We start from the raw sequence: 42211 nt of genomic DNA on the forward strand, positions 1-42211 counted from the left end.
ATTCAATTGCTCTACTTTAAAATAAGGAAAATTACCTTTAGATTTAATTAAATTTTTCGGACTTTTACCACTATTAATTTGAACTAAATCACCTAAATTATTTTCAATCCATTCATCATTAAATCCGTGAAATCGTAATTTCGGTACTGATTTTGTTTCATCCATATAGAAACCTCCCTAAAATATAGGTGCCTCAATTCCTAATTCATCACAATATTTTTTAATTTCAGCATCAATTTCTTTCATATCCTCATTGATTTGTTTTAACTCTTTTATTACATCTTCTAAGATTACTGGCTCTTCTTCTTCAAAAGTATCAACATATCTTGGAATGTTTAAGTTGAAATCATTTTCTTTAATCTCATCTAGAGTAGCTCTATGTGAATATTTCTCAATTTCTTCACGATTAGCATAGGTATTAACAATCTTTTCAATATCTTCTTCACGAAGTTTATTTTGATTTTTAACTTTTTCAAATTCTTTAGAAGCATCTATAAAGAGAATATCTTGATCTTCTGAACGACATTTTTTAAAGATTAAAATTACAGTAGGTATGCTTGTTCCATAGAAAATATTTGCAGGTAGACCAATTACTGCATCAAGATAATTTTTCTCATCAACTAAATATTTACGAATAATTCCTTCAGCCGCTCCTCTAAATAAAACACCATGAGGTAATACTATGCCCATTGTTCCATTTTCATCTAAATGATAAATCATATGTTGAACAAATGCATAATCTGCTTTAGATTTAGGAGCTAACTTACCATAAGCACCAAATCTTTCATCATCTAAAAAAGATTTATCTGAGGACCATTTTGCTGAGAAAGGAGGATTTGCAACTATTGCATTGAATCTCATTCCAGTGTCATGTTGTGGTTCTTCTAATGTGTCTCCTTGGCGTATATCAAATGCTTTATAATCAATATCATGCAAAATCATGTTCATTCTAGCTAAGTTGTAAGTTGTTTGATTTAATTCTTGACCATAGAAATTACCTACTTTTACTTCTTTACCTACTCTTAAAAGTAATGAACCTGAACCACATGTTGGATCATAAACACTAGATAATTCTGACTTATTTAATGAAACAATTTTTGCTAAAATCTTAGATACTTCTTGAGGAGTATAGAACTCACCTGCTTTTTTACCAGCATCTGATGCAAATTTACTGATTAAATATTCATAAGCATCACCAAGAATGTCAACTTCATCATTTTCTAATTCAAAATCAATGTCATTAAGATGTAAAATAATTTTAGTTACTAATTCATTTCTTTTTTCAGGATTTTTTCCTAATTTTGATGAAGTTAAATCAACATCTTCAAATAAATTACTAAAATCATCTTGACTTTCATGTCCTAATGAAGAATTACTTATAGTATTTAATGCTTCCGCTAAATCATCTAAAATAAATTCTCTTTTAGTACATTTAGTTACAATAGTTGAGTATAAATGACTTGGTTCAACAAAATAACCTAATGATTCTGTAGCTTCTTCTTCAAGATCTTCCTTATAATCTTCTTTTTCATATGCTTGTGCAAATGTAATTCCATCATTTTCTAATTCTTTATTTAAGTGAGATTCAATCCTTTCTGATAAGTATCTGTAAAAAATTAATCCTAACATGTAATTTTTAAATTCACTTGCATCCATATTTCCTCTTAATTCATCTGCTACTGCCCATAATTTTGCTTCTAAATTGTTATTCATATTAATCATCCTCTTTCATGTAATTATTTAATATTGCTTTTATCATTTTTTCATCAATTTCACTTAATTTTTCATGTAAATCTTTTTTTATATTAATTAAATCTAATAATTCCCCTAATTTTATTTGTTTTTCTTGATCTATTACTGGGATTTTAAGTTCTTTTAAATAAATTGTTTTGATTGTTTGTAACGCACTTCCTTCATTCAATATATTTTGATATTTTGGAAGTATTTCATTTTTAAGAACATGATAAATATAATTTGAATCATATCCTTGTTTTGCACGTATTACACAATAAAACATTGAAACAATTAATCCTTCTTGATCTATTTTTACAATTGTGTTTTCCCCTGCAAGTTGAATTAATATATCTCCTTGACGAGTATAGAACTTATTATCCAATTCAATAGATATTTCCTTAGTTTCATATTCAATATTATTATTTGAATAAATTTTTTTTATCACTGTTTGTTCTTGGAGCGCATTAGAAGTTTTTTTACTAAATCTACCTAATCGTGCTCCTGTAAAAACATCTGCGATTTCTTTTAATTTTTTGTGTTGCATTTTATTTGCACCTCCTTTTTTGCCATAGGATTAAACAACATGAACCTCGTGTTTCTGCGAAAACTTTTTAAAAGGTGAAATAAAATATATGAAATGAACTACATGATTGTCCTATTGGACAATCTTTTTACCCAATTAAAAATATAATTAAAATTAATTGGAAAGTTCTGTCATTTTTTCCTAATGACAATTAATCCTCTGTAACATATAGTATATAAATGTTGTCATTTTTTTATAATGACAAATGATTATCACTAATAATCAAAAGTTTCAAATAACTCTAAAATTTTAGTTTTGATATTTTCAACTTTTTGTTTTTTCTCTCTGAACTTCAATGAATCCAAGAATGCTTTTTTGATAATATTATTATCTAATCTACCTGTAAATTCAAAATTATAAAATATTTCTCTTGCTTTGTCCTCATCAAGATTCTCATCATCTATAATTTTACAAATAGCTTTACGTCTTTCAGTTTTCATGAACCACTCAAATTCTTCTTCAACTGTGACATCTCTATGTTGAGCATTTCCTAACCTTTCATCAATGAATTTTTCAATTAATGCAATTTTACTACGTAACTGCTCAGTTTCTCTCATTATATTAATAATACGCTGTTTATCATGTTCAAAACTAGGACTATCCATATCTAAGTCTCCTAATAATTTGATAATATAATCAACATTAATATTATCATTTCTAAGTAACTCTAATTCAAAATCAATATCCTCGAGTATTGATACACTTTCTTCTCCAGATTGAGATCTTTCATCATAAATATCTAAATAAATTGATTTATAATCATTATAATCTTGTTCTGTGATATCTAAATCATCAAAAGTAAATTCAGTAAAAATATCTAATTTATTCATTATTCTAGATAAATTTCTAAAATTCATTACAAAAGTTGCTTTATTTTTTTCTCCAGATAAATTAGCTGCCTCTTCAACTGATTTAATCAATTTATAGAACTCCACTAAGCTTTCATTAAATGCATCACGATAATATTCATAAGGAGCCATTAAAACATCTTCGATAGGTTCATCATTAGAGAATAAAGCTACTGAACGGTCAACATCCTCTTTAATATTTCTAAAACAAACAATATTTCCCTGAGATTTACGTCTATTATAAATACGATTAGTCCTTGAAAATGCCTGTAATAATGTATGATATTTTGCATCTTTATCAAAGTATAATGTATTTAATAATTTACTGTCAAATCCTGTTAAAAACATGTTAACGACTAATAATAAATCAATATCCCTATTTTTCATTCTTTTAGATACATCCGCATGATACTCTTTAAATGTATCTGTACTGAAATTTGTACCGAACATTTCATTATAATCTTTTATATAAGTTTCCAAAGTGTCCCTTGAATGTTCGTCTTTTTCATCCATGTCTTCATTAGCTTGATATGTGAAAATAGCTGCAACTTTAAGGTCATGTTCTTTTTCTTTAAATAACCTATAATAATCATGAATAAATCCCGTTGGATTATTTTTAGACTTTTGTGCGACTGCAAACATCGCATTAAATTCACGATTTTTAGTTTTTCTATCATAACTTTCTATAATATAATCAACTATCTGGCTTAATCTTCTTTCACTAGCATAAAATTCATCTTTTTTAATACCAATTACTTCTTCATCTTCAAAATTTTTTAATTTTGCTCCACCCATATAATCTACAGAAAAACCCAATACATTCTTATCATCCATCGCATCTTTAATTACATATGAATGTAAAAGTTTTCCAAATATGCTTTTAGTTGTTTTTGAATCCATTGCATTTTCTTTAAATATAGGTGTTCCTGTAAATCCAAAGCACAAACTGTTTGTAAAAAAGTTAGTAATTACTTGATGCATTTCACCAAACTGACTCCTATGACACTCATCAAAAATAAATATAATATTTTTATCTTTTATTTCCTCTAATTTTTTACTAACATGTCCTCTTTTATTAACTGCAATAGATAATTTTTGTATAGTTGTAGTGACTAGTTTATTTTTTTCACTTAAGAGATTTTTAACTAATGCTCCAGTATGTTCTGTGAAATCCACACATCCTGGACAAAAACTATTAAATTCTTTATTTGTTTGTATATCTAAATCTCTTCTATCTACAACAAATATAACTTTATATATTGATTCTTCCTCTGCTAAAAGCTGACTTACCTTAAATGAAGTAAGTGTTTTACCAGAACCTGTAGTATGCCAAACATAACCGTTTTGTTTAACTTCTAAAGCTTGTTCCATGACTGCTTCAACAGCATATTTTTGATAATAACGTAATATCATTAATGATTTTGATGATTCGTTAAGAACCATATATTTAGAAATCATTTTACTTACATTACATTTATCTAAAAATTCAGCTGCAAATTCATTTAATTGGTGAATATTTTTATTATTTTTATCTTTACAGAAAAATGTGAATTCAAACTTAATATCTGAATAATTTCCATTAGCAAAATATTTAGTCCTAACACCATTACTTATTACAAAAATTTGAATATAATTAAACAATCCTTTATAAGAATGTTTCATGTATCTTTTAATCTGGTTAAATCCTTCTTTTAATGGTTGGCCTCTTCTTTTAAGTTCAATTTGAACTAATGGTAACCCATTAATTAATAATGTTACATCATATCTATTTTGATACTTCCCAATCATTGAAATTTGATTAGACACTTGAAAAATATTTTTACACCAATCTTTTTGATTTAAAAACATTATATGAAATGGCCTTTCTCCTTCGCGAACAATAGGATACCTATCTCTTAATTTTTTAGCTTTATCAAAAATAGTTCCTTGATTTAAATGAATAAGTATTTCCCTGAATTCTTGATCAGTTAATTTAACTTTATTAAGCTTTTCTAACTGTTTTTTAAAATTTGCATTTAATTCATTTTCATCCTTGATTTTAATACGTTCATAACCATTATCAACTAATTGAGCTATTAGTTTTTCTTCTAAAATTGCTTCACTCTCTGCAACCATTAATAACACCAATAATATAAATTGTACATATTTTTATTAATAATATTATTAATGCATTATTATATTCAACTAAAAAAATTGAGTGTACTAATACCACCAATTTTATTAAAAAACAACAGTATTATTAAATTTAATAAAAAAAATACATGAAAAATAGTAAAATAATTATAGCTAAAGTATAGCTATAATTTCCTTGCAAATACCAAATAACCACTATGGCCAACCATACGTGTTTTTGGTCTGACACCTTGAGGCCTGACTTCAAGACCACGCTCTAGAATTTCAAAAATCTTAATATCATAAAATCCTAACTTTTTAGCGATACGATAAGAGATTTCTGCTTGATCAATATAAGGTGCATAAACTGTTAACCATCCTCCAACATTTAAAGATTCCATTACATCCTCAAATATTTCAAATGGCTTTGGTAAATCCAAAAAGACCAAATCAATTTTATCTTCATCAATTCCATCTTTAATATTTTTATTTTTGACATGAATATTGGTAATTCCAAACTTTTCAATATTTTTACGAGCAACTTCAGCAAAGTCTTCCCTAATCTCGTAGGTAAATACATCACCTTCCGGACCAACGACATTTCCAAAGTTCAATGCAATAGCTCCAGCACCAGTTCCAGCATCAACTACACGTGAACCTGAACCTAAACCAGTATGTGCTAATACCAATCCGATATCTTTTTTAAGAAGAATAGAACATCTTCTATCCATAATATCAATAAAATCATTAATATTAGGTTTAATAATTTTAAATGTGTGGTCTAAGTGGCTTTTAACCTCATCGCCAACATCTGCATTATCCAATACCTCAGCAGATACTATCCCTAAATCGCTTTGAAAATCTTCATTAGGCTTTAAAACATACTTTTTACCACGCTCATCTAAAATCATTTTCATTATTCTAACTCCGCTAATCTTTTAACTCTTTTTAAGGAATCAGGGTGAGTAGATAATAACTCCATAATTCCATTTTTCTTTGAAATTGTAACTTCAGAATTTGCAAGTCTTCTTAACTCTTCATCAGATATTTTTCCATCTCCATCAAAGTCAATTTGCTGGAAATCAGAAATATCATTTTTTGCATTGTTTACATCATTTACAAAGAAAGCTCTGTTTGTATTTACTTCTGAAATTGTTTTTTCATCACATCTAGCCGCACCATAAGACAATTTATAAAGTGCAGACACTAAAGCTGCAGGTCGATTTCCAAATTCAACACTTGCCTCATCAGCATAGTATTCACGAGTTCTTGAAATAAATAGTACTAACAATTGTCCAATCAAATAAAAAACATATCCAAGAATTCCAATTATGATTGTTCCTTCATTGTCACGATCTCCTGAAAACATGAATGATAATGCAATATAATAACAAATCATTGGAATAACACTAACTGCAGCAGTGACAATCATATCATTATGCTTAATATGGCCCATCTCATGACCAATAACTGCTTTTAATTCATCATAGTCTAAAAATCCTAAAATTGGACGGGTAATTGCAATGTGTCCACTTCTGCTTGATCTACCATATGCAAATGCATTTGGAATATTAATTTCAGATAAACCTATTTCAGGTTTTGGAATTCCAGCTGCATCAGCTAATTCTTGAACCATTTGATGAATATGGGGTGCTTCAGATTCTGATAATGGTCTTACATTCATTGAACGTTTTACTATACTTGGTCCAAACCAATATTGTAAGAACACAATCACTATACTTATACCGAAATATAATTTCCAGCTGCTAATACCTAAGAAATATCCTACAAGCATTATAAGGAAATATACGATTGAAAACATTATAACAGATGTAAGAATCATTCTTAACTTAAGTTTCCATGTATTTCTCATATTAATTAACACCTTAAAATTTATTATAAACATTAGTTTTTAAATGCTTACTTTAAATATATATCTATTATATTCCATATACTTAAAAAGTTAAGCAAAAAATAATTTAATTACAAAACACATAATATTACTATATAAAAAATGGTGATTGAATGAGCGGACCATGGGTAGAAAAGTATAGACCACAAAAATTAGAAGACATTGTAGGACAAAAACAGATTATTGCAAGATTACAAAAATATGTAGGCGAAGAAAGCATGCCTAACTTAATGTTTACAGGTCCTGCAGGTGTTGGTAAAACAACAACAGCATTAGCATTAGTAAAATCCATTTTAGGAGAATACTGGAGACAAAACTTTTTAGAATTAAATGCATCAGATGCAAGGGGAATCGAAACCGTAAGAAACAACATTAAAAATTTCTGCAGATTAAAACCTGTTGGTGCTCCATTTAGGATAATCTTTTTAGATGAAGTAGATAATATGACAAAAGATGCACAGCATGCTCTTCGTCGTGAAATGGAAATGTATACAAAAACCGCTTCATTTATACTTTCATGTAATTACTCATCAAAAATTATCGACCCAATTCAATCTAGATGTGCAATATTTAGATTTACTCCAGTTAAAGGAGAAGAGATTAAAGAACGTTTACAATATATTTGTGAACAAGAAGGCGCTAAAGCAGATGACCAAGGCCTTGAATCAATTGTTTACTTCGCCGAAGGGGATATGAGAAAGGCAGTAAATGTCCTTCAAGCTGCAACCTCCGAAGGAGAAACCATTACTGAAGATTCAGTTTATGAAGTTGTTTCAAAAGCTAAACCACAAGATATTGGAAATATGATAAATAAAGCACTGATGGGTGACTTTATGGGTGCTCGTACACTCCTTAGGGAAACCATGGTACTTCAAGGAACCAGTGGAGAGGACATGGTTACTCAGATTTATCAAGATATTTCTAAAAGAGTCATTGAAGGAAAAATGGATGCGTCAATCTACATGGATTTAATTGAAGCTATTGCTGAATGTGACTTCAGAATAAGGGAAGGAGCAAATCCAAGAATACAGCTTGAAGCTTTATTAACCCAATTCTTATAAGGTATAGAAATGTTATGGACTGATAAATACCGACCACAAGAGTTAAGTGAAGTGGTAGGTAACAAAAAAGAGATTGAAATAATCAGAAATTGGGTTAATGCTTGGAAATCCAATGACCCTCAAATACCCCTACTTTTAGTTGGTCCACCAGGTATCGGGAAGACAACACTAGCTCAGATTATATCAAAAGAGTTTTCTGAATCTATTGAGCTTAATGCTAGTGATAAGCGTTCACACGACATCATCAGAAATACAATTGGAGAGTCTTCCTCTTCTAGGTCTCTTTTTGGTGATGAATATAAATTAATTATTCTTGATGAAGTAGATGGTATTCATGGAAGTAATGATCGTGGAGGAGTTAAAGCAATTGGAGAGATAATTAAAAGCTCAAAACATCCAATGATTTTAATAGCTAATGATTTTTACTCTAAAAAAATACAATCCATAAAAACAAAATGCCAAGTAATTAAAATGAAAAAGTCAAGATGGAATTCCATCTCAAAGCTTTTAAGAGAAATTGCCATAAAAGAAGGAGTAGATACAAACCCACAAGCATTAAAAGAAATTGCTGTAAAATCACAGGGAGATGTCAGATCAGCTATCAATACATTACAAGCACTTTCAAGTAAAAATTCAAAGCTTGAAGTAGATGATATAGAAAACATGAAAACCAAAGACACTCGTTCTGATATTTTCAATGCTATTAGTGGTGTATTAAAAAGTAAAACCCCCGCTCATGTTAAAGAGGCAATGTGGATTGAAGAAGATCCCACACTTGTTATGGAATATATTGCTGAGAACATTCCAAGAGAATATAAGAAAAAAGAGGAAATTAAAAAAGCATATGATTATATTTCAAAAGCAGATATTTTCTTTGGAAGAACATTAAGTAGCAGAAATTATGGTTATTGGAAGTATGCAAGTGACTTTATGGGAATTGGAGTAAGTAACTCCAAACATGAAACATATAAAAAGTTCACAAAAATTCAAACACCTACAATATTTTCATTAATGAGTCGTAACAGAGGTAAAAGAAACCTAAGAGATGGAATTGCTGAAAAAATGTCCGTAAAATTGCATATTTCACATGCAATTGCTATTTCAATGTTCCCTTACCTTGAAATTATGTTTAAAAACGATGAACTTGCTTGGGAGATTTCTGATTATTTGGAACTTGAAGATACTGAAATCAAAAGATTCAGATCTAAAAAGATTCCTAAAAAAGTCATTACAAAAATGGAAAAACAAAAAGCTCAAATGAGAGTTGAAGAACGTGATAAGCGTGCCAAAGAGATTAAAAATCAAATAACTGATGTTATTGATGAAGTTAAAAAACCTAATGACAATGAACTTCCATTTGAGATTTCAGGCCCGGATTCCACTAATGTTAAAGAAAAACCTCTCATAGAATCAGAAGAAAAAGAACCTGAAAAAACAGAAGAAAAGCCTAAAAAAATAGAAGAGAAACCTAAAAATAAAAAGAAAACAGATAAACAAGTTTCATTATTCAGCTTCTAAATATTTTGTTTCGCCAGCAGATTGATTGAATAATTATTGAATTTCTAATTTCTTTTCAATGAATTCTGCTGCTTTAACAACATTTTCCTTATATTGGGGAGCTACATCTTCTAAAAATTTACTAAAGGAGATAGCTAACTCATTTTTATTTTTATTTTCAATTAATTTTTGACCATCCATCTCTAAAAATGAATTAATCCAATCTAATGGCACATTAATTAATGGATAAATTTCACCAGGATTCATTTTAAAATTTAATCCTACACCATTAAAAATTCCCTCAAAAATATCATTTACCTGATCATCTAAAATCAAAGGATTTACAATTAAATCAGTTTCCCCTTCATAAACCAGTTTAACACCATATTTACGAGTATAAGGCTCCATAAGTAATTCAACTATAAAATTATCTTTAGGCATTAAAATAGATGAATTAGGTTTTATTTCTAATGCCAAATGTTTTGATGATTTTGAACAGATTTTTTGGAATAATGAACTTCTTACAACTTCAATTTCAGGATATTGCTTATTAAAGGTAGCTTGTCTTTTTCTTGAAAATTTTGAAAATCTTAAATTATTGATATAGATTTTATTAGGAGTATATGAAATAAATCGACTATCTACACCAATTATTTTTAAAAATTTTAATACATCCTTTTTAGATGTTGAAAATTCCTCTGTTTCATCTGAGAATCCTGAAACATCAAACATTAAATCCACATTATCCCTCTAAATTGAGTGTTTGCCTTAAGGCCTTTTCCATTTCATCGACAGGAGCATCCCTACCTGTCCAAATTTTGAAACTTTCTGTTCCCTGATAAAGCAACATCTTAATACCATAAACTGGCTTTGCACCTGCTTTAATAGCTTCTTTTAGTAGAACTGTATCATTAGGATTGTAAACCGCATCAAATACAACTAAATCCTCATGCATATTTTCTGCCCGTGCAATAGGCTCATCATCATAATTAGGATGCATTCCAATTGGTGTTGTATCTATTAAAATATCAGCATTGGCCAAATAGTCATTAATTTTTGAAATGGAATCTGCAGTAACATCATTGATTAAACCTGAATCAGAAATATCGCTAGCTAAACTTTTAGCCCTATCTATATTTCTATTTAAAATTGTAATGGATTCTGCACCATATTTTGCAATATAAAATGAAATAGCTCTTGATGCACCACCTGCACCTGCAACTACAACATTTTTATCTTTAATGCTAGTAACTTCCTCAATTGCTTTTACAGCTCCAATTCCATCAGTATTGTACCCTTTTAAGTTTTTAAAATCAATAGTATTAACAGCTCCAATTAATCTAGCAACTTCATCAATTTCATCTAAGAATTGTATTACATTAATCTTGTGAGGGATAGTCACATTAAATCCTTTAATATTTAATGATTCACCTGCATTAATTGCTGATTTTAAATTATTAGGATTAACATCAAAAGCAACATATGCATAATCCATCCCTAATTTATCAAATGCTGCATTATGCATTGGCGGTGAAAAGCTATGCTCCACAGGATGACCAATTAGTCCTACAATATTTGTACTACCTTTAATTTTCATATAATATTTAATTGATTAACAAAGATTATATAAATTTGTATACACATATTTAAATTATAATATATCATTTATAAGGAGAACAAAAATGGATTTTACAAGACCAAGAGGTACAAGAGATTTTTTATTTGAAGAAATGAGAGAAAGAAAACAAGCGGAAAGTACCTTAAGAAGAGTATTTGAAAGTTATGGTTATCAAGAGATTCAAACCCCATTATTTGAAGAATTAAAATTATTTACAACTAAATCTGGAGACGAAATTGTAAACCAGTTATACAATTTCAAAGACAAATCCAACAGGGAATTAACATTAAGACCTGAAATAACTGCACCTGTTGCCAGATTATATTTAAATGAACTTGAAAAAACAGCAACAAAACCAATAAAGCTCTATTATTATGGAAGCTGTTTTAGATACGAAAGACCCCAAAAAGGAAGATTCAGACAGTTTTGGCAATTTGGTTGTGAATTGATCGGTGCTAAAACACCTCAAGGTGAAGCAGAAGTTATTGCACTTTGTACTGATGCAATTAAGTCTCTTGGAATTACCACTGCAGATGTTAATTTAAACCACTTAGGAATAATCAGGGGATTATTCAAACATTTTGATATTTCAGTTGAAACTCAAAGAAAAATTATGGTTGTTATCGATAAAGGAGATAAAGACTTACTCATTGAATCTTTAAGTGGAGATGAACCTGTTATTGATAATGATGAATTAAATCAAATTTTACTAAAATTAATCGACCTTGTTGGAGATAAATCAATTATTTCAGAAGTTGAAGATTTAATAGAACCTTATGAGGAACCAAAAGCAGCATTAAACGAACTTAAAGAATTACTTTCATATTTAGATGCATTCCAAGTTGAAAATTATACCTTAAATTTAGGTGTTGCAAGAGGACTTGACTATTATACTGGGGTCGTATTTGAGATTTATGTTCCAGAACTCGGTGCTCAAAAGCAAATCTGTGGTGGAGGATCATACAACCTCGTTAAACTTTTCGGAGGTCAGGAAGTAGAGTCCACTGGTTTTGCACTAGGATTTGACAGGTTAATGAATGCAATCGAAGAACTTACAGACAAAGAAGAATTGCCTTCACATTTAGATGTTTTTGTAGCTCCTATTTCTAAAGATGTTAGATTAAAAGCATTTGAAATAACCCAAATTCTAAGGAAAAATGGTTTTAAAGCTGATGTCGATTTAAACGGTAAAAAATTCAAAAAATTAATGAATTATGCTGATAAAATTAAAGTTGAAAAAATCATTATTATCGGTACCAATGACCTCGAAGAAGGCAAAGTTACTGTTAAAAATATGATTAGTGGTCAGCAAGGACTGGTTGATATTGATAATGTTGTAGATTATCTTAAAGAGGAATAAAAATGAAAATCAACTTCAGACATGAAATTAATGGAGTTAATGTAATCACTGCTATTGCACAAGATACTAAAACAAATCAGATATTGATGCTTGCAAATATGAACAAGGATGCATTAATCAAAACCATTAAAACAGGTAAAGCTCACTACTGGAGCACTTCAAGAAATCAATTATGGCTCAAAGGCGAAAGCTCAGGCCATTACCAGGAAGTTGAAGAGATTCTTGTTGATTGCGATATGGATGCAATTATTCTAAAAATCAATCAAACAGGTGCTGCTTGTCATGAAGGATACCTCTCATGTTTCTATCGAAAAATAAACACAGAAAATGAAGTTGATATTGAAAATTTAAAAGAAGAAGATTTAGAAGTCGTTTTAAAAAGACTTGTAAACCCAGAAGACGTGTATTAAAATGAAATGCATAATACCAGATACAAGTGCGGTTATTATAGGTGCAATAACCGAATTAATTGAAACAGAAGATATGGATTACCCTGAAATTATTGTACCTGAAGCAGTTGTTTGTGAACTTGAACATCAAGCTAATGCTAACAGACCAGAAGGTAAACTAGGACTAAAAGAATTACAGAAATTACAGGCTCTACAATATGATGGGGAATTATCCATTAGCTTTAAGGGAAAAAGACCAACAAATTATGATATTAAATATGCTAAAAGTGGTGAAATTGACAGCATAATAAGAGATTTAGCAAGAAGCGAAATGGGAACTCTTCTTACAAATGATAAAGTCCAGGCTGAAACTGCTAAAGCTCAAGGCATCCCAGTTTATTATTTCAAACAAGAATACAAAGAAACACCACTTTCAATTGAAAAATTCTTTGATGATGAAACAATGTCCATTCATTTAAAAGAAAATGTTGTTCCAATGGCTAAAAAAGGGACTCCTGGACATATTAATTTTGAAATACTAAACGAAAAACGATACACATATAAAGAACTCAAGGAAATCGTTACGGAAATTCTTGATAAAGCAAAAAATGATCCTAAAACTTATCTTGAAAGTGAAAAAGAAGGATCTTATGTTGTTCAATCAAGAGAATATAGAATTTCAATAGCTTATCCTCCATTTTCAGAGGCCTTGGAAATAACAGTTGTAAGACCTGTTGTCGATAAAAGTTTAGATGAATACAACCTATCCGAAAAGCTATTAAATAGGATTAGAACTAGTGCTGAAGGAATATTAATCTCTGGTTCACCAGGAGCAGGTAAATCTACATTTGTACAGGCAATGGCAAAATATTATTCATCAAAATTAAATAAAATTGTAAAAACTATGGAATCTCCAAGAGATTTACAGGTTCCAGATGAAATTACACAATATGCTCCATTAGAAGGAAGTATGGAAAATACAGCTGATGTTTTATTGCTTGTAAGACCCGATTATACCATTTATGACGAACTTAGAAAAAATACTGACTTTAATATCTTTGCAGATATGAGGCTAGCAGGTGTCGGAATGATTGGAGTAGTTCATGCAACTCGTCCAATAGATGCAATCCAAAGGATAGCTTCAAGAGTAGAACTTGGTGTAATTCCTTCAATTGTTGATACAAGTATTTATATTGAAGATGGAAAGGTCACTAATGTCTATGAAACAAAAATGACTGTTAAAGTTCCAACAGGAATGAAAGAAGCTGATCTTGCAAGACCAGTAATTGAAGTAAGAGACTTTGAAACTGGTGAACTTAAAAATGAAATTTACACTTATGGTGAACAGACTATTGTCATGGATATAGATTTAGTCAACAACCCTCAAAATGATGAAAAACAAAAAACTGCTGTTGAAAGAACTGCTGAGAAGGAAATTTTAAGAAAAGTTAAAAAACTTCTTCCAAAGAAAGCTAAAGTTGACGTGGAAGTTACCTCACAAGAAAGAGCAAACATATACATTCCAGAAGAGTTTATTCCAAAAATCATTGGAAAAAATGGTAAAAGGATTGCTGAAATTGAAGATAATATTGGAATAAGTCTAGGAGTTGAAATAATTGAATCCAAACCAATAAGCAAGACTCCGATTGAAGTGGATATTATTCACACAAATAAACAATTGATTTTAGATTTAGGTCGTGACAAAGGAAGAAAAAATTTTGATGTATACATCAGTGGAGAGTACTTACTTACCGCCACAACTTCCAAAAAAGGAGAGATAAAAATTAAAAGAGGAATAGAATTATCTGATTACATTATCGAAGCTATCGAAATGGGATTGGAAATTACAGCTATTCAAAAAATGTGATATTATGAAAATCGGAGCATCAACACTTGCAGGAATCGAATATACATTAGACCATACTTTAGAATTTATCGAAAGTTTAGGTCTAAATTATGCAGAATTAGTACATCAATTTCCTTGTGAAACTATCGATGATGATTTATTAGAAAGTTATAAACTAAAATACTCAATACACGCTCCTTTTATGGATATCAACATTGCTAGTTTACAAAATCAAAGCAGATTAAATTCAATCAAACAAATCAAGTCATCAATTGATTTTGCAAATAAGATTGATGCTGATGCTGTTGTTATTCATCCAGGAACAACCTCATTTTTGCCAAATAAATATTTTAGAAATGAAGTAAATAATTTTGCAAAAGAATCAATGATAGAACTTGGAAGATATGGAGAAGATTTAGGCATATTAACTACCTTCGAGAATATGCCCTCTTTTAACAGCATGATCTATTCAGATATGACCGAATTAGATGAATTTTTAAAAGAAAACGAATTATACATGACTTTGGATATTGGTCATGCAAACCATTCAGGAGAATCCGCAGAAGCAATGTATTTTGATTCTATTAAACACGTACATATCCATGATAATTTTGGTGATGATGATGCACACCTTACATTAGGTGAAGGCTCAATTGATTTAAATCATATAGTTAATACTCTAGAGAAAAATAATTATGATGGCATCTACATCATTGAAGTAAATAACTATGATTCTATAAAAAAAAGTTATGAGTATATGAAAAAGAACTTCTAGAGAAGTCTCTTTTCTTTAACTTCTTTTTCAAAATAAAGATATTTAGAATCAATCACTTTTCTAATATTTTCCGCTGTTTTTTTACCAATACCTTCAACCTCTTGGAGTTCACTTTCACTTGCATTTATTATTCTTCCAACACTACCGAAATGAGCAAGTAAATTCTTAGCATTGACAGGACCAATATTAGGTAAGGATTCAACAATAAACAACTGTTGCTCCAGTAGACTTACTGGTTTTTTATCTGTTCTAATTTGGATAGGTGTTCTTTCCCCAGACTGTTCACGAATAGCAATTCTTTTAATCATCGCTGCAGTATCCTGAGCATTCCTTGTTGGAATAATACTAATACCAAAATCAATTGCAATAGAAGCAAGTGATCCACGAATTGCATTCGGATTAACCATACCTCCATACAATCCATCACCTTCAAGTATTAATAATGGGCGTTTGAATTCCTCAGACAACTCCCGAGCTTGTTTAAATAACCTTTTATCGATGATTGAATCTATGAAATCTTTAGTAGTTTTTCTCTCGATTGCCACTTCATCACTTACCTGATAATCAGCAACAGCCATTGAACTAACTTTAACATCCATTTCCATTTCAGTCAAGTGCCTAATAACTTTTGAATTACCCTCACGAGAATCAGCATAGACAATTGGGAAATCATTCTCTTTTTTAGGCTTGTCAATAACCTTAACATTTTTTTGATTTTCCATACGCTCAATAGCAGATGCATTTAATTCTTCTAAGACTTTAGGATCAATTAATTGATTTTTCATACGATCTTCTTTATTAATACTAGTCCAATAATAAGCCTCATCTCGTGTTCCATTTGTCATTAATACTTTTACACGACCAGTTCTTTTACGACCAGTTCTCCCCCTTCTTTGAATCATACGTACTTCAGATGGAACCGGTTCATACAATATAACTAAATCAACAGCCGGAATATCAATACCCTCTTCAGCTACACTAGTAGATATTAAAACATCATATTCTCCCATTTTAAATGATTTAATAATCGCTTTTTGTTGTTTTTGAGTTAAACCTTTTTCACCATCTTTTGACGCCTGACCAAAGAATTTAACTGATTTAATCCCTTCTTTTTCAAGTTTTTTATGAATCATTTCAAGAGTATCACGATATTGTGTGAATACCATGATTTTAGATGCATTTTCATCATTTTTATCTTCAAAACGGTTTGTAGTAAGTTTAACCTGACCATCAGTTTCACCTAATTCCCGTTTGATGATTTTTGTAATTTCCCTTAATTTTGGATGTTCCCATCCATGATTTTCAGCATCTCTTGCTAATTTGATGGCACGACTAAAATTATCATCCCACATTAAGGATTTAGCTGCTTTAGTTTTCTTTTTACGTAATCTTCCAACATATTTATTAAATGTCTGGATTCCTTGAGTCTCAATTAGCTCTTGAGCATGTTGAACATTAATAACAGCACTTAATATTGAAATAGCTTGGAATAATTCTTTATCTGGGTTGGATGATTTTGCAATTTCACCTTGGACTCTTCCCCTTGCTTTTAAGATATCTACTTTTCCTACAGAAACAGTCTTAATAATTCCCATATTTTTCAGAGCTTTGAGTCTTACTTTTAAAGATTTATCAACGAAACCTTTAATTTTTTCAAGCTCCTTGCTCATTTTTACCCTAACCCAATCGATTTCTACCGGATTAAAATAAGGTTTTACATCAGCATCATCTTCTGTTTTAACAACAATATTTTGAATGTATAAATTCTCACAAACTTCTTTAATCTTAAATTTATCAGAACCTGGAGAAGCAGTAAGAGCTAAAATAAGATTGAATTTAGATTCCTGCACATAACGAGCAGCTAAATAGACATAAGAATAAGACCCAACACCATGATGACATTCGTCAAATACAATTAATGAAACACTACTCAAATCATAGCGTCCATTTAATAAATCTGATTCAATAGTTTGGGGAGTTGCAGAAATTATTCTTGATTCCTCCCACCTTTTAGTCCTCTCTTCTGGCTTAATAGCACCTGTTATTGAAGTACATGGGAGATTAATGAATTCTTTGAAACTAGCTTCATGCTGTATTGCTAACGGTTTTGAAGGAGCTAATACTAATATCTTAGAATTTTTAACCTTCTGTAACCTATCTGCAGCAACTAAAACAGCCACAATTGTTTTACCTAATGCAGTAGGTGCAACAACCATAGTATTTCCTTTTTTTAAAACATCCCCTGCAAGAACCTGTTGATACAATCTTGATTCGATTGCATTCTCTTTTAATAGAGGATGAGAAATATAACTAGTCATAATAAAACCCATATCTAATAATTATAAAAGAATCTATACCTACCTCTTAATTATTATCATATTACTTTTTGGTATTTATAAAATGTTTAGTGAGAGCATTTGAAAAGTAATATTACTTAGAAAAAAAGTAAATTTGAAAAACAGACTTATAATTCAAAAACAACATTCTTGAATTTGGTAGCTGCTTCACCAATAGCTATTACCATTTCACAATCCAAGTTTAAAGCTTTTTTTAAACCATCTTTAACTTCATCTTCAGAAGCCCCAAGAGTTCCATCCTTTTTAAAGTCATTAACATGATTTAAAAATATTCTATCGTTTAATTCCGGATTTGATTTGAGTTTTTCAAATGCTATTTTTTGTGATGCTGCTGATGCTGGAACAATGAACTTTGAAAATTTTAAAACACTGTCAAATATATCATTATCTCCAACATATCCTGATTCAGATGAAACTGTAATTACAGTTGTAAAGTCTCCAAACAGCTTTTTAAATTCTTTTAAAACAGTTTCTACACCTGCAGGATTATGAGCATAATCAACAAAAATATCTTTACCTTTAATTTTTGCAACTTCTTCCATTCTTCCACTTACGCCGGAAAAACTAGCAATTGTAGGTAAAATTTTATCATAAGGTAAATCTAAAAATTCATGAGCCGCAATAATGACTCCACTTAAATTGTAAACATTATGAAGTCCATCAACACCCATTTTTACAGTTAATTTTTCAGTTGGTGTGTGCAAATCAAAAGTTCTGTTCTTCAAGTCAACATTTGTTGCAATGTAATCAAGTTGAGGAGTTGTAAGTCCACATTTACAGAAATAGTATCCGCAACCGGAAATTATTTCCTTAACAGCAATTTCATTACCACATACACATTCTTTCATTCCAACTGATTCTGGAAGTTCATCAACACCAAAAGTAATTACTTCTCCTTTAAAGTCAAGTTCTCTTAAAAGACCCATGATTGTTGGATCTTGCCCATTTACAATTAATTGGCCAAGACCTATTTCTGAAATAAATTCTCCCTTAACATTCGCATAATCCATGAAACTTCCAAGATCATTTAAATGGTCAGGAGTGATGTTTGTAATTAATCCGCCAGACATTCCAGTGTTCTTAACAATTCTTCCTATGGTGCCTGGAACACCAAAGGTTCCAACTTCAAGAATCCCAACATCACCATTTAATCTAGATTGTAGAATTGGAATAAACTCTGCATTACCTTGCATACCCTCTAACATGTGTTCGCATGGTTTGATTCCATTATCATAAGCAACTTTCTTAAGTAATGTAGTAGTGGTTGTCTTACCATTGGTACCAGTTATCCCAAAGACTGGTTTTTCAGATTGAATCATTTCAATCACATCATATAATTCAACAATAGGTTTATCTCCAATTTGATTAAATAAATCAGAATCTTTTGATAAACTTGCAGGAGGAATTATATAATCAGCTTTTTTAAAGAACTCTTTTGGAGTTTTTCCATAGAATACTTCAATGTCATAACCTTCTAATGATTTGGCAAACCGACAATCTTTTTTGGAAGATAAATCAGTTCCAATAACATCATATCCTCTTTGTTTGAGAATTCTTGCTATTAAATTTCCGTTTGCTCCACAAACACCAATAACTCCGAAGGTTTTATTTTTATTCATATTTTTTACTTCCTATTTCAAGCCCTTTACTAATCTTATCAACAGTAGTCAACCTATCATATGCTATAAGCGGCCCCATGTGCAAAATAATATCTCCGGGTTGAGAATATTTAAAAGTTAATTCAGCAGCCTTTTCAATTGTTTCAACAGCTATTTTCTCAATTTCAGGATTTGTTATTGCATCTAAAATTTCATGCGCAGCTTCCATTTCAACACATTGTGTGACTTCATTAAATCCACTAGCTATAACAACCTTAAGATCGTATTCACTTATTAACTCACCGACTTCAGCCTTATCTCTTACTGACAAGGTATCAAAATGATCTAAGAACAATACAACACTTTCATCTTTAAAGTAATCAAGAGTAATTTTCATTCCGTCATATAAAAATGCAGAATCCAAAATTACTTTTCTACCGTTATAATCACCAACATCTTCCATGTGTGCAGGCAATCCTTTAAATACAGTTAAAGCATCAATAATATCATTTTCACTAACACCATAAGTTAATGCAGCAGCAGATGCTGCAACAGAGTTTTCAAAGAAGTAACTCATCATATTAAATGGTGTTGTGAATTCATTATCCCCATATGTGATAGTTAATGATTTATCCCCCACAGTGCCTTTAAAATCAACATCCTCGTCCAATGCATAAAATATTGCATCATTACGAACATTTTCGATTATGTCACGACATGAATTATTTGATATAAATATCTCACTCATAGCCTGCAATATTAGTTTACGTTGTTGATATTTTTCAAGAGAACCCCCAAATTCAGATAAATGATCCTCAGCAATATTAGTTAAAAGGCCAATTTTGATATCCAATTTATTTAAAAGGCCAATAGTACCATGAGGAAGTTCAAAAATAGCTATATCACAATCATTTGATTTACCTTTAACAATACCATCAATAATAGCTTCTGAAACTAAATTATTCACAAGAGAAGAACATGACCACACTTTATAACCTGCCTGTTTAAATAAACTAGTTGTAATAAAAGTAGTAGTGGTTTTTCCCATAGTTCCAGTAATTCCAATAATATCCACAGGAATTAAATCATTTACAATTTTAGAAAATTCTTCATTAGTTAATATTTTTAAGTTAGACTCTGAAATTTTTTGAGCTATTGGAGCAGATTCAGGCAAAGTGGGAGGCAAGTACACCGCATCAAAGCCTTCAACTGAAGGATCTTTATTAGGAATATCCAAAATGACCCCTTCTTTTTCCATTTCAATTAAACTTCTTTGAAATTCTATTTTAAATTCGGAAATATCCTTTAAATCTGTTACAGTAACATTATGCCCTAAATGATTCAATAATCTTGCAACAGGCCTGCTTGCATTTCCAGCACCAACAACTAAGTAATTCATAAAAAGTCTTCTCCTAATTCTAATTAAATTAATATTTGCATTTTATTATTTAATAAGATTTTTAAAAAAAAATTAGAAAATTTATTCAAATTGAATTAAATTTTCCACATCATTATAGACAACATCAAGTCCACACATAGATGGAACATAATTTGCAGCTTTTGCTGAGTTTACACCAATTACCTCAAAGCTCATATCCTCAATAGGAGCTACAACCATACAGGTATCACAAACAACATTTCCACCTGCTTGTTCAATAATTTGAGTATAACCCATTCTATCAGCTGTTGCCTTTACACTTACGGATGTACAAATCCATAATTTATTTTTAATAGTTTTACCTTGGACAATGTTAGCTACTTGCTTAATTTCATCAAGAGATGCATGAGGACATCCTAAACAAATTAAATCAGGAGTTTTATCAGTAGTAGACAATTTTTGACGAGTTTCATTAATTTGATTTCTTGAAACAAACATCACATCTTCAACATCATTTTTTCCAGCATTTTGATATTCAGGAGTTATATTTTCTATATGATAAAGTGCAACTGAACCTGAAGATGCAAGTGCTGCTCCTAATGTTTTTAAATCATTATTGTCAGGAGAATTTTTTAAATTAAAGTAAGGAACTCCCCCACCAACAAATTTACCAATAATATAACCTAATGCACCAAAATCTGCACCATTGATTTCACAATCCACATTAACAATTAAATTAGCTTTCCTATTTTGTTCTAAGTGAAATCCATATAATGGAGTTTTACCAACAATAGCTGCTGCTAATGCTGCTGGTCCACCTTCACGATTAGTTCTAGCACCAATAACAGAATTAACAAATGCTACAGCAGATGATTCTGACCAAGATACATGATCCGCGAATCTTGGAACATTACCAACCAAATACGGTGTACAAGTACATGTTTTATAAATTCCAAGATTTGCATAAGCATCTACAATTTGATTTTGCTTAATTGCAAATTCCTCTGGAAAACCTAACTCTTTCCAATTATCTAAATCAGTTCCTGGCGGGTTTAAAGAAGCATTAATAGTAGCTTTACCTGACCCATCACGAGCTAAATCTTCAAGATATTCTAATCCAGCATCCCCAATAGTTTTATATGAAACACCAGATACTTGTGCAGAAGTAATATCAACCAATTTAGAAGCTCCATAGATATCACCTAAAGCAACCAAAATATCCATACTTTTCCTAATGGTTTCTCCGAACTCCCCATCACACATTTGTTCTTCTTTTTTTGTTAAAAACATATTAATCATTAGTTAATTGATATTCAACCATTTCATCAACTAAGTGCAGGAAATTATCTTTAAATTCATAAGGAATCATAGCACCTGCAGCGATGTCATGACCTCCCCCAGTACCACCAAAGTTGTTTGAAGAGTCTTTCAATGCTTTACCTAAATTAACTCCTTTTTCAACCATATCTCGAGTAGTCCTACCAGATATTTTAACATCCTTATAAAGTCTTGAAAGACCAATTACTGGTTTTGAATCATCCAACAATTCAACTGATAAACCAATACTTGCAATAGTACCCATTACAGATTTTAGTACTTTATCTTCAGAATATAAATATTGGATACTATTAAGTTGTTCAGCACCTTGTTTTTTAATCCATTCAAGTCCTTTAACAATTTGATCACGATATTGACGTTGTAGTTTTAAAGCAGCATCAAGTGCTTTATCACGTTCTCCAAGTGCAATACTTAAACCTAAACCTTGTTTTTTGTTTTTACCACATGCATCAAGAATATAAGAATATTCTTCTAAATCACGTAATAATGGTGCCTCTTTTGGGACAGTATAACAATCTCCAAAGATTTCTGGATTAATAGAAATAAGAGCATCTTTTAACAAATCTTTTTCTTCATCCTCTAAATCATTGAATTTAATTCCATAAGATAAATTCATACGTTCCAAAAATTCACGTGCACCTTCAAAATCCCCACTGATTTTAGGTAGAGGTGGTGAAAAAGTATAAGCTAAAGATTTAAAAATTGGTTCAGATGCTTTAGAAACTATTTTTAATCCTTCATGAATCTCTAAAGTTCCACTTTCAATAGCATCATCAACAATTAATTTATTTACACCAGTAAATCCATTTTGTCCTTGCATATCCCCAAATGCGCCAACTAAAGCAAAATATGCTAAATGTTTTTTATTAAGCTCACGAACAGTAAGATAACTTGAACCTGCTCCACATAAATCCTTACTACCATCTATTCCAAATAAATGAGGATTTAAATGAACAACATTAGATTCTGCTTCAGCATCATCTACTTGGTGGTGATCTGCAACAATAACATCATGTTTATATGTATTGAATTCTTTAATAAATGGACTTCCCATGTCTGAAAATATGAATAAATCATAATTTTCATGCCTTAACTGATTTACAATATCCTCTTTAAGACGAGGGATAATTGTAGTGTGGAATTGAACATTCTCTTCAGCAAGAGCATTAGCTAATACTGCTGCTGAAGAGATTCCATCAGCATCGTTATGAGAAATTATTCTTATAACATTATCCTTTTCAATATGCTCTTTGAGCATATCAGTTGCTTCACTAGCCCTATTTAACAAGGAGTGCTGCTTCTTTTGGATTATATCTCCATCCTTCTGGTAATGCACCTTCACTTACATAATAAGATGCTAATCTTCTGATTCTGGATTCAATGATAGTTAAACCTCTTTTAGAGTGTAAATCTTTAGGATTTTCAGCTAAGTGATCTCTGATGTTAACAGCTCTTTTAATTAAATTTAATAAATCTTCTGGGTATTGTCCAGCTTGATCATTTCTTTTTAAAATTTGAGTGATTCTTTCACCAGTAACATCTTTTACAGATGGAATTCCATATTGGTCTCTTAATACAATACCAATTTCAGAAGTACTTTTACCTTCTTTGTTATATTTTAAAATCATTTCTTCAATTTCTTCATCACTATAAGTTACCCATTCTGGTCTTGCCATAATATAACCTCTTTAATATTTTTAAATAAGCCCAATAAGTATAAATTTAAAATTTTTAGAAATACAAAGCTATTCCTGACTAGAATACCATTTAATAAATTTTTCTAAAGAATTTTTTCTATGTGAAAATTGGTTTTTTTCATCAGTTGTAAGTTCCCCAAATGTCTTATCCAGACTTGGAACATAAAAAAGTGGATCAAAAGCAAATCCTAAATCTCCTCTTTCTTCAACTGCAATTTCTCCTGACACCTTGCCTAAAAAGATCTTGGGCTCAGAATTGGGGGCACAGTACCCAATAACTGACCTGAATTCGGCATAACGGTCATCAGTATCTGCTAATAACTTCAAAATTCCTTGATTTCCTAAAGTATCTTGAACATAATGTGAATATGTTCCAGGAAATCCTTTTAAAGCTTTAATGAATAAACCAGCATCTTCAACAATCACAGGTTTATCAAGTTTATGACAAGCATATTTTGCGCCTGATATAGCTACTTCCTCAAGAGTTCCTTGAGGTTCTTCATAGCCTAAATCAATATGCTCTAATGTAATGTCATAATCTTTGAAAATATTCTCTGCTTCTTTAACTTTATGTTCGTTACCAGTTATAAATGTTATCATATATTTAAATATGATTTCATTTTTTTATATAGTTAATCAATAATTAATGAGTATATCTTCCACGGGATTCAATGTCAGATATTTTATTAACAATACCCTCATCACCATACCCTTTCAATACACAATCAAAATATTTTAATGCTAAATTATAGTCAATACTTTGAAAAGATTTCTTTAATACAAGTAAATCAACTGCTTTATCTTCATCTAAATTGGAATATCTTCCAAGACCAAAATCAATGAAAACTAGTTTGTCATCCTGAATCATGACATTTGATGATGTGATATCTCCATGAATAATATCTGCAGAATGGAGCTTTGCAATCTCTTCACCAATTCTAAATGCTAAATCCTCATCAATAACATCTTTGACCATTTTACCTTCAATTTCTTCCATCAATATTGATTTCTCTTTTAAATTAATATCATATAAAATAGGTGTCCTAACACCAGCACGTTTTGCATCGGATAAAAGTTTAGCCTCTTCTTTTGTTCTTAATTTTCTAATTTTATCATCTATTTCAGCTATTCTATACCCTTTAGGAATTCTATCTTTCAGAATAGCATTTTCACCTAAATAGCTACTTTTAACAATGTTAGATTCAGCTCCTTTAGCTATTAAATCATCATTCAATTTTAAATATGATTTAGTATTATCAATCCATGGAATATCAACTTCATCAGTTCTAAACTTTTGAATAATTCCTGTTTGGGATAAATCCATTGGTCCAAACTCTTTACACATTAAAAGGCCTAACCATGCAATCATTACTCCATTATCACCACAAAGTTCCATTTTAGGCATGTAAAATTTAGCACCATGCTCTTCAGCCATTATTTTAAGCATTTCCCTTAATCTTGAATTAGCTGAAACTCCACCACATAACATGACTTCATCTTTTTGAGTATGTGACAGTGCACGTTCGGTTACTTCAACAAGCATGGAAAAAGCAGTTTCCTGAAGAGAATAACAAATGTCTTCAATAGGAATTCCTTTTTCAGCTTCCCTTAATGCAGCTGACAATAATCCTGAAAATGAAAAATCCATTCCTTTTACAACATATGGTAAATCAATATAGGAACCTTGCTTAGCTAATTTTTCGATGACTGGACCTCCAGGATGTCCCAATCCTGTTTCACGACCAAAATGATCAAGACAATTACCAATAGCAATATCTAAAGTTTCACCAAATACTCTATATCGCCCACTTTCATAAGCAATTACCTGACTATTTCCACCACTTACATAAAGAGAAACAGGATTTATTGCACCAGTGTCCAATTTTCCAACTTCAACATGACCAATACAATGATTTACACCAATTATTGGTTTTTTAAGAGATAACGCAAGACTACGAGCAGAAGTTGCAACGATTCTTAAACCTGGACCCAAACCTGGGCCCTGAGAGAATGATATTAAATCAATGTCATCATAAGAAAGTCCAGATTCTTCAATAGCCTGTGGAATTAATTTTGGAATCCATTCTGCATGATGCTCAGCAGCCATTCTTGGATGAATACCGCCCTCTTCTGGAAATAATTGGTTTCCAGCCATGGCCAATATATTACCATCACTATCAACAATACCTACACCTGTTTTTTCTGCAGTTCCTTCAATTCCTAAACATATCAAAATAATCAACTAAAAAATTCAATTAATTATATTATTACTTTTAAAAATATAAAAATATTTTTTAAATTTAAAAAACATAATAAAAAAGTATGGGATTTTATAGCGCTAATACTCCAGAACAAAAAAGAGTTAAAAAATTAACCGGAGATATTAACATCAGCGATATGTTTAAAAATGAATGTGAAGCTCGTGGAATTCCAATTTATAATGCTTATAATATTCAAAAAAGATTATTGCACGAGGTAGAACAAGAACAACTTCATGGTGTTAAAGAAGTAGATGACAGACTAATGGAATTACTTGATGAGAAAGGAAAAAATAAGGTAACACATAGATATGTTGACTTTATTACAAACGAAGATAGTGCATCAAGAGGAGTCATACCCCCAAAAGCAAGTGAAAAAAAATCACTTCCTCCAAAAGATCAAATTAGAATTCCACCAAGAGCAAGAGATGGAAAACAATTCTTAAATGATGAAGAATTACCCGAAATAGAAATGCTAAAGAAAATCATGTTACAAAATAAAAAAATTATTAATCAAAATAAACTAATTTTAGAACAATTGAAAAAACTAGGTGAAAATAATGATTGATGGAATAAAAACATATGGTTCAACTGAACTTATTGAAAAATTACAGGAATGCGAGGAACCAGTATTCCTACTTACAATAGGAACAACTGATACATCAACAATTCCCAATATTTCAGGAGCAGGAGCAACACCCGAATTAACATTATTTACACCTGCAGCAGATGCAGAGTTTTTAGTTCTAGGAGAGGTTCATTGTACACAAACTGCTGCCGAGACCGTTGTTGACGGTGCAGCTGCACCGACACCTGCAAGACTTACAAAAGCAGCACTTCAACTTTCAAATATTCCATTTGTTATTATTGATGCAGGATCAAAAGTAAAAGCTGACGTGTCATACTACAGCTTTGGAAAAGAATCCGGGAACGATATAAGAACTGGAAAAGGTGTTGTAAATCCATTAGAAATTATTGAAAATGGAAAAGATTTAGGTGCTGAGTTATCTAGAAGACACGAATTCCTAATTATTGGTGAAAGCATAGCTGCTGGAACAACAACAGCACTTGGAGTCCTAAAAGCATTAGGTTACAAAGCTAATGAAAAAGTTAGTGGAAGTATGCCCCATAACCCTCATGACTTAAAATCAAAAGTTGTTGATGAAGGTTTAAAAAATGCAGGAATAATACCTGGTGAGTCAGATGCTATACAAGCTATTGCAGCAGTAGGAGATCCAACAATAGCCGCAATTGCAGGCCTTGTGCTAGGTTCAGATGTTCCAATTATCTTAGCTGGTGGAACACAAATGGCTGCAACTTGTGCTGTAATAAAATCAATTCAACCAAACTTTGATTTTTCAAGAATTAATTTAGCTACTACCGTATTCGTTGCAGATGATGAAACTGCAGATTTATTTGGTATTTTAAACCAAATTGACGACAATATTACAGTGAATATAGTAGACCCTAAATTTGGAGATTCTAAACATGAAGGATTAAGAAATTACTTAACAGGATTTGTTAAAGAAGGAGCAGGAGCTGGAGGAATGATGTTTACAGCACTTGTTTTAGGAAGTTCTGTTGAAGAATTAAGAGAAAAAATAGAAAAAGTATGTGAATAGAGAATATTAATCTCTATTTTTTTAATTTTAGAATATATGGGTAATTGAGCCCATAAACACTATAATACCCATCAACCAACAATAATATGCAAAAATATCCAAACTTTTATTTTTAATTAAATCTAACATCCATTTAATAGCTAAATATCCTGCAATTATTGATGCAATAAAACCAATGAATATTGGTAAGAAGTTAACATCTATTGCAGAACCAATGTCTCCTAATTTAAAAACAAATGCTCCAAATATTGCTGGGATAGATAAAATAAAACTGAATCTAGCAGCAAATTCTTTGTCAAGACCCATTACTAAACCAGCAGCAATAGTAGTTCCGGAACGTGAAAGACCCGGCAATATCGCACATGCTTGTCCCAATCCCATTACCAAAGCTTCAGATTTAGAAAAATTCTCCTTGTTAATTTTACCACTATTCATTCTTTGAGATAAATAGAGAATAGTACCAGTTACAAACAAGAAAAATGCTGGAACATAAAGTGCGCCTGCAAAAAATGATTCAACTGCATCATCAAACAATACTCCCACAATTCCAACTGGAATAGTTGCTAAAATAACATACCAAGCAAGCCTTTTATAAGAATCCGCATAAAAACCTTCCTTAAATCTTCCTTGCAATATGTCCCCAATACTTAACCACCAGGATTTAATCATTTTAATTATATCCCAACGGAAGAACCACAATACTGCAATTAATGTTCCCAAATGAAGTAAAATATCAAAAGCTAAAGAGCTTTCAACATTTAATAAATTATGGGCAAAAACTAAATGTGCTGAGCTACTAACTGGTAAAAATTCAGTTAATCCCTGAACAATACCAATTATTATAGCTTGTAATATATCCATAAGTTACACCACTTAGATATAAGATAACCAACCATATTTATCTTCTACTTTAGCTTCAACTATATCGAAGAAAGCAGTTTGTAATTTTTCAGAAATTGGTCCTCTTTTACCAATACCAATAGTTCTGTGGTCAATAGAACGGATTGGAGTTACTTCAGCTGCAGTTCCTGTGAAGAATACTTCATCAGCAGAATATAATCTTTCTCTTGAAATGACTTCTTCAATAACTTCATAACCTAAATCACGTGCAACAGTCATTATAGAGTCCCTTGTAATACCTTTGAGGTTAGATGATGACATAGCGGGAGTGAATAATTTTTCACCTTCAACTAGGAAAATATTTTCCCCACTACCTTCAGAAACATGACCTTCATAATCAAGCATGATTGCTTCATCATATCCATTATCAATAGCTTCCATTTTTGCTAATTGAGAGTTCATATAATTAGCACCACATTTTGCGAGTGCTGGGAAAGTATCAGGAGCAGGTTTTCTCCATGAAGATACACCAATATCTACACCATTTGCCATTCCTTCTTCACCTAAATAAGATCCCCATTCCCAAGCAGCAATTACTACATTAACAGGACATCCACTAGGATCTACACCTAATTGCCCATACCCTTTAAATGCAATAGGACGGATGTAACATCCATTTAAATCATTTACACGAACAGTTTCTAAAATTGCTTCTTCAATTTCCTCTGGTGTGAATGGAATTTCCATTTTATAGATTTTTGCAGAATCAAATAAACGTTGTACATGTTCTTTTAAACGAAATACTGCAACACCATTTTCATTTTTATATGCACGAATTCCTTCGAAAACACTTGTACCATAATGGACTACGTGGGAAAGTACATGAATTTTTGCATCTTTCCAGTCAACCATTTCACCATCTACCCAAATTTTACTAGCTGTGTCATCCCATGCCATTTTATCACTTCAAATATTATTTATACATTAGTTATGTTTTTATCATATATTAAAATTTACTTTGTTAAAAATTCAAAAAAAGGAAAAGTATATATATGATTAACTTCATAATACTATTTGTTGATTATGTAGACAACCTACAATATTCAATACTATTTATTGGTTCCGTGGTCTAGTGGTATGATACCTCCCTTACAAGGAGGGGATCACGAGTTCGAATCTCGTCGGAACCACTATTCTAATTTTTAAAAATTTTATTAATATTTAATTTAATATTCTATTCTTGCTCTTCTTAAAAGTAAACTTTAACTAAAAAAATAATATTTATAAAATTCTTTTTCTTGAAAAAAAATTAAAATAATGAATTTTGTTTATTTTTTCATTAAATAAAATGAAGTAATGGGCAATTTTTTGAAAAATAAGTGTTATAATGATTAAAAATAACAAATAATAAAATTTAAATACTTTTCTAGCTAAAAATAGTATTATCGAAAAAGGAGACATGAATTATGGTAGTTAAAATTGCTATTATTAAAAGTGGTAATATTGGTACTTCACCAGTAATTGACCTATTGTTAGATGAAAGAGCAGACAGACCAAACATCGATGTAAGAACTTTTGGATCTGGAGCAAAAATGAACCCTGAACAAGTAGAAGACATCGTACCTAAAATAGATGCATTCGAACCAGATTTTGCAATTTTCATTAGCCCAAACCCAGGAGCACCTGGACCTGCTAAAGCAAGAGAATTATTATCTGAAAAAGATATTCCTGCTATTATCGTAGGTGACGCACCTGGTAAAGGTAAAAAAGATGAAATGGATGAACAAGGATTAGGTTACATCATCGTTATGTCTGACCCAATGATTGGTGCAAAAAGAGAATGGTTAGACCCAACTGAAATGGCTATCTTCAACTCCGACATATTAAAAGTATTAGCTGAAACTGGAGCATTAAGATTAGTTCAACAAACCATTGATACTGTAATTGAACAAGCTGAAGCTGGAGAAATCGAATTACCTAAACTTATTGTTACCGCTGAAAAAGCTGCTGAAGCAGGTGGATTCGCAAACCCATACGCAAAAGCAAAAGCAATTGCTGCATACGAAATGGCTGGATCTGTTGCAAACTTAGATATGAAAGGTTGTTTCATGACCAAAGGTTTCGAAAACTTCATTCCATTAGTAGCTGCTGCTCACGAAATTGCTGCATGTGCTGCTAAATTAGCTCAAGAAGCAAGAGAAATCGAAAAAGCAAATGATACTGTTTTAAGAACCCCTCACATGAAAGAAGGAAACTTAGGTTCTAAAACTGACTTGATTTCAAAACCAGAATAAGTAGTTTTTACTACTTTTCTTTTTTTATTTTTTTAATAAACCACTTTCAACCAGTTACTGTAACTAATTTTTATAAAATAAGAAAAAAAGATAGCTAATTTAATAGCTACAATACTCCTTTTGTAGAAGGAATTTGATCATGCTCTATCTTTATTGCTTCTTTGATAGATTTAGCAAATGCTTTAAAAATAGCTTCAGCTTTATGATGGTCATTAGCACCTTCAACAGTCCCGTAGATATTCAATTTGGCAGAACCTGCAAAAGATTCAAAGAAATGAATTACAATATCAGAAGTCATGTCTCCAATTTTTTCATTTTTAAATTTTAAATCCATATTGCAATAACTACGTCCACTAATGTCTATTGCTACTGTTGCTACTGATTCATCCATCGGAACAATGGCATGTGCCATTCTTTTAATTCCTTTTTTATCACCAATAGCCTTAGCAAATGCTTCACCAAGCAATATTCCAACATCCTCAATCGTATGATGATCATCGATTTCAATATCCCCACTAGCTTGAATATCCAAATCTATCATACTATGCTTTGAAAATGATTCTAACATATGGTTAAAGAAATTCACACCAGTTGAAATATTATACTTACCTGTACCATCAAGATTCATCTTGATATTAATATCAGTTTCAGATGTCTTTCTTGAAACATTTGTATTCCTAGTCATAATCTAACCCATGAAATAATTAAATTTAGTTTAATAATTTAAATAGTTTAACCATTACGTTCAATTTTAATGCATTGAGTAGGGCATTCCATTGCACATAGTGTACAAACATGACAATATCTTAAATCTAATATATGTGCAACATCCGTAATTTTCCAAATTTTAGCAGATTTTGGACAAATCTCAGCACAATTTCCACAACCAATACATTTTTCTTCATCAACCAAAATTTGTAACATTTAATCTCCTCATAATAATCATAATTTTAATGTCGCAACAGACATTGCCTTGAAACCAACATAAACTTCAGTACCAATTTTAAGACTTAATTCTTTCTCAGCGGAAACTGTAATATCAGAACATAAAACAACTCCACCAACATCAACTTTAACACGAATTATCTCATTTTGAAGTTTCATTTCAATAATTTGACCTTTTAAAACATTACGAATACTTGAAGATTGAGGTTCCAACATTAAAAATATGTTGTCATAACTTATCAAAGCTAAAATTTTATCTCCAATAGCATAATTCCTATTTAATGGTGCGCTTATTTCAAATTGATTCATTTTAATAGTCATTACACCTTTTTCAGTATTAATATCGACAATATCTGCCTCAATTTCATTAACTTCCTTGTGAAGTTCCATAATTGCATTAATTTTTTTACATTCTTTTAATATGGAGTACCCATCATCTGTAAGAGAGGTTCCTCCACCACCACCTTTACCACCTTTAGTAGTATTAACAATTTTTACATTGAGTGCAGATTCCATTTTTTCAATGTAATTTAAAGCAGTTCTATAAGAAACTTTAATCTTTTTAGAAGCTGTTGTTAATGAGCCAGTATCTAAAATAGCCTGCAATAACTGGTATTTTTTATTATCTAATAAAAATAAATTACCATCTACATTAATTTTATATTCTACACCTGCATTTACATCAGCCATGATATCCCCCAAAATTATAATATTATATTTATATTTATTATAATTAAATATCTTTTGATTATTTTTTATTAAAATTAAAGTTATCCAACTTAAATATAAAATAAATTTAATAATTCATTAAATAACACTCATTTTTTCAAAATAATTAATAATTATTGGAAATAAACACGATCTAAATAAAAATCGACTCAAATCCAAAAGTATTCCCTTCATCTAAATTCAATTCTTTCAACAAAATTTAACAATTTATTAATAATTTTAGAAAGAGGACCAAACTTAGATGAGAGTCCTCTTAAACTTTCTATATCATCTTTTTGGAAGAATTTAACTAAAACCAAAGCAAAGAAATATACGATTATACATAAAAATATTCCTGGGAATAAAAATAAAGTATTTTTTGGAATAAAATATGCAACTACAGCCATAATTCCTGATGCAACTAATATCTTGACTATTTGCATAACAGGAGCCTTGGTTTTTGTTAATCTAAATACAAAATACACACATGGAACCATCATTAAAAAACAGGCACCACTAGTAGCAAGTGCACCACCGGCAATTCCAAGAGTTGGAACCATCATCCAATTCAAAACACCAGTCACAATAGCTCCACCAACTAAAATATACATTGGAATCCTAGGATTTCCAATTCCTTGAATAATACTAGTTGAGATAGCAAATATTGAATAAAATGTCATACCAATAGATAAAATTGCTAATGCCATAGCTCCCGCTACATAAGCCGGATTTTTAAAGTAAAGAACCCTTAAAGTAGGTTCTGCAAATAATGTAAGGCCAACACACATCGGAACAACGAACAACAATGAAAACTTATAAGCTTCTGAAACATACTTCTGAAGCATACTTGTATCCTTTAATTTAAATGCCTCTGAAGAAGCAGGCAAAATTGTAGTCGCAATAGAAACTGAGATAATCAAAGGAAGCCTTGAAATAGGATCTGCCGCTGCAAAAAATCCAATATCCTCAAATGTTAAAAACTTACCCATCACGATAGTACAGATATTATAAATAAGCATTTCAGCAATAGCAGTAATAATCACTGGAATAGAAAATTTAACCAATGTAGTTGCAAGTTTCAATTCATCGCGTCTAGTGAAAACAAAATCATCACTAGGTTTAGGTATTAGATTACCCATACGATATTTAAAAATATAAACTGCCGCTACAACAGAAAGAGAATATCCTAAAACAGTACCCCATAAAGCACCAGTTGTAGATAAACCTATTAAAACAAAAGCTGTTGCAAATAAAATCATACCAAGTTGCTCTACAGCACGAGTATATACAATATACTCCATTTTATATACTCCTTGAAATGCTCCTCTAAAAGCACCAACAATAACACTAAATGGAGTAATAAGTCCCACAATTTGCAAAGGAATTAATGCTTCTGGTTTTCCCAAGTAATTATAAGCTAAATATGGAGCAACAACAAAAATCATTATTACTCCAAAAAACAAACCTAAAAAAACCATAATCTTTAAAGCCGTGTAAATTGTCTGACGAGCCATGTCCTTTTCATCCACGGCTTCATATTCAGCAACATATTTAGCAATGGCAGGAGGAAGTCCACCAGCAGATAAAGTCTGAAAAATTCCTTGAAATGGCAAAGTAATCCCTAAAATACCGTATGCAGTAGGTCCAAGTAGAATTGCCATTAAAAAACGATAGATATAACCTCCAATACGGAAAATTACATTACCTATAAGAATTATTAAACTACCTCTCACTAACTTATTCGCCATAATATTACCTTAAAAATTAGTTACTATTAATTTAACTTGATTTTAGTATTTAAATATACTTATTTAAAAAATTTTCAAATTCAACTAAAGTCCTATTTAATGACTCCATTCCATAATCATCTTTTTTAACATCATCTAATGAATCATTGGACCAAAAGATGCTCCCAGATTGGAACCAAATGGACCACCACTAACAGGAATAATTCCATGTATCATAAAATAAGTAATATTAGCTAAATGAGCAAAATCCTGACCACCAGTGCGATCACCACCAACAGCAATACTCATCCCCACTTTTCCTCTTAAAATATTATAGTCAATCGCTTCCAATGCTCTGGTTCTATCCATAATGATTGACAAATTTGCTGAAATGGAACCTGATTGAACTGGAGTTGCTAGAATAATTCCATCAGCATCTAAAAGGGATTCATAAACCTCTTTCATATCATCATCAATAATACACTTTTTATGTTCAAGACAATAATCACAATGCATACAAGGCTTTAAATCCTTAGCATTGCAATCGAACAATACAGTATCAAATCCATGCTCATTTAAACAATTCAAAGCATTATTTAAAACATAATGGGTTGTATTTAACCTAGGACTTGCACAAATTCCAAAAACTTTCATGAAACTAGTTTATATAAATTAATTAAAATAATTTTTTAAAAAATATTAAAGAAATCCGAACCTCCACATTAAATTAGCTACAAAATATTTATTTAATTAAAAAATCAAAATTATGTTTATATCATAAGGAGATAATTTATGAAATTTGGGAAAGGTAAAGTAAAAAAATATTCAAGAGAATATAACAGAACACTGAAAAATGGTGAAAAGAAAAAATACACCACAGAACAAATTCAAATTACCATTCCTAAAAACGAAGACATCTATAATAATGGTGAGGAAGTTCTAATTATCCCAAATAGCGAAATTGAGAATCTCAATGACCGAGAAGAAGAAAACGAATTTTTAAAAGTCGCTAATTATTTTTATGTTAAGGAAGTGAAACAATTGAATGAAAAAATAGATGAAAATTTAAACTCCTCTTCAAAATATGAAGAAGAAATTGAAAAATTAAAAACAGAACTTTCCTCTTTAAAAGATGTTGAAAACAAATATAAATCCTTACAAAAGAATAATATCAACCATCTCAAACAAGAAAACGAAAAAATGAAAGATAAGTATTCTAAATTGATTATTGAAAACGAAAATTTAAAAACAAAATTTACCAATATCAAAACTGAGAATGAAAACTTAAAAACAAAATATTCAAGTATTAAAGAAGAAAATAAAAATCTTAAAACTAAATGTTCTAAATTAAACGATGACAATTCAACAATTAAAAATAGTTATAATCAAGTTTCAGAAAAATATGATCAATTAAAACAAGAAAATCTTAATACAAAAACTAGTTATGCTGAAATATATGAATTAAATGAAGGACTAGAAAAAGATTACAATACTCTTCGTTTAGAATATAATGAGTTAGTTGATAAAATTAACGACTTAGAAGAAGAATTATACAAAATTAAAACCATGAAAACTCATGATGAATACATAGCAAATAGAGTTAAAGAATTTATTTTAAAAAGAGAGGATTAAAGAGTTTTATAATCATCTTGAAACTCAGGATTCCATCTCTTAAGTCCTGGAATAAACAATGCAGTAATACCAGTAGCTTGTGTTTCAGGCAACCTCGGATTTTTTTCCATCATTTCTTCTGTTTTTCTTGTAATCATTTCTGCTAAAGTTATATCAGGTTCAGTATATTCACCATTCTGATAACAATCTTTACAAAAATCAGGATTCAAACTTCCATCTTTATTAGTTCCGTAATCTTCTTTTACAATTGGCCTTCCACATGAATTGCAAAATCCCATAATAAAAGCTCCATTTTAAAAAAAATAGTTGTAAATTAGAAAAAATCTAATTTACTAATCATCTTTTACTTCAATATTTTCATCTTCATCCATAGCAAGTCTCATATTGTCTGGATCTGGTTCAAAGTGTTCTAAGAAGTCTTGTGCAGCTCTTCTTACATCTCTAGAACCAATGATGTATCTACCAGCGATGATGATATTAGCACCTTTTTCAATAGCATCTTCAGCATTGCTAGGTTTAATACCTCCTGCAACAGCAACGAGTCCTTTATCGCCGAGAAGTGCTTTAATATCTTTAATGTTACCCCATTCAGTCATATCACTAGTGTCTTCACCGTGTTCTGCTCTGTAGGTTTCCATATCAACATTTCTGTGTAATAAAACAATGTCTGGTTTTAAGTCATCAGGAAGTTTAGCTAATTTTTCTTCAAATCCAGAAACATTCATCATATCTAAGATAGAATAGATACCTTGTTTTTGAGTTTCGTGAATAGCTTTAGCAATAGATTCAACAGTACCAAGACCAGAAATAGCTACAGCATCAGCAGTTTCATCTGCTGCCATTTTAACTTCAACACGACCAACATCTAAAGTTTTTAAGTCAGCAATGATAAATGCATCAGGACGTAATGCTCTGATTTTTCCAATAATACCAACCCCGAACTTTTTAACAAGAGGAGTTCCTGCTTCGAGTAAAATTCTATCATTGTCTGGTAAGTCATTGATAATTCTTTCCATTGCATCTTCATTATCTAAATCAAGTGCAACTTGTAAGTATGGTGGTGACCAAAGTTTTTTGACTTTGAATCCCATGATTGGGTGAGTTCCACGGTCTTTTTCAGCTAAAACTTTTTCCATGGATGGGTAATCTTCCATTGCTCTTCTGATAGCTAATTTTGTTGCCCCATAGTTGTATTGATAAATTTTCCTGAAATCTTTTGCAGATGGATCAATGAATACACTTACATTAATTACAATATCTTCTACAATTTCTTTTGGAATATATCCTTCTTCTACTGCATCAGCAACTGCTCTTGCAACAGCAGTTTGTGCAGGTCCAAATATTTTACTAGCATCGTCTAAATCACCAACAGTTACTTTAGGAATAATTAAAGTAGCTGGTTTAGTCATTAAATTAGGTCTAATTACGCTTGTTAAAGGAGTGTGTCCTACAGATAAGTTTGATAAACCATTAGCGAAAGCTTGACCAACAGGGCCGAATTTATCACCAATCAATAAATCAATGTGTGCTAATTCTGGACCATCTCCAATAAGAGCTTCTCCTATTTTATACATTGGGTTCATTAAATTTCCTCCATATTATAGTATTAGTTAAATTATAAATATAATTATTTATTGGAAGTTAATCCTTCTTGAGATATCTTTAGGTAAAGGTAATCTTCTGAAAGGTTTTCCTTCACATTTTTCATTAATTTCAACAATTAACTCATCGACAGTCATGTCAACTTTTTCACCAGTTTCACGTACAGTTACTTGGAATTTACCAGATTCAACTTCTTTGTCTCCAACGACAAAAATGTATGGAATCCATTCTTTAGATGCATTTCTAATTTTCTTACCTACACTTTCATCTCTATCATCAACATCTACACGGATGTTTGAAGCATTAATTTTAGCATAAAGTTCTTCTGCAAATTCCTTGTGGGATTCACCAACAGTTAATATTCTTGCTTGTATTGGACTTAACCAAGTTGGTAACATTGGAGATCTTTCATTTAATTCAATCGCAGTTTTTTCAAGCATTGCACATAAAATTCTTTCAATACTTCCTGTTGGAGAACAATGTAATATAGTTGGAGTATGTTGTTCCCCATCTTCTCCCAAATAGGAAATATCAAATCTTCCAGCACTTTCAACATCAAGCTGAACGGTTGGGTTTTCAATTGGACGACCTAAAGCATCAATATTTGCTAAGTCGATTTTACATACCCAATAATGATGTCTTTCAGGTAGGATTTCTAATAATATTGGTTTTTCGAATTTTCTAGCAATTTCATACATCCATTCTTCATATTCATCGAAGAAATCTTGGGTTGCTCTGAAAATTACTTCAAAATCCAAGTTTAAATCCCTACCAGTACTCATACACATGTCAGTTTGATTTGAGAATTCATCAAGAGATGCTGGAATATCCGCACAGAATGAATGGAAATCCGGCATGGTGAATGCTCTTAATCTTTTAAGACCAACAACTTCCCCTTTTTTCTCAAAACGGAAACTGTAAGTGGATAATTCATAAAGTTTAGCAGGTAAGTTTTTCCAAGTTAAGTATGAATCAGCCATTACTCTGAATGCTCCAAAACAGCATGCAAATCTAAGCATCAAATTCTTTTTGGTGTCTGTTCTATATTGTCTTTCACCAAATTTGTATGCATGTTGGTATATTGCCTCATTATCTAAATCATAGAAAATTGGAGTTTCAATAGGCATTGCTCCATTATCTACAGTAAGGTTGTAAACATAATCAGCAAGTAAATCTCTTATCAATCTACCTTTTGGATACCATCTAAGGTTTCCGACATCAGACGCAGGTTCATAATCACAAATTTCTTTTTCTCTCATTAATTTAACATGAGGAGGTTCACCTTCATCAGATGCTCCACAACCTAATTCGTAATCAACTAACTGTTTGAAACTTTTATTATCAAATTCAAAGTCTTCTATTTGAGTAATTTTATCTCCTTCAAGAATTTGCCATTTTGAAGGTTTTCTTTCAATTTTAGCTTCATCTGCATCCTCAGCAGTTATAGTCCTAGAAAGTTCACTTAATGGGTGACCTTTACAGGAGATTTCAAATGCTTTATACCATCCGAAAGGCACTCTTTTTACATTAAAATCTTCAGCAAGTAAAGCTTCTTCTGCATCTTTTAAGATTTGTACTGCAACTTTTGGAGAGCTTAATGAAGAAGATAAGTGAGCATATGGATATAATACAATATTTTCAGCTTTAACTTGATCATTAGTTTTTTTAACTTCACTAACTAAATTTTTAACAATACCTTCTGGATTATTTTCATCATCTTTTTCAACAGCTGTAAATACTACTAAAGAATCATCAAAGGAACCTTCTTTTTTAGCATCCTCAATATCTTCAGCTACAGGTGTTTTGTTTTTTACATTATAATTTAAATAATCAGAATGAATTAATAAAATTCTCATTTTACCACCATATATTATGAATTAAATTTTATTTTTAATATTATATAAAAATAGCTAATTTTTAAAAAAAAGTACAATATTTAATTTTAAAAAGATAACTTTTTAATAAAATATATAAATATATTATTAAACATGAGAATTATTTTAGCAGGAACCGGAAGTGCTGTTGGAAAGACCACAATAGCTACCGGAATAATGAAAGCACTAAGTGAAAAATATAATGTTCAGCCATTCAAAGTTGGGCCAGATTATATTGATCCATCTTACCACACATTAGCTACTGGAAATGTTTCAAGAAATTTAGATTCTTTTTTTATGAAAGAAGGCCAAGTTAGAGATTCTTATCTTAAAGGAATGAATAAAAAAGATATAGCTGTTATTGAAGGAGTGAGAGGACTTTATGAAGGAATCGATTCCATAAATGATATTGGCAGTACCGCATCAATAGCTAAATCTCTAAAAGCCCCCGTGATTTTAATCATTAATTCCAGAAGCTTAGTCAAAAGTGCAGCAGCTATTGTTTTGGGCTTTAAGGCATTAGATCCTGAAATCAATATTGCAGGAATTATCTTGAATAAAGTCAAGAATAAGGCACATTATGAAAAAACCAAAAAATCAATTGAAGAAATAACAAATACTGAAGTTATCGGAGGAATAATACGTGACGACAATATTTCTATTGAACAAAGACATTTGGGTCTTGTTCCTGCTCGTGAAAGGGAAAATTCACTTAAATTTATTGATTTATGGTCAGAAGTTATTAAAAATTCAATTGATTTGGACAAGTTAGTTGAAATTGCAAAAACAGCACCAAAACTCACATCTGAAATTACACCAATTTGGAACAAAATAAACAAACAACCTGTTAAAATTGGAGTCGCTTATGATGAAGTGTTTAACTTTTATTATAAGGAAAATATTGAATCACTCGAAGCAAATAATGCTAAAATAATGTATTTCTCACCACTGAATGATGAAGAGTTACCTGATGTTGATGGATTATACATTGGTGGAGGATATCCCGAATTATTTTCCAAAGAACTTAATGCAAATAAAAATATGCTATCACAAATCAAGAACTTCCATCTAGAAGATAGACCTATATTTGCTGAATGTGGTGGTTTAATGTATCTTATGAATTCAATACATGAAGATCACATGGCAAATATATATCCTTACAAAGCTATTCTAACAGATAGAGTACAAGCACTGAAATATACTATCGCGGAAGTAAAAGAGGATAATATTATCTCCAAAAAAGGTGAAAAATTCAATGGTCATGAGTTCCATTATTCAAAAGTCATTGTAGACAATAGCAATATTAAAAACAAACTAGCATTCAATATATTAAGAGGAAAAGGATCTTATAATAATCAAGATGGATTTATGCAAAGAAATACACTTGCAAGCTATGTTCATACTCATGTAGCTGCTATGCCAAACTTTGGTGGAAACTTATGTATCTCTTCCCTGGAACTCGGAGGATAAAATGAATTTTAAGAAAATTGATTTCTTTAATCCATTAATAATTGTAGTTGCAATTTTAGTCTTTTTAGTAATGGGTTATATAGGGTCATTTGACTACAGATTTGAAGACCCTCTCAACATGAGTGTGTTTTTAATCATTATTTTCGCATGTATAATCTTTTCAGGTGGATTTTTAATTGTTAAAAATAAAATCAAAGTGGATAATACAAAAGAGATTAATTTTACATCCGAAAAAACATTAGTAATTCTTGTTTTAATAGCTTTAGTATTACAAGCTTTAAATATAGTGTTAATTGGGGGAATCCCTCTTTTTGATAGTGTTTTGAAGTCAAATGCAACAACAAACATTTGGAGAATAGCATATCCATTATTCTTAATAATGATAAACATCCTTCTTGCAAAATATTATGATAAAAAATACCTGATTTTAGTTGCAGCTGGGGCTTTAATATTTGGTCTTAATGGATACAGAACATCTGTTTTGGGAATTTTAGGAAGTTCTTTTATTACACTTTATTATAAGAATAAAATATCTAGAAAAATAGGAATTTTATTTATCGCAGCAATAGTTATTGGGCTAATGGCCATAGGATATATTGCATCCCAATCAATAGTCAACCAACATTGGACATTAAATCCTGCTCAATTAGTATTTTATAGAGCAGCATTTACTTTAGAAGTTTTTGAAAAAATAATTCCTCTTGCTGGTTCAACAAACGGACATATTCTAAGCATGATTTTTTCATCTGGAAGTCCTAGAACATTTATTGGTGAATATGTATTACATTATACTGTTTGCCTTACATCAACATTATTTGGACCTGTCACTCTTGACTTTGGATTAATTGGTCTTGCAATTCAAATGTTATTCTTAGGATTATTTATTGGAATGGTTTATAAATTAAAAGAAGGAATTGGAGTTGGAATCTACTCCATTATTTTAACACACACATTAATTTGGATAGAAACTGGACCCACAGACATTATGATTTGGTTTTTATATTTACTCGGATTAATTTTAATAATAATTAATCGTAATTATATTAAATTAAACAAAAATTAATATAATTAAGATAATTAATGAAATAAAGAATATAAATGTTCCTTTAACAATAAAATCTCTATTTCTATCTGTG

Annotated in this window: 36 protein-coding genes, 1 tRNA gene and 1 pseudogene; 13 read left to right on the forward strand and 25 right to left on the reverse strand. The window is 30.7% G+C overall.

The window, feature by feature from the left end:
- Positions 1–177: 177 nt before the first annotated feature.
- The 5 genes from ACR0P1_RS01780 to ACR0P1_RS01800 all read right to left on the reverse strand — a co-directional run bounded on the left by ACR0P1_RS01780 (position 178) and on the right by ACR0P1_RS01800 (position 7150).
- The gene (locus ACR0P1_RS01780) at positions 178–1713 is read right to left on the reverse strand and encodes a type I restriction-modification system subunit M (RefSeq protein ID WP_432644691.1); all 1536 of its coding nucleotides are present in this window, start codon (positions 1711–1713) and stop codon (positions 178–180) included.
- Position 1714: 1 nt separating this feature from the next.
- Entirely contained in the window at positions 1715–2278 is a 564-nt protein-coding gene (locus ACR0P1_RS01785) for a restriction endonuclease subunit S (protein ID WP_432644692.1), read from the reverse strand.
- A 254-nt stretch (positions 2279–2532) separates the two neighbouring features.
- Positions 2533–5280 carry a type I restriction endonuclease subunit R gene (locus tag ACR0P1_RS01790; protein WP_432644693.1) on the reverse strand — a complete coding sequence of 916 codons (2748 nt, stop codon included), beginning with the start codon at positions 5278–5280 and terminating at the stop codon, positions 2533–2535.
- 182 nt (positions 5281–5462) lie between these two features.
- Positions 5463–6194, reverse strand: coding sequence for a tRNA (adenine-N1)-methyltransferase (locus ACR0P1_RS01795; RefSeq protein WP_432644694.1), 732 nt, complete (start codon positions 6192–6194; stop codon positions 5463–5465).
- The gene (locus ACR0P1_RS01800) at positions 6194–7150 is read right to left on the reverse strand and encodes a zinc metalloprotease HtpX (protein ID WP_432644695.1); all 957 of its coding nucleotides are present in this window, start codon (positions 7148–7150) and stop codon (positions 6194–6196) included. The genes ACR0P1_RS01795 and ACR0P1_RS01800 overlap by 1 nt, the downstream gene beginning before the upstream one ends.
- Before the next feature lie 152 nt (positions 7151–7302).
- Between ACR0P1_RS01800 and ACR0P1_RS01805 the strand changes: the two genes are divergently transcribed.
- On the forward strand, positions 7303–8250 hold the full coding sequence (locus ACR0P1_RS01805; RefSeq protein WP_432644696.1) for a replication factor C small subunit: 948 nt from the start codon (positions 7303–7305) through the stop codon (positions 8248–8250).
- Positions 8251–8259: 9 nt separating this feature from the next.
- Entirely contained in the window at positions 8260–9768 is a 1509-nt protein-coding gene (locus ACR0P1_RS01810; protein ID WP_432644697.1) for a replication factor C large subunit, read from the forward strand.
- Positions 9769–9801: 33 nt separating this feature from the next.
- Here the strand turns inward: ACR0P1_RS01810 and ACR0P1_RS01815 are convergent, their stop codons facing one another.
- Both ACR0P1_RS01815 and ACR0P1_RS01820 read right to left on the reverse strand, forming a co-directional pair.
- A complete protein-coding gene (locus ACR0P1_RS01815) occupies positions 9802–10479 on the reverse strand; it encodes an ATPase (protein WP_432644725.1) in 678 nt (225 codons plus the stop codon).
- Between the two features lie 10 nt (positions 10480–10489).
- The gene (locus ACR0P1_RS01820; protein WP_432644698.1) at positions 10490–11344 is read right to left on the reverse strand and encodes a shikimate dehydrogenase; all 855 of its coding nucleotides are present in this window, start codon (positions 11342–11344) and stop codon (positions 10490–10492) included.
- An 85-nt stretch (positions 11345–11429) separates the two neighbouring features.
- Here ACR0P1_RS01820 and hisS point away from each other — a divergent pair, with 85 nt between their 5' ends.
- The 4 genes from hisS to ACR0P1_RS01840 are packed head-to-tail and all read left to right on the forward strand — an operon-like array spanning position 11430 to position 15735.
- Positions 11430–12725 carry a histidine--tRNA ligase gene (hisS, locus tag ACR0P1_RS01825; protein WP_432644699.1) on the forward strand — a complete coding sequence of 432 codons (1296 nt, stop codon included), beginning with the start codon at positions 11430–11432 and terminating at the stop codon, positions 12723–12725.
- A 2-nt stretch (positions 12726–12727) separates the two neighbouring features.
- Complete coding sequence (gene hisI / locus ACR0P1_RS01830; RefSeq protein WP_432644700.1) at positions 12728–13135, forward strand: phosphoribosyl-AMP cyclohydrolase; 408 nt, start codon at positions 12728–12730, stop codon at positions 13133–13135.
- 1 nt (position 13136) lies between these two features.
- Positions 13137–14981 carry a PINc/VapC family ATPase gene (locus tag ACR0P1_RS01835; RefSeq protein WP_432644701.1) on the forward strand — a complete coding sequence of 615 codons (1845 nt, stop codon included), beginning with the start codon at positions 13137–13139 and terminating at the stop codon, positions 14979–14981.
- Between the two features lie 4 nt (positions 14982–14985).
- On the forward strand, positions 14986–15735 hold the full coding sequence (locus ACR0P1_RS01840) for a sugar phosphate isomerase/epimerase family protein (RefSeq protein WP_432644702.1): 750 nt from the start codon (positions 14986–14988) through the stop codon (positions 15733–15735).
- Here the strand turns inward: ACR0P1_RS01840 and ACR0P1_RS01845 are convergent.
- The 8 genes from ACR0P1_RS01845 to ACR0P1_RS01880 all read right to left on the reverse strand — a co-directional run bounded on the left by ACR0P1_RS01845 (position 15732) and on the right by ACR0P1_RS01880 (position 26345).
- Positions 15732–18053 carry a DEAD/DEAH box helicase gene (locus ACR0P1_RS01845; protein ID WP_432644703.1) on the reverse strand — a complete coding sequence of 774 codons (2322 nt, stop codon included), beginning with the start codon at positions 18051–18053 and terminating at the stop codon, positions 15732–15734. The two genes, ACR0P1_RS01840 and ACR0P1_RS01845, sit on opposite strands and share 4 nt — an antisense overlap.
- Positions 18054–18199: 146 nt before the next feature.
- Positions 18200–19711 carry a Mur ligase family protein gene (locus ACR0P1_RS01850; protein ID WP_432644704.1) on the reverse strand — a complete coding sequence of 504 codons (1512 nt, stop codon included), beginning with the start codon at positions 19709–19711 and terminating at the stop codon, positions 18200–18202.
- Entirely contained in the window at positions 19704–21089 is a 1386-nt protein-coding gene (locus tag ACR0P1_RS01855) for a Mur ligase family protein (protein WP_432644705.1), read from the reverse strand. Before ACR0P1_RS01855 ends, ACR0P1_RS01850 begins: the two co-directional genes overlap by 8 nt.
- Before the next feature lie 81 nt (positions 21090–21170).
- Positions 21171–22358 carry an aconitase X catalytic domain-containing protein gene (locus ACR0P1_RS01860; protein ID WP_432644706.1) on the reverse strand — a complete coding sequence of 396 codons (1188 nt, stop codon included), beginning with the start codon at positions 22356–22358 and terminating at the stop codon, positions 21171–21173.
- A gap of 1 nt (position 22359) precedes the next feature.
- Positions 22360–23694, reverse strand: a complete 1335-nt coding sequence (locus tag ACR0P1_RS01865) for a DHHA1 domain-containing protein (RefSeq protein ID WP_432644707.1) — start codon at positions 23692–23694, stop codon at positions 22360–22362.
- Positions 23684–24082 carry a 30S ribosomal protein S15 gene (locus tag ACR0P1_RS01870; protein WP_432644708.1) on the reverse strand — a complete coding sequence of 133 codons (399 nt, stop codon included), beginning with the start codon at positions 24080–24082 and terminating at the stop codon, positions 23684–23686. The genes ACR0P1_RS01865 and ACR0P1_RS01870 overlap by 11 nt, the downstream gene beginning before the upstream one ends.
- A 69-nt stretch (positions 24083–24151) precedes the next feature.
- Entirely contained in the window at positions 24152–24703 is a 552-nt protein-coding gene (locus tag ACR0P1_RS01875) for an XTP/dITP diphosphatase (protein WP_432644709.1), read from the reverse strand.
- 43 nt (positions 24704–24746) lie between these two features.
- Positions 24747–26345 carry a bifunctional N(6)-L-threonylcarbamoyladenine synthase/serine/threonine protein kinase gene (locus tag ACR0P1_RS01880; RefSeq protein ID WP_432644710.1) on the reverse strand — a complete coding sequence of 533 codons (1599 nt, stop codon included), beginning with the start codon at positions 26343–26345 and terminating at the stop codon, positions 24747–24749.
- A gap of 80 nt (positions 26346–26425) precedes the next feature.
- On the opposite strand from ACR0P1_RS01880, the gene ACR0P1_RS01885 reads away from it, so the two are divergent.
- Both ACR0P1_RS01885 and cobT read left to right on the forward strand, forming a co-directional pair.
- Entirely contained in the window at positions 26426–26929 is a 504-nt protein-coding gene (locus tag ACR0P1_RS01885; protein WP_432644711.1) for a hypothetical protein, read from the forward strand.
- Positions 26922–27983, forward strand: a complete 1062-nt coding sequence (gene cobT / locus ACR0P1_RS01890; RefSeq protein WP_432644712.1) for a nicotinate mononucleotide-dependent phosphoribosyltransferase CobT — start codon at positions 26922–26924, stop codon at positions 27981–27983. Before ACR0P1_RS01885 ends, cobT begins: the two co-directional genes overlap by 8 nt.
- A 27-nt stretch (positions 27984–28010) precedes the next feature.
- Here cobT and ACR0P1_RS01895 read toward each other — a convergent pair whose 3' ends face one another.
- Together ACR0P1_RS01895 and ACR0P1_RS01900 are read right to left on the reverse strand one after the other, a co-directional pair.
- Positions 28011–28844 (reverse strand): undecaprenyl-diphosphate phosphatase, encoded by an 834-nt coding sequence (locus ACR0P1_RS01895; RefSeq protein ID WP_432644713.1) that lies wholly within the window; start codon positions 28842–28844, stop codon positions 28011–28013.
- A gap of 12 nt (positions 28845–28856) precedes the next feature.
- The gene (locus ACR0P1_RS01900; RefSeq protein ID WP_432644714.1) at positions 28857–29780 is read right to left on the reverse strand and encodes a branched-chain amino acid transaminase; all 924 of its coding nucleotides are present in this window, start codon (positions 29778–29780) and stop codon (positions 28857–28859) included.
- Positions 29781–29941: 161 nt separating this feature from the next.
- Between ACR0P1_RS01900 and ACR0P1_RS01905 the strand changes: the two genes are divergently transcribed.
- A tRNA-Val gene (locus tag ACR0P1_RS01905) sits at positions 29942–30013 on the forward strand.
- Between the two features lie 276 nt (positions 30014–30289).
- A complete protein-coding gene (locus tag ACR0P1_RS01910) occupies positions 30290–31117 on the forward strand; it encodes a F420-dependent methylenetetrahydromethanopterin dehydrogenase (protein WP_432644715.1) in 828 nt (275 codons plus the stop codon).
- Positions 31118–31223: 106 nt separating this feature from the next.
- On the opposite strand, the gene hisB is transcribed toward ACR0P1_RS01910, so the two are convergent.
- The 5 genes and pseudogenes from hisB to ACR0P1_RS01935 all read right to left on the reverse strand — a co-directional run bounded on the left by hisB (position 31224) and on the right by ACR0P1_RS01935 (position 35151).
- Entirely contained in the window at positions 31224–31802 is a 579-nt protein-coding gene (hisB, locus tag ACR0P1_RS01915; RefSeq protein WP_432644716.1) for an imidazoleglycerol-phosphate dehydratase HisB, read from the reverse strand.
- A 47-nt stretch (positions 31803–31849) separates the two neighbouring features.
- Positions 31850–32041 carry a 4Fe-4S binding protein gene (locus ACR0P1_RS01920; protein ID WP_432644717.1) on the reverse strand — a complete coding sequence of 64 codons (192 nt, stop codon included), beginning with the start codon at positions 32039–32041 and terminating at the stop codon, positions 31850–31852.
- Positions 32042–32059: 18 nt separating this feature from the next.
- The gene (locus tag ACR0P1_RS01925) at positions 32060–32752 is read right to left on the reverse strand and encodes a TOBE domain-containing protein (protein WP_432644718.1); all 693 of its coding nucleotides are present in this window, start codon (positions 32750–32752) and stop codon (positions 32060–32062) included.
- A 209-nt stretch (positions 32753–32961) separates the two neighbouring features.
- Positions 32962–34518: an oligosaccharide flippase family protein gene (locus ACR0P1_RS01930; protein ID WP_432644719.1), complete on the reverse strand. Its 1557-nt coding sequence runs from the start codon at positions 34516–34518 to the stop codon at positions 32962–32964.
- Between the two features lie 49 nt (positions 34519–34567).
- Positions 34568–35151: pseudogene (locus ACR0P1_RS01935) on the reverse strand (flavodoxin family protein).
- Positions 35152–35289: 138 nt separating this feature from the next.
- Between ACR0P1_RS01935 and ACR0P1_RS01940 the strand changes: the two are divergent.
- Positions 35290–36129 carry a phosphoserine phosphatase gene (locus tag ACR0P1_RS01940; protein ID WP_432644720.1) on the forward strand — a complete coding sequence of 280 codons (840 nt, stop codon included), beginning with the start codon at positions 35290–35292 and terminating at the stop codon, positions 36127–36129.
- Here ACR0P1_RS01940 and ACR0P1_RS01945 read toward each other — a convergent pair.
- From ACR0P1_RS01945 to ACR0P1_RS01955, 3 genes are read right to left on the reverse strand one after another with little or no spacing between them, the layout of a single operon-like run.
- A complete protein-coding gene (locus ACR0P1_RS01945) occupies positions 36126–36407 on the reverse strand; it encodes a zinc ribbon domain-containing protein (RefSeq protein WP_432644721.1) in 282 nt (93 codons plus the stop codon). The genes ACR0P1_RS01940 and ACR0P1_RS01945 overlap by 4 nt on opposite strands.
- Positions 36408–36461: 54 nt before the next feature.
- Positions 36462–37703 (reverse strand): bifunctional 5,6,7,8-tetrahydromethanopterin hydro-lyase/3-hexulose-6-phosphate synthase, encoded by a 1242-nt coding sequence (locus ACR0P1_RS01950; RefSeq protein ID WP_432644726.1) that lies wholly within the window; start codon positions 37701–37703, stop codon positions 36462–36464.
- Positions 37704–37760: 57 nt separating this feature from the next.
- Positions 37761–39587 carry a threonine--tRNA ligase gene (locus ACR0P1_RS01955; protein WP_432644722.1) on the reverse strand — a complete coding sequence of 609 codons (1827 nt, stop codon included), beginning with the start codon at positions 39585–39587 and terminating at the stop codon, positions 37761–37763.
- Between the two features lie 132 nt (positions 39588–39719).
- Here ACR0P1_RS01955 and cfbB point away from each other — a divergent pair, with 132 nt between their 5' ends.
- Both cfbB and ACR0P1_RS01965 read left to right on the forward strand, forming a co-directional pair.
- On the forward strand, positions 39720–41075 hold the full coding sequence (cfbB, locus tag ACR0P1_RS01960) for a Ni-sirohydrochlorin a,c-diamide synthase (protein ID WP_432644723.1): 1356 nt from the start codon (positions 39720–39722) through the stop codon (positions 41073–41075).
- Between the two features lies 1 nt (position 41076).
- A complete protein-coding gene (locus ACR0P1_RS01965) occupies positions 41077–42138 on the forward strand; it encodes an oligosaccharide repeat unit polymerase family protein (RefSeq protein WP_432644724.1) in 1062 nt (353 codons plus the stop codon).
- Positions 42139–42211 lie beyond the last annotated feature (73 nt).

Source organism: Methanobrevibacter sp. (assembly GCF_050872065.1).
Taxonomy (GTDB): Archaea; Methanobacteriota; Methanobacteria; order Methanobacteriales; family Methanobacteriaceae; genus Methanocatella.

Coding starts and splice junctions, on each gene's coding strand:
- ACR0P1_RS01845 (WP_432644703.1), bottom strand. CDS start 18,053: ATGACTAGTTATATTTCTCATCCTCTATTAAAAGAGAATGCAATCGAA.
- hisB (WP_432644716.1), bottom strand. CDS start 31,802: ATGACTAGGAATACAAATGTTTCAAGAAAGACATCTGAAACTGATATT.
- ACR0P1_RS01950 (WP_432644726.1), bottom strand. CDS start 37,703: ATGTATAAAATAGGAGAAGCTCTTATTGGAGATGGTCCAGAATTAGCA.
- ACR0P1_RS01870 (WP_432644708.1), bottom strand. CDS start 24,082: ATGGCAAGACCAGAATGGGTAACTTATAGTGATGAAGAAATTGAAGAA.
- ACR0P1_RS01930 (WP_432644719.1), bottom strand. CDS start 34,518: ATGGCGAATAAGTTAGTGAGAGGTAGTTTAATAATTCTTATAGGTAAT.
- ACR0P1_RS01835 (WP_432644701.1), top strand. CDS start 13,137: ATGAAATGCATAATACCAGATACAAGTGCGGTTATTATAGGTGCAATA.
- ACR0P1_RS01795 (WP_432644694.1), bottom strand. CDS start 6,194: ATGAAAATGATTTTAGATGAGCGTGGTAAAAAGTATGTTTTAAAGCCT.
- ACR0P1_RS01955 (WP_432644722.1), bottom strand. CDS start 39,587: ATGAGAATTTTATTAATTCATTCTGATTATTTAAATTATAATGTAAAA.
- ACR0P1_RS01800 (WP_432644695.1), bottom strand. CDS start 7,150: ATGAGAAATACATGGAAACTTAAGTTAAGAATGATTCTTACATCTGTT.
- ACR0P1_RS01855 (WP_432644705.1), bottom strand. CDS start 21,089: ATGAATTACTTAGTTGTTGGTGCTGGAAATGCAAGCAGGCCTGTTGCA.
- ACR0P1_RS01900 (WP_432644714.1), bottom strand. CDS start 29,780: ATGGCATGGGATGACACAGCTAGTAAAATTTGGGTAGATGGTGAAATG.
- ACR0P1_RS01785 (WP_432644692.1), bottom strand. CDS start 2,278: ATGCAACACAAAAAATTAAAAGAAATCGCAGATGTTTTTACAGGAGCA.
- ACR0P1_RS01940 (WP_432644720.1), top strand. CDS start 35,290: ATGAAATTTGGGAAAGGTAAAGTAAAAAAATATTCAAGAGAATATAAC.
- ACR0P1_RS01860 (WP_432644706.1), bottom strand. CDS start 22,358: ATGTTTTTAACAAAAAAAGAAGAACAAATGTGTGATGGGGAGTTCGGA.
- ACR0P1_RS01895 (WP_432644713.1), bottom strand. CDS start 28,844: ATGGATATATTACAAGCTATAATAATTGGTATTGTTCAGGGATTAACT.
- ACR0P1_RS01945 (WP_432644721.1), bottom strand. CDS start 36,407: ATGGGATTTTGCAATTCATGTGGAAGGCCAATTGTAAAAGAAGATTAC.
- ACR0P1_RS01925 (WP_432644718.1), bottom strand. CDS start 32,752: ATGGCTGATGTAAATGCAGGTGTAGAATATAAAATTAATGTAGATGGT.
- hisS (WP_432644699.1), top strand. CDS start 11,430: ATGGATTTTACAAGACCAAGAGGTACAAGAGATTTTTTATTTGAAGAA.
- ACR0P1_RS01850 (WP_432644704.1), bottom strand. CDS start 19,711: ATGAATAAAAATAAAACCTTCGGAGTTATTGGTGTTTGTGGAGCAAAC.
- ACR0P1_RS01815 (WP_432644725.1), bottom strand. CDS start 10,479: ATGTTTGATGTTTCAGGATTCTCAGATGAAACAGAGGAATTTTCAACA.
- ACR0P1_RS01840 (WP_432644702.1), top strand. CDS start 14,986: ATGAAAATCGGAGCATCAACACTTGCAGGAATCGAATATACATTAGAC.
- ACR0P1_RS01810 (WP_432644697.1), top strand. CDS start 8,260: ATGTTATGGACTGATAAATACCGACCACAAGAGTTAAGTGAAGTGGTA.
- hisI (WP_432644700.1), top strand. CDS start 12,728: ATGAAAATCAACTTCAGACATGAAATTAATGGAGTTAATGTAATCACT.
- ACR0P1_RS01910 (WP_432644715.1), top strand. CDS start 30,290: ATGGTAGTTAAAATTGCTATTATTAAAAGTGGTAATATTGGTACTTCA.
- cobT (WP_432644712.1), top strand. CDS start 26,922: ATGATTGATGGAATAAAAACATATGGTTCAACTGAACTTATTGAAAAA.
- ACR0P1_RS01780 (WP_432644691.1), bottom strand. CDS start 1,713: ATGAATAACAATTTAGAAGCAAAATTATGGGCAGTAGCAGATGAATTA.
- ACR0P1_RS01805 (WP_432644696.1), top strand. CDS start 7,303: ATGAGCGGACCATGGGTAGAAAAGTATAGACCACAAAAATTAGAAGAC.
- ACR0P1_RS01920 (WP_432644717.1), bottom strand. CDS start 32,041: ATGTTACAAATTTTGGTTGATGAAGAAAAATGTATTGGTTGTGGAAAT.
- ACR0P1_RS01885 (WP_432644711.1), top strand. CDS start 26,426: ATGGGATTTTATAGCGCTAATACTCCAGAACAAAAAAGAGTTAAAAAA.
- ACR0P1_RS01820 (WP_432644698.1), bottom strand. CDS start 11,344: ATGAAAATTAAAGGTAGTACAAATATTGTAGGACTAATTGGTCATCCT.
- ACR0P1_RS01790 (WP_432644693.1), bottom strand. CDS start 5,280: ATGGTTGCAGAGAGTGAAGCAATTTTAGAAGAAAAACTAATAGCTCAA.
- cfbB (WP_432644723.1), top strand. CDS start 39,720: ATGAGAATTATTTTAGCAGGAACCGGAAGTGCTGTTGGAAAGACCACA.
- ACR0P1_RS01965 (WP_432644724.1), top strand. CDS start 41,077: ATGAATTTTAAGAAAATTGATTTCTTTAATCCATTAATAATTGTAGTT.
- ACR0P1_RS01875 (WP_432644709.1), bottom strand. CDS start 24,703: ATGATAACATTTATAACTGGTAACGAACATAAAGTTAAAGAAGCAGAG.